This is a genomic window from Actinomadura rifamycini DSM 43936, from assembly GCF_000425065.1.
Taxonomy (GTDB): Bacteria; Actinomycetota; Actinomycetes; order Streptosporangiales; family Streptosporangiaceae; genus Spirillospora; species Spirillospora rifamycini.
This window is the reverse complement of the sequence record NZ_AULB01000026.1, coordinates 1-56263: the sequence shown is the minus strand read 5'-3', so window position 1 is coordinate 56263 and position 56263 is coordinate 1. Positions and strand designations below refer to the sequence as shown.

At 73.0% G+C, this 56263-nt stretch carries 56 protein-coding genes (1 of these 56 cut by a window edge); 14 read left to right on the top strand and 42 right to left on the bottom strand.

Going from position 1 to position 56263, the window contains the following annotated elements; genetic code table 11:
* From rpsC to H505_RS0124185, 15 genes are all read right to left on the bottom strand, one after another.
* Positions 1–687: the 5' portion of a 30S ribosomal protein S3 gene (gene rpsC, locus H505_RS0124255; RefSeq protein ID WP_026404054.1), read on the bottom strand. 135 nt of this gene lie to the left of the window's left edge; 687 of the gene's 822 nt are visible here — the first part of the coding sequence; it begins with the start codon at positions 685–687; its stop codon lies off the left edge, out of view.
* Positions 687–1067 carry a 50S ribosomal protein L22 gene (rplV, locus tag H505_RS0124250; protein ID WP_026404053.1) on the bottom strand — a complete coding sequence of 127 codons (381 nt, stop codon included), beginning with the start codon at positions 1065–1067 and terminating at the stop codon, positions 687–689. The genes rpsC and rplV overlap by 1 nt, the downstream gene beginning before the upstream one ends.
* A 36-nt stretch (positions 1068–1103) precedes the next feature.
* On the bottom strand, positions 1104–1385 hold the full coding sequence (gene rpsS / locus H505_RS0124245; protein WP_026404052.1) for a 30S ribosomal protein S19: 282 nt from the start codon (positions 1383–1385) through the stop codon (positions 1104–1106).
* Positions 1386–1397: 12 nt separating this feature from the next.
* Positions 1398–2231 carry a 50S ribosomal protein L2 gene (gene rplB, locus H505_RS0124240; RefSeq protein ID WP_026404051.1) on the bottom strand — a complete coding sequence of 278 codons (834 nt, stop codon included), beginning with the start codon at positions 2229–2231 and terminating at the stop codon, positions 1398–1400.
* Between the two features lie 41 nt (positions 2232–2272).
* Positions 2273–2572 (bottom strand): 50S ribosomal protein L23, encoded by a 300-nt coding sequence (gene rplW / locus H505_RS0124235; protein WP_026404050.1) that lies wholly within the window; start codon positions 2570–2572, stop codon positions 2273–2275.
* 14 nt (positions 2573–2586) lie between these two features.
* Entirely contained in the window at positions 2587–3189 is a 603-nt protein-coding gene (gene rplD / locus H505_RS0124230; protein ID WP_026404049.1) for a 50S ribosomal protein L4, read from the bottom strand.
* Positions 3186–3830, bottom strand: a complete 645-nt coding sequence (gene rplC / locus H505_RS0124225; protein WP_026404048.1) for a 50S ribosomal protein L3 — start codon at positions 3828–3830, stop codon at positions 3186–3188. Before rplC ends, rplD begins: the two co-directional genes overlap by 4 nt.
* Before the next feature lie 14 nt (positions 3831–3844).
* Positions 3845–4153 carry a 30S ribosomal protein S10 gene (gene rpsJ, locus H505_RS0124220; protein WP_018657599.1) on the bottom strand — a complete coding sequence of 103 codons (309 nt, stop codon included), beginning with the start codon at positions 4151–4153 and terminating at the stop codon, positions 3845–3847.
* A gap of 108 nt (positions 4154–4261) precedes the next feature.
* The gene (tuf, locus tag H505_RS0124215) at positions 4262–5455 is read right to left on the bottom strand and encodes an elongation factor Tu (protein ID WP_026404047.1); all 1194 of its coding nucleotides are present in this window, start codon (positions 5453–5455) and stop codon (positions 4262–4264) included.
* Between the two features lie 80 nt (positions 5456–5535).
* Positions 5536–7647 (bottom strand): elongation factor G, encoded by a 2112-nt coding sequence (fusA, locus tag H505_RS0124210; protein ID WP_026404046.1) that lies wholly within the window; start codon positions 7645–7647, stop codon positions 5536–5538.
* 40 nt (positions 7648–7687) lie between these two features.
* Positions 7688–8158: a 30S ribosomal protein S7 gene (rpsG, locus tag H505_RS0124205; protein WP_026404045.1), complete on the bottom strand. Its 471-nt coding sequence runs from the start codon at positions 8156–8158 to the stop codon at positions 7688–7690.
* On the bottom strand, positions 8158–8532 hold the full coding sequence (rpsL, locus tag H505_RS0124200) for a 30S ribosomal protein S12 (RefSeq protein WP_026404044.1): 375 nt from the start codon (positions 8530–8532) through the stop codon (positions 8158–8160). Before rpsL ends, rpsG begins: the two co-directional genes overlap by 1 nt.
* Before the next feature lie 489 nt (positions 8533–9021).
* Entirely contained in the window at positions 9022–10644 is a 1623-nt protein-coding gene (locus H505_RS0124195) for a hypothetical protein (RefSeq protein WP_026404043.1), read from the bottom strand.
* Between the two features lie 442 nt (positions 10645–11086).
* Positions 11087–11329 (bottom strand): hypothetical protein, encoded by a 243-nt coding sequence (locus H505_RS44045; protein WP_034519598.1) that lies wholly within the window; start codon positions 11327–11329, stop codon positions 11087–11089.
* Positions 11330–11433: 104 nt separating this feature from the next.
* The gene (locus H505_RS0124185) at positions 11434–12318 is read right to left on the bottom strand and encodes a LysR family transcriptional regulator (protein ID WP_026404042.1); all 885 of its coding nucleotides are present in this window, start codon (positions 12316–12318) and stop codon (positions 11434–11436) included.
* Positions 12319–12402: 84 nt separating this feature from the next.
* Here H505_RS0124185 and H505_RS0124180 point away from each other — a divergent pair, with 84 nt between their 5' ends.
* From H505_RS0124180 to rfbB, 3 genes are all read left to right on the top strand, one after another.
* On the top strand, positions 12403–13059 hold the full coding sequence (locus H505_RS0124180; RefSeq protein ID WP_026404041.1) for an SDR family NAD(P)-dependent oxidoreductase: 657 nt from the start codon (positions 12403–12405) through the stop codon (positions 13057–13059).
* Between the two features lie 250 nt (positions 13060–13309).
* On the top strand, positions 13310–14377 hold the full coding sequence (locus tag H505_RS0124175; RefSeq protein ID WP_026404040.1) for a glucose-1-phosphate thymidylyltransferase: 1068 nt from the start codon (positions 13310–13312) through the stop codon (positions 14375–14377).
* A 17-nt stretch (positions 14378–14394) separates the two neighbouring features.
* Positions 14395–15360, top strand: coding sequence for a dTDP-glucose 4,6-dehydratase (rfbB, locus tag H505_RS0124170; protein WP_026404039.1), 966 nt, complete (start codon positions 14395–14397; stop codon positions 15358–15360).
* A 112-nt stretch (positions 15361–15472) separates the two neighbouring features.
* Here rfbB and H505_RS0124165 read toward each other — a convergent pair whose 3' ends face one another.
* Together H505_RS0124165 and H505_RS0124160 are read right to left on the bottom strand one after the other, a co-directional pair.
* Positions 15473–16645, bottom strand: coding sequence for a helix-turn-helix transcriptional regulator (locus tag H505_RS0124165; RefSeq protein WP_211238547.1), 1173 nt, complete (start codon positions 16643–16645; stop codon positions 15473–15475).
* Between the two features lie 1205 nt (positions 16646–17850).
* Complete coding sequence (locus H505_RS0124160) at positions 17851–18645, bottom strand: thioesterase II family protein (protein WP_026404037.1); 795 nt, start codon at positions 18643–18645, stop codon at positions 17851–17853.
* 272 nt (positions 18646–18917) lie between these two features.
* On the opposite strand from H505_RS0124160, the gene H505_RS0124155 reads away from it, so the two are divergent.
* Positions 18918–20063 (top strand): glycosyltransferase, encoded by a 1146-nt coding sequence (locus H505_RS0124155; RefSeq protein WP_125618331.1) that lies wholly within the window; start codon positions 18918–18920, stop codon positions 20061–20063.
* A 31-nt stretch (positions 20064–20094) separates the two neighbouring features.
* Positions 20095–21411 (top strand): aminotransferase family protein, encoded by a 1317-nt coding sequence (locus H505_RS0124150; RefSeq protein WP_026404035.1) that lies wholly within the window; start codon positions 20095–20097, stop codon positions 21409–21411.
* A gap of 95 nt (positions 21412–21506) precedes the next feature.
* Here the strand turns inward: H505_RS0124150 and H505_RS44040 are convergent, their stop codons facing one another.
* The gene (locus H505_RS44040) at positions 21507–23504 is read right to left on the bottom strand and encodes a multicopper oxidase family protein (RefSeq protein WP_051301104.1); all 1998 of its coding nucleotides are present in this window, start codon (positions 23502–23504) and stop codon (positions 21507–21509) included.
* A gap of 29 nt (positions 23505–23533) precedes the next feature.
* Positions 23534–24838: a lipopolysaccharide biosynthesis protein RfbH gene (gene rfbH / locus H505_RS0124140; protein WP_026404034.1), complete on the bottom strand. Its 1305-nt coding sequence runs from the start codon at positions 24836–24838 to the stop codon at positions 23534–23536.
* Positions 24839–25224: 386 nt separating this feature from the next.
* Here rfbH and H505_RS0124135 point away from each other — a divergent pair, with 386 nt between their 5' ends.
* Genes H505_RS0124135 through H505_RS0124115 form a run of 5 tightly spaced genes read left to right on the top strand, consistent with a single transcriptional unit; the run spans position 25225 to position 29825 of the window.
* Positions 25225–25656, top strand: a complete 432-nt coding sequence (locus H505_RS0124135) for a type II 3-dehydroquinate dehydratase (protein WP_325052947.1) — start codon at positions 25225–25227, stop codon at positions 25654–25656.
* A 13-nt stretch (positions 25657–25669) separates the two neighbouring features.
* Positions 25670–27085: an NDP-hexose 2,3-dehydratase family protein gene (locus H505_RS0124130; protein ID WP_245592621.1), complete on the top strand. Its 1416-nt coding sequence runs from the start codon at positions 25670–25672 to the stop codon at positions 27083–27085.
* Positions 27086–27135: 50 nt separating this feature from the next.
* The gene (locus H505_RS0124125) at positions 27136–28413 is read left to right on the top strand and encodes a cytochrome P450 (protein ID WP_233617806.1); all 1278 of its coding nucleotides are present in this window, start codon (positions 27136–27138) and stop codon (positions 28411–28413) included.
* Positions 28410–28604, top strand: coding sequence for a ferredoxin (locus H505_RS0124120; protein ID WP_211238546.1), 195 nt, complete (start codon positions 28410–28412; stop codon positions 28602–28604). Before H505_RS0124125 ends, H505_RS0124120 begins: the two co-directional genes overlap by 4 nt.
* A gap of 24 nt (positions 28605–28628) precedes the next feature.
* Entirely contained in the window at positions 28629–29825 is a 1197-nt protein-coding gene (locus H505_RS0124115; protein ID WP_026404029.1) for a cytochrome P450, read from the top strand.
* Positions 29826–29964: 139 nt separating this feature from the next.
* On the opposite strand, the gene H505_RS0124110 is transcribed toward H505_RS0124115, so the two are convergent.
* From H505_RS0124110 to H505_RS0124085, 7 genes are all read right to left on the bottom strand, one after another.
* Positions 29965–30411: a nuclear transport factor 2 family protein gene (locus H505_RS0124110; RefSeq protein ID WP_026404028.1), complete on the bottom strand. Its 447-nt coding sequence runs from the start codon at positions 30409–30411 to the stop codon at positions 29965–29967.
* 112 nt (positions 30412–30523) lie between these two features.
* Entirely contained in the window at positions 30524–31414 is an 891-nt protein-coding gene (locus tag H505_RS0124105; RefSeq protein ID WP_211238548.1) for a transketolase family protein, read from the bottom strand.
* 23 nt (positions 31415–31437) lie between these two features.
* Positions 31438–32085, bottom strand: coding sequence for a thiamine pyrophosphate-dependent enzyme (locus H505_RS0124100; RefSeq protein WP_233617808.1), 648 nt, complete (start codon positions 32083–32085; stop codon positions 31438–31440).
* Positions 32086–32210: 125 nt separating this feature from the next.
* Positions 32211–33035, bottom strand: a complete 825-nt coding sequence (locus H505_RS0124095) for a methyltransferase domain-containing protein (protein ID WP_026404025.1) — start codon at positions 33033–33035, stop codon at positions 32211–32213.
* Positions 33036–33261: 226 nt separating this feature from the next.
* Positions 33262–33408: a hypothetical protein gene (locus tag H505_RS50035; protein WP_157433109.1), complete on the bottom strand. Its 147-nt coding sequence runs from the start codon at positions 33406–33408 to the stop codon at positions 33262–33264.
* A 166-nt stretch (positions 33409–33574) separates the two neighbouring features.
* On the bottom strand, positions 33575–34564 hold the full coding sequence (locus tag H505_RS0124090; RefSeq protein ID WP_281173485.1) for a winged helix DNA-binding domain-containing protein: 990 nt from the start codon (positions 34562–34564) through the stop codon (positions 33575–33577).
* A gap of 110 nt (positions 34565–34674) precedes the next feature.
* The gene (locus H505_RS0124085; protein ID WP_034519597.1) at positions 34675–35115 is read right to left on the bottom strand and encodes a VOC family protein; all 441 of its coding nucleotides are present in this window, start codon (positions 35113–35115) and stop codon (positions 34675–34677) included.
* Positions 35116–35520: 405 nt separating this feature from the next.
* Here H505_RS0124085 and H505_RS0124080 point away from each other — a divergent pair, with 405 nt between their 5' ends.
* From H505_RS0124080 to H505_RS0124070, 3 genes are all read left to right on the top strand, one after another.
* Entirely contained in the window at positions 35521–36774 is a 1254-nt protein-coding gene (locus H505_RS0124080; RefSeq protein WP_026404022.1) for a cytochrome P450 family protein, read from the top strand.
* A 116-nt stretch (positions 36775–36890) separates the two neighbouring features.
* Positions 36891–38099, top strand: coding sequence for a cytochrome P450 (locus H505_RS0124075; protein ID WP_026404021.1), 1209 nt, complete (start codon positions 36891–36893; stop codon positions 38097–38099).
* 68 nt (positions 38100–38167) lie between these two features.
* The gene (locus H505_RS0124070) at positions 38168–38920 is read left to right on the top strand and encodes a class I SAM-dependent DNA methyltransferase (protein ID WP_245592620.1); all 753 of its coding nucleotides are present in this window, start codon (positions 38168–38170) and stop codon (positions 38918–38920) included.
* On the opposite strand, the gene H505_RS44035 is transcribed toward H505_RS0124070, so the two are convergent.
* The 3 genes from H505_RS44035 to H505_RS0124055 are packed head-to-tail and all read right to left on the bottom strand — an operon-like array spanning position 38892 to position 42671.
* Entirely contained in the window at positions 38892–40226 is a 1335-nt protein-coding gene (locus H505_RS44035; RefSeq protein WP_211238545.1) for an aminotransferase family protein, read from the bottom strand. The genes H505_RS0124070 and H505_RS44035 overlap by 29 nt on opposite strands.
* A gap of 23 nt (positions 40227–40249) precedes the next feature.
* Positions 40250–41395: a glycosyltransferase gene (locus H505_RS0124060; RefSeq protein ID WP_084550726.1), complete on the bottom strand. Its 1146-nt coding sequence runs from the start codon at positions 41393–41395 to the stop codon at positions 40250–40252.
* Positions 41396–41450: 55 nt separating this feature from the next.
* A complete protein-coding gene (locus tag H505_RS0124055; protein WP_026404018.1) occupies positions 41451–42671 on the bottom strand; it encodes a phthiocerol/phthiodiolone dimycocerosyl transferase family protein in 1221 nt (406 codons plus the stop codon).
* Positions 42672–42921: 250 nt separating this feature from the next.
* Between H505_RS0124055 and mhpA the strand changes: the two genes are divergently transcribed.
* Positions 42922–44526 carry a bifunctional 3-(3-hydroxy-phenyl)propionate/3-hydroxycinnamic acid hydroxylase MhpA gene (gene mhpA, locus H505_RS0124050; RefSeq protein ID WP_026404017.1) on the top strand — a complete coding sequence of 535 codons (1605 nt, stop codon included), beginning with the start codon at positions 42922–42924 and terminating at the stop codon, positions 44524–44526.
* A 61-nt stretch (positions 44527–44587) separates the two neighbouring features.
* Here the strand turns inward: mhpA and H505_RS0124045 are convergent, their stop codons facing one another.
* The 13 genes from H505_RS0124045 to H505_RS0123985 form a co-directional block, all read right to left on the bottom strand.
* On the bottom strand, positions 44588–45793 hold the full coding sequence (locus H505_RS0124045; RefSeq protein WP_026404016.1) for a glycosyltransferase: 1206 nt from the start codon (positions 45791–45793) through the stop codon (positions 44588–44590).
* A 51-nt stretch (positions 45794–45844) separates the two neighbouring features.
* Positions 45845–46807 (bottom strand): Gfo/Idh/MocA family protein, encoded by a 963-nt coding sequence (locus tag H505_RS0124040; RefSeq protein ID WP_026404015.1) that lies wholly within the window; start codon positions 46805–46807, stop codon positions 45845–45847.
* A complete protein-coding gene (locus H505_RS0124035) occupies positions 46804–47403 on the bottom strand; it encodes a dTDP-4-dehydrorhamnose 3,5-epimerase family protein (RefSeq protein ID WP_026404014.1) in 600 nt (199 codons plus the stop codon). Before H505_RS0124035 ends, H505_RS0124040 begins: the two co-directional genes overlap by 4 nt.
* Positions 47404–47411: 8 nt before the next feature.
* A complete protein-coding gene (locus H505_RS0124030) occupies positions 47412–48329 on the bottom strand; it encodes an ROK family protein (RefSeq protein ID WP_034519596.1) in 918 nt (305 codons plus the stop codon).
* A 5-nt stretch (positions 48330–48334) separates the two neighbouring features.
* Entirely contained in the window at positions 48335–49084 is a 750-nt protein-coding gene (locus H505_RS0124025) for an HAD-IA family hydrolase (protein WP_084550723.1), read from the bottom strand.
* Positions 49085–49099: 15 nt separating this feature from the next.
* A complete protein-coding gene (locus H505_RS0124020) occupies positions 49100–50176 on the bottom strand; it encodes a Gfo/Idh/MocA family protein (protein ID WP_026404011.1) in 1077 nt (358 codons plus the stop codon).
* Positions 50173–51333 carry a 3-amino-5-hydroxybenzoate synthase gene (rifK, locus tag H505_RS0124015; RefSeq protein ID WP_026404010.1) on the bottom strand — a complete coding sequence of 387 codons (1161 nt, stop codon included), beginning with the start codon at positions 51331–51333 and terminating at the stop codon, positions 50173–50175. Before rifK ends, H505_RS0124020 begins: the two co-directional genes overlap by 4 nt.
* Positions 51334–51492: 159 nt before the next feature.
* A complete protein-coding gene (locus H505_RS0124010; protein ID WP_026404009.1) occupies positions 51493–52296 on the bottom strand; it encodes a shikimate dehydrogenase family protein in 804 nt (267 codons plus the stop codon).
* Positions 52293–53561, bottom strand: a complete 1269-nt coding sequence (locus tag H505_RS44030; protein WP_051301101.1) for a 3-deoxy-7-phosphoheptulonate synthase — start codon at positions 53559–53561, stop codon at positions 52293–52295. Before H505_RS44030 ends, H505_RS0124010 begins: the two co-directional genes overlap by 4 nt.
* Positions 53558–54682, bottom strand: coding sequence for a 3-dehydroquinate synthase family protein (locus H505_RS44025; protein WP_157433108.1), 1125 nt, complete (start codon positions 54680–54682; stop codon positions 53558–53560). Before H505_RS44025 ends, H505_RS44030 begins: the two co-directional genes overlap by 4 nt.
* On the bottom strand, positions 54679–54879 hold the full coding sequence (locus H505_RS0123995) for a hypothetical protein (protein ID WP_026404008.1): 201 nt from the start codon (positions 54877–54879) through the stop codon (positions 54679–54681). The genes H505_RS44025 and H505_RS0123995 overlap by 4 nt, the downstream gene beginning before the upstream one ends.
* 33 nt (positions 54880–54912) lie before the next feature.
* Positions 54913–55689, bottom strand: coding sequence for an arylamine N-acetyltransferase (locus tag H505_RS0123990; RefSeq protein WP_084550721.1), 777 nt, complete (start codon positions 55687–55689; stop codon positions 54913–54915).
* A gap of 16 nt (positions 55690–55705) precedes the next feature.
* The coding region (locus tag H505_RS0123985; RefSeq protein ID WP_157433107.1) for an acyl carrier protein at positions 55706–56263 on the bottom strand (558 nt) is incomplete at its 5' end.

Genomic DNA, 56263 nt, shown 5'->3' with positions numbered 1-56263 from the left:
ACGCTCCCGGCCACCGCCGGCGGCGCGCTGCTGGGCGGCCTGCTGCTCGCGCTCGGCGCGGGTCTGCGCGGCCTCGCCCTTGTAGATCCACACCTTCACGCCGATGCGGCCGAACGTCGTCCGGGCCTCGTAGAACCCGTAGTCGATGTCGGCGCGCAGCGTGTGCAGCGGCACCTGGCCCTCGCGGTAGAACTCCGACCGCGACATCTCCGCACCGCCGAGACGGCCGCCGCACTGCACCTTGATGCCCTTGGCGCCCGACTTCATCGCGGACTGGATCGCCTTGCGCATGGCGCGGCGGAACGCGACACGGCTCGACAGCTGCTCGGCCACGCCCTGCGCGACGAGCTGCGCGTCGATCTCGGGGTTCTTCACCTCGAGGATGTTCAGCCGCACCTGCTTGCCGGTCAGCTTCTCCAGGTCGCCCCGGAGGCGCTCGGCCTCCGCGCCGCGGCGGCCGATGACGATGCCCGGCCGCGCCGTGTGGATGTTGACCTCGACACGGTCACGGGTCCGCTCGATCTCCACCTTGGAGATGCCCGCCCGGTCCATGCCCTTCTGCAGCATGCGCCGGATCTGGACGTCTTCCTTGACGTAGTCCTTGTAGAGCTTGTCGGCGAACCACACGCTCTTGTGGTCGGTGGTGACGCCGAGACGGAACCCGTGCGGGTTGATCTTCTGACCCACTACCGGGCCCTCCTCGTCTTCTTACCGCCGCCGCCGGCCGAAGCCTCGTCGCGCGACTCCACGACCACGGTGATGTGACTCGTGCGCTTGTTGATGCGGTAAGCCCGGCCCTGGGCGCGGGGACGGAAACGCTTCAGCGTCGGCCCCTCGTCCACCCACGCACGGCTGACGACCAGCGTGTCCGAGTCGAGCTTGAAGTTGTGCTCGGCGTTGGCGATGGCACTCGCCAGCACCTTGCCCACCGGCTCACTCGCAGCCTGGGGGGCGAACCGCAGCACCGCCTGAGCCTCCGCGGCGGGCAGGCCGCGGATGAGGTCCACCACGCGGCGGGCCTTCCTGGGCGTGACACGGATGTACCGCGCCTGGGCCCTGGCTTCCATCGCTGTCCCTCTCTCCTACGATCTCTGCTCTGCCGCTCAGCCTCGGCGGCTGCGGCGGTCTTCCTTGACGTGGCTGCGGAACGTCCGCGTCGGCGCGAACTCGCCGAGCTTGTGCCCCACCATGGCGTCGGTGATGAACACCGGGACGTGCTTGCGCCCGTCGTGCACGGCGATCGTGTGCCCGATCATGTCCGGGACGATCATGGAGCGCCGCGACCACGTCTTGATGACGTTCTTGGTGCCCTTCTCGTTCTGGACTTCCACCTTCTTGATGAGGTGGTCGTCCACGAAGGGGCCCTTCTTGAGGCTACGTGGCATGACGAGCGACTCCTACCGCTTCTTCTTGCTGCGACGACGGACGATCAGCCGGTCGCTCGACTTGTTCGCCTGGCGAGTGCGGCCTTCCTTCTTGCCCTTCGGGTTCACCGGGTGCCGGCCACCGGAGGTCTTGCCCTCACCACCACCGTGCGGGTGGTCGATCGGGTTCATGGCCACGCCGCGGACGGTCGGGCGCTTGCCCTTCCACCGCATACGGCCGGCCTTGCCCCAGTTGATGTTCGACTGCTCGGCGTTGCCGACCTGGCCGACCGTCGCGCGGCAGCGCACGTCCACCATCCGCATCTCGCCCGAGGGCATGCGCAGCGTGGCGTACTTGCCCTCCTTGGCCAGCAGCTGGACGCCCGCGCCCGCGCTGCGGGCCAGCTTGGCGCCGCCGCCGGGGCGGAGCTCGATGGCGTGGATGACGGTACCCGTCGGGATGTTGCGCAGCGGGAGGCAGTTGCCCGGCTTGATGTCGGAGCCCGGCCCGTTCTCCACCCGGTCGCCCTGCTTCAGGTCGCGGGGGGCGAGGATGTAGCGCTTCTCGCCGTCCGCGTAGTGCAGCAGCGCGATGCGCGCGGTGCGGTTCGGGTCGTACTCGATGTGCGCGACCTTCGCCGGGACGCCGTCCTTGTCGTGCCGGCGGAAGTCGATCACGCGGTACGCGCGCTTGTGCCCGCCGCCCTGGTGCCGGGTGGTGATCCGGCCGTGGTTGTTGCGGCCGCCCTTCTTCGGGAGCGGCTTCAGCAGCGACTTCTCGGGCTCGCGGCGCGTGACCTCGACGAAGTCGGCCACGCTGGAGCCGCGACGACCCGGAGTGGTCGGCTTGTAGTTACGGATGCCCATCTTTTTCGTTCATCCCTTGTCTGCTTCGGGGCCCCGGCCTGTTAGGCCGTGCCGCCGAAGATGTCGATCCGCTCGCCCTCGGCCAGGCTGACGATGGCGCGCTTGGTGTCCTTGCGCTTGCCGTAGCCGTACCGGGTGCGCTTGCGCTTGCCCGAACGGTTGAGGGTGTTCACGTTCGTCACCTTGACGTTGAACACCTCCTCGACGGCCTGCCTGATCTGCGTCTTGTTGGCGTCCGGGCGGACGATGAACGTGTACTTGTTCTCGTCCAGCAGCCCGTAGCTCTTCTCCGAGACGACCGGCGCGATGATGACGTCGCGGGGGTCGGCGATCTTCGCCATGTCCTGCCCCCTCCTTACTTCTTCGCCGCGCGCGAGATGAACTCGTCGTACGCCTTCTGCGTGAAGACGACGTCGTCGTTCACCAGCACGTCGTAGGTGTTGAGCTGGTCGGAGACGAGCAGGTGGACGCTCGGCTCGTTGCGCAGGCTCTTCCAGGTCAGCTCGTCCTCGCGGTCCACGACCACCAGGACGCGCTTGGCCTGGGTGACCGAGCGCAGCGCCGTCAGCGCCGCCTTCGTCTTCGGGGCGTCGCCCTCGACGAGGCGGTCGACCACGTGCACCATGCCGGCGCGGGCGCGGTCGGACAGCGCGCCGCGCAGCGCGGCCGCCTTCATCTTCTTGGGCGTCCGCTGCGTGTAGTCGCGCGGCTGCGGGCCGTGGACGGTGCCGCCGCCGGCGAACTGGGGCGCGCGGGTCGAGCCCTGGCGGGCGCGGCCGGTGCCCTTCTGCCGGTACGGCTTCTTGCCACCGCCGCGGACGTCGCCGCGGGTCTTCGTCGCGTGGGTGCCCTGCCGAGCGGCCGCCTCCTGCGCCACCACGACCTGGTGGATCAGCGGGACGCTGGTCTTGGCGTCGAAGATCTCGGCGGGCAGGTCGATGTCGAGCTTGGAGGTCACTTGCCCGTCCCCTTCACTGCGTCGCGGACCAGGACCACGCCGCCGTTGGGACCGGGGACCGCGCCCTTGATGAGCAGCAGGCCCTTCTCCTCGTCGATGGCGTGCACGGTCAGGTTCTGCACGGTCGTCCGGGCGTTGCCGTGCCGTCCCGCCATGCGGAGGCCCTTGAACACGCGACCGGGGGTCGCGCAGCCGCCGATCGAACCCGGCGAGCGGTGCTTGCGCTGGGTGCCGTGCGAGGCGCCGAGGCCGCGGAAGCCGTGGCGCTTCATGACACCGGCGGTGCCCTTGCCCTTGCTCGTGCCGGTTACGTCGATCTTCTGGCCGGCCTCGAAGACGCTGGCGGTGATCTCCTGGCCGAGTTCCAGCTCGGTGTCGCCCCGGAGCTCGACGAGGTAGCGGCGCGGCGTGACGCCGGCCTTCTCGAAGTGCCCCGCCCGCGGCTTGTTGACCTTGCGCGGGTCGATCTGCCCGTACCCGATCTGGACCGCCGTGTAGCCGTCCTTCTCCTGGGTCTTGAGCTGGGTGACGACACAGGGCCCGGCCTGGACGACGGTCACCGGAACGATCCGGCCCTCATCGTCGAAGACCTGGGTCATGCCGAGCTTCTCGCCCAGGACGCCCTTCCTCTGCGTACTCATTCTCGGTGCGTCCCTCAGAGCTTGATCTCGATGTCAACGCCGGCCGGAAGGTCGAGGCGCATCAGCGAATCGACCGTCTTGGGCGTCGGGTCGATGATGTCGATCAGCCGCTTGTGCGTGCGCATCTCGAAGTGCTCGCGGCTGTCCTTGTACTTGTGCGGCGAGCGGATGACGCAATACACGTTCTTCTCGGTCGGCAGCGGCACCGGGCCCGCGACCTTGGCGCCAGTCCGCGTCACCGTCTCAACGATCTTCTTCGCGGAGGTGTCGATGACCTCGTGGTCGTAGGCCTTGAGCCGGATGCGGATCTTCTGTCCCGCCATGGTGGCCTCGGTGTCCTTTGCTGTAGTGCCGCTGTTACTTCAGGAGTCGTGACGCGGCGGCCCGGCCGGCAGGCATGCGCGGCCGGGCCGCCGCATCGACGAGGGGTGTTACTTGATGACCTTCGTGACGCGACCGGAGCCGACGGTCCGGCCACCCTCGCGGATGGCGAACTTCAGGCCCTCCTCCATGGCGACGGGCTGGATCAGCTCGACGCGCATCTCGGTGTTGTCGCTCGGCATGACCATCTCGGTGCCCTCGGGGAGGTTCACCACGCCGGTCACGTCCGTGGTCCGGAAGTAGAACTGCGGACGGTAGTTGTTGAAGAACGGCGTGTGGCGGCCGCCCTCGTCCTTGGACAGGATGTAGACCTGCGCCTCGAACTCGGTGTGCGGGGTGGTCGTGCCCGGCTTGATGACGCACTGGCCGCGCTCGACGTCCTCGCGCTTGGTGCCGCGGAGCAGGAGGCCGACGTTGTCGCCCGCCTGGCCCTGGTCGAGGAGCTTGCGGAACATCTCGACACCGGTGACCGTCGTCTTGGACGAGGCCTCCTTGATGCCGATGATCTCGACTTCCTCGTTGACGTTGATCACGCCGCGCTCGATCCGGCCGGTGACGACCGTGCCGCGGCCGGTGATCGAGAAGACGTCCTCGATCGGCATCAGGAACGGCTTGTCGATGTCGCGGGTCGGCTCGGGGACGTTCTCGTCCACCGCGGTCATCAGCTCGACGATCGACTGCGTCCACTTCTCCTCGCCCTGGAGGGCCTGGAAGGCGGACACGCGGATGACCGGCAGGTCGTCGCCCGGGAACTCGTACTCGGAGAGCAGCTCGCGGACCTCGAGCTCGACGAGCTCCAGGATCTCCTCGTCGTCGACCATGTCGCACTTGTTCAGGGCGACGACGATGTAGGGCACGCCGACCTGGCGGGCGAGCAGCACGTGCTCCTTGGTCTGCGGCATCGGGCCGTCGGTCGCGGCGACCACCAGGATGGCGCCGTCCATCTGCGCCGCACCGGTGATCATGTTCTTCACGTAGTCGGCGTGACCGGGGCAGTCCACGTGGGCGTAGTGCCGGGACTCGGTCTGGTACTCGACGTGCGCGATCGAGATGGTGATGCCGCGCTCGCGCTCCTCCGGCGCCTTGTCGATGTCCTCGAACGGCGTGAAGGGGTTGAGGTCGGGGTACTGCTCGTGGAGCACCTTGGTGATCGCCGCGGTAAGCGTGGTCTTACCGTGGTCGATGTGCCCAATGGTGCCGATGTTCACGTGCGGCTTGGTCCGCTCGAACTTGGCCTTCGCCACTGGTTGCTCCTTGTTGCGATCCTCGGCCGCCTAGACGACCGCTTCGATGTGGGTCCTGGTGATCTGTGGCAGGCCGGGTGCTACTCGCCCCGCGCCTTGGCGATGATCTCCTGCGCGACGTTCGCGGGAACCTCGGCGTAGGAGTCGAACTGCATGCTGAAAACAGCCCGGCCCTGGGTCTTGCTGCGCAGATCACCCACGTAGCCGAACATCTCCGACAGCGGGACCAGCGCCTTGACGACGCGCATCCCGTGCCGCTCGTCCATGGACTGGACCTGGCCGCGCCGGCTGTTGAGGTCGCCGATCACGTCGCCCATGTTCTCCTCGGGCGTGGTGACCTCGACCGCCATCATCGGCTCCAGCAGCGTGGGGGACGCCTTGCGGGCGGCCTCCTTGAACGCCATGGAACCGGCGACCTTGAACGCCATCTCCGAGGAGTCGACCTCGTGGTAGGCGCCGTCTCGCAGAGTGACCTTGACGCCCACCATCGGGTAGGCGGCGAGGACACCGAACTCCGCGGCCTCCTGGCAGCCCGCGTCCACCGACGGGATGTACTCCCGCGGGATGCGGCCACCGGTGACCTTGTTCTCGAACTCGTACCCGTCGGACCCGCCGCCCAGCGGCTCGAGGTCGATGATCACGCGGCCGAACTGGCCCGAGCCACCCGTCTGCTTCTTGTGGGTGTACTCGACCTTCTCGACCTTCTTGGTGATCGTCTCGCGGTAGGCGACCTGCGGCTTGCCGACGTTGGCCTCGACCTTGAACTCGCGCTTCATCCGGTCGACGAGGATCTCCAGGTGGAGCTCGCCCATGCCCGCGATGACGGTCTGGCCCGTGTCCTCGTCGGACCGGACCTGGAAGGACGGGTCCTCCTCGGCCAGCCGCTGGATCGCGGTGCTCAGCTTCTGCTGGTCGGCCTTGGTCTTCGGCTCGATCGCGACGTCGATCACCGGCGCCGGGAAGTTCATCGACTCGAGGACGATGGGTGCCTTCTCGTCGCACAGCGTCTCACCGGTGGTGGTCTGCTTGAGGCCCATCACCGCGACGATGTCGCCGGCGCCCGCGCGCTCGATCTCGGTGCGCTTGTTGGCGTGCATCCGGTAGATCTTGCCGATGCGCTCCTTGCGCTCCTTGACGGAGTTCATCACCGAGGTGCCGGACTCCAGGACGCCGGAGTAGATGCGCACGAACGTCAGCTTGCCCAGGTGCGGGTCGCTGGCGATCTTGAAGGCGAGCGCGGAGAACGGCTCGTCCTCGCTCGGGATCCGCTTGAGCACCTGCTCCTCGTCGCGGACGGCGTGGCCCTCGATGGCCTCGACGTCCAGCGGCGACGGCAGGTACCGGACGATCGCGTCCAGCAGGGGCTGCACGCCCTTGTTCTTGAACGCGGTGCCGCACAGGACCGGCGTCAGGTTCGCCGCGATGGTGGCCCGGCGGATGCCCGCGTGGAGCTGCTCGACGGTGGGCTCGACACCCTCCAGGTAGAGCTCCATGACCTCGTCGTCGTTCTCGGCGAGGGTCTCGATGAGCTTGTCGCGCCACTTGCGGGCCGTCTCGGCGTGGCTCTCGGGGATGTCGACCGTGTCGTACATCTCGCCGAGCTTGGCCTCCTCGTTCCACACGAAGGCCTTCATCGTCACCAGGTCGACGACGCCTTTGAAGTCGGCCTCGGCACCGATCGGCAGCTGCAGCGCCAGCGGCGTGGCGTTCAGCCGGTTCTCGATCATGTCGACGCAGCGGTGGAACTCCGCGCCGACCCGGTCGAGCTTGTTGACGAAGCACATGCGGGGCACGCCGTAACGGTCGGCCTGCCGCCACACGGTCTCGGACTGCGGCTCCACACCGGCGACGCCGTCGAACACCGCGACCGCACCGTCGAGCACCCGCAGGTTGCGCTCCACCTCGACGGTGAAGTCGACGTGGCCGGGGGTGTCGATGATGTTGATGGTGTGCTTGACGTCCTCAACGGGCCAGGTGCAGGTGGTGGCGGCGGAGGTGATGGTGATCCCCCGCTCCTGCTCCTGTTCCATCCAGTCCATGGTGGCGGCGCCGTCGTGGACCTCGCCGATCTTGTAGCTCATCCCCGTGTAGAACAGGATGCGCTCGGTCGTCGTGGTCTTGCCCGCGTCGATATGGGCCATGATCCCGATGTTGCGGACCTTGGCCAGGTCCACACCGGTTTTGGTAGCCACTGTCGTCCTCGCTGCGTCTCGTCGTTGCAGTTCCGCCGGGTTACCAGCGGTAGTGGGCGAAGGCCTTGTTGGACTCCGCCATCTTGTGCGTGTCCTCGCGCTTCTTGACCGAGGCGCCGAGGCCGTTGCTGGCGTCCAGAAGTTCGTTCATCAGACGCTCGGTCATCGTCTTCTCGCGACGCTGCCGGGCGTACACCACCAGCCAGCGCAGCGCGAGCGTGGTGCTGCGGGCCGGACGGACCTCGACCGGGACCTGGTAGGTCGCGCCACCGACGCGGCGGCTGCGGACCTCCAGGGTCGGCTTCACGTTGTCGAGCGCGCGCTTCAGCGTGACGACCGGGTCGTTGCCGGTCTTCTCGCGGGCGCCCTCGAGGGCGTCGTAGACGATCCGCTGCGCGATGGAGCGCTTGCCGTCAAGGAGAATCTTGTTGATGAGCGCGGTGACCAGCGGCGAGTTGTACACCGGGTCAGCGATCAGCTGGCGCTTGCCAGCGGGGCCCTTGCGCGGCATCAGCTCTTCTCCTTCTTCGCGCCGTACTTGCTGCGCGCCTGCTTACGGTTGCGGACGCCCTGCGTGTCGAGGGACCCGCGGATGATCTTGTACCGAACACCGGGGAGGTCCTTCACACGGCCGCCGCGCACGAGCACCATCGAGTGCTCCTGCAGGTTGTGACCGACACCGGGGATGTAGGCCGTGACCTCAATCCCGCTGGTCAGCCGGACACGGGCGACCTTGCGAAGCGCGGAGTTCGGCTTCTTGGGCGTCGTCGTGTAGACGCGCGTGCAGACACCCCGGCGCTGGGGGCTCTCCTTCAGCGCGGGCGTCTTGTTCTTGGTCACCTTGTCCTGGCGGCCCTTGCGGACCAGCTGCTGGATCGTGGGCACCGCGTCTCCGTCTTCCTCGTACCGAGCCGGTAAGTCTTGTCTGCAATCACCACCTCAGGAGAGGCTGTGACCTGCCGGTTTCCCGACCCTCTCCGACCCACGCGGTCGGGCGTGTCGCCAGCTCGCGGAAGTACATCCACAAGAAACCGACACAGACCGCCCGGCCCGAGAAGGGCCGAAACAAGCCGGGGAGTAGATGCGGCCGCCGGCCCTGCCCTGACGGGCTTCGCCTTAGCGCACGCATAGCGGCCCGCATACAGCGGGCACAAGCGAAAAGGTTACCGACCGCGACGCCAAAGTGCAAAGCGAGCAGCGCACTACCGCGCGGACGCCCTCCGGCGCAAACCGAGCGGGCCCGCAGCGGCCGATTCCCCCTCAGAACGGCCGAATGCCGACGGGGAGTTCCCGCCCGCGAGGCGGGAGACCCGTCGGCATTGTGACCCACGCACCCCGTGATGGGGAAGACGTGGCGCAAACTTGGCCCGTGTGCTAGCGCAGGAAGAGCACCGCCAGCACGATCACCGCGAGCAGGGCGATCCCGACGCCCGCGGTCATCAGCACGACCTTCTTCTTGCCGCCCGACCCGGCGGCGTCCCCGCCGTACCCGGGCTGCTGCCCGTACTGGCCGGGCTGGCCGGGCTGCCCCGGCTGGCCGTACTGGCCCGGCTGGCCCGGGGCTCCGGGCGCGCCGGGGGCCTGGCCGTAGGGCTGCTGGCCGAACTGGAGCGCTCCGTGCTGCTCGTCCGGCGCGCCGCCCTGCTGGTCGGGCTGCCCGAACGGCGGGTACTGCCCGCCGGTGCCCTGCCCGGGGGCCTGCCCCGGAGCCTGGCCGGGGGCCTGGCCGGGCGCCTGCTGACCGTACTGCTGCTGGTCATAGGGCTGCTGCTGGCCGAACTGCTGCTGGTCGGGCTGCCCGTACTGCTGCTGCTGGCCGTAGGGCGACTGCTGCCCGTAGTCCTGCTGGCCGAACTGCTGCGCGCCCGGCTGGGGCGGCTGCTGCTGCGGCGGCTGTCCCGCGGTCTGCCACTGCTGCTGGCCGAGGTCCATCACCGTGTGCTCGGCGAGGCCCCCCGACTCGGCGGGACGGCCCGGCGCGCCCTGGGCGGACGGGTCGAACGCCTCGGTCGCCGGGGGCTCCTCCATGCCGCCGAAGCCCTGCGGCTGCTGCGGCTGCCCGGCGCCCTCACCGGGCGGCGGGACCATCAGCGTGCGCTCCATCTCGGACTGGCCCGGCTGCCCGGGCTGCCCCGGCTGCTGCGCCTGCGGCCGTCCGGGGGCGGCCCCCGGCTGGGGCTGCTGGGCGTCCGCCGACCAGGGTTCCGGGGTGGCCGGCGGGGCGGGCGCCTGCCACGGCTCGGACGGCGGCTCCTGCCGGCGCTCGGGCCCGGTCGCGACCGGGATGTCGGTGCCGGGCGACCAGTGCAGCGTCGCCTGGTCGTCGACCTTCGGGCGGGGCTTCTCCTGCTCCTCCGCGCCCGGGTTCGGGACGATCAGCGTCCGATCGGCGGCCGGCTCCTGCGGGGCGGGCGGCGCGGGCGGCGCGGCGGGGGGCTCGGCGGGCGGAGCGCCCTCCGGGCCGCGCGGCTCGACCGGCGGGAACCCGCCCGTCGACGCCCCGTACTGCGGGCCGCCGAACGGCTGCTGCTCGGCCGGGGCGCCGTGCGCGGGCTGCTGGGGGTACCCGGGCTGCTGCTGCGGGGGCTGCCCGTACTGCTGCTGCTCCGGGGGCGGGAACCCGCCGGGCTGCCCGTAGGGCTGCGGCGGCGGGGGCGGCGGCTGCTCGCCGAACTGCTGGGCGGGCTGCTCCACCATGGTCGGCGGAGGCGGCGACACCGGACGGTCGCCCTGCTGCGGCGCGGGCGGCTGCGGCGCGGGCGGCTGCTGGGCCGGCTGCTGCCGGCCCGCGGACGGCTGCTGGTGCGGGGCGGGGGGCTGCGGCGGCTGCGCGGCGGGGCGGGCCTGGCCGCCCAGCTGCGGTGCGCCGAACACCACGGTGCGCTCGCCCAGCGGACGGGCGGGAGGTTGCTCTCCCTGCCCCTCCGGGGGCGTGGCCTGGCCCTCGTCTTCCGGCAACGGCCGCTGCGGTCCCTGCGCGCCGTCATTCTCGGTCATCGTCGGGCTCCTTCAGCGCCGTCGTCCCGGGGCTCCTCGGCTCCCGGTGCGCCCGGAGACGCGCGGCGCATAACGCGGTCCCCGGACCTGATCTCGGTTTCCCCTCGTAGCGGACGTGCTACTCGTGGGCGTTCTCGGTCCCCAGACTGCCCCGTTCGCCGGTGCGATCGCAAATCACCACCCTGCGCTAGGAATCACCTTCGGAAACGGGTGCGGCCCAGTCCACAATGCATCGCCGGGGCGGCGATCACCACCCCTGGGACGCCGGGACGTCGACTTCCTCACGCGCGCGCCGCGCGGTGCGGCCGCCATGACGAGGATCACGGCGCCGACCGCCCCGGGCGCGGGCCGTCCGCGAGCGCGGGCCGTCCGCGAGCGCGGGCCGTCCGCGAGCGCGGGCCCGCCCCCGGAAGGCGTCCGGGGGCGGGCCCGCGGCCGTCCGTCAGCGGAAGGCTTGGCACTCCACCTCCGCCCGGCGCTCGGTCATGCCGAGCCGGACGCTGGAGGACACGCACGCGCGCTGCTTCTCGTCGAGCCGGACGTCGCCGCACCGGGTGGTGCTCGAGTAGGTGCGGCAGTCCTGGGTCTGCTGCCGCGGCTGCGGTTCGGCGGCCGCGGCGGTCCCGCCGATCCCCCCGGCGGCGGCGACGGCGGCGATCAGCGCTCCGGTCATGACCCTCTTCATGCGTTTCCTCCCCCGAAATGCATGGACGTCAGCAAGGCGTAAGTCCCCGGGCCCACCGACGACAAAACGCGGCTAAACGTCAAGAAAACGACGAATCGTCCAGGTCACGTCGCGGTCGGGAGCGCGTCGACGAAGTCGCGGACGGCGGTCCGGTCGTCGCCGCGGCGCCAGGCGGCGGCCAGTTCGGACGGCGGCAGGCCGGCGACCGGGACGGCGCGCACGCCCGGACGGCGGTAGATCGCCGCGTTCCCGGCGGACAGCAGCACGATGCCGCTGCCCTCCTCGATCGCCGCGAACGTCTCGTCCGCGTTCGCCACCGTCGCGCCGACCCGGACGGGACGGCCGCCGCGGTGCGCGGCGGGGAGCCAGTGGTCGCGCAGCGGGCCCGCGCTCTCCGGGAGGGCGAGGAACGGCTCGTCCAGCAGGTCCGCGAAGTCCACCTCGTCGCGCCCGGCGAGCCGGTGGTCGTCGCGGAACGCGACCCAGCGCGGCTCCCGCGCGACCACCCGCAGGTGGAAGGCGTCCTCGGCGGGGACGGGCAGCCAGACGAACGCGACGTCGACGTCCCCGGACGCGAGCCCGGCGCTGGCGTCCGTCCAGTCGACCTGCCGCATCCGCAGCCGCCACCCGGGGCGGCGCTCGGCGAACCGGTCGCGGACGGCGGCGAGCAGGCCGCGGCCGACGCTCGTGGACAGCCCGACGGTCAGCACGGCGGCCGCCGCGGCCGCCGCGTCGGCGACCTCGCGCTGCGCCTGGTCCCAGCGGCCGAGCATCTCGCGCGCGGCCGGGAGCAGCGCCTCCCCGGGCGCGGTGAGCGCCACCGTGCGCCGGTCGCGCTCGAACAGCCGCACCCGCAGGTCGTCCTCCAGGCGGCGGATCTGCTTGCTCAGCGCGGGCTGGGAGACGAACAGGCGCTCGGCGGCGCGGGTGAAGTTCAGCTCCTCGGCGACCGCGACGAAGTACCGCAGATCGCGCAGATGACCGTCCATGGCCAACGGCTATCACGGCGGGTATTGGACGCGGAAGCGCGTGCGGCCGCACGATCGTGCCGTCCCGAGGAGAGGAGCCGGACGATGATCGCGTTGGTGACCGGAGCGAACCGGGGGATCGGACGGGAGGTCTGCGCGCAGCTCGCCGAGCGCGGGCACACGGTGATCGCGGCGGCCCGCTCCCCCGCGGCCGTCCGGGGGCAGGTCCCGCTGCGGCTCGACGTCACGTCGGACGGCGACGCCGCGCGGGCCGCGGAGGCGGTCGCCGAGCGGTTCGGGCGGCTGGACGTCCTGGTGAACAACGCCGCGATCACCTACGACACGTGGCAGCGTGCCGCCGACGCCGACCTGGACGTGGTGCGGGAGGCGGCCGAGACGAACCTGTACGGCCCGTGGCGGCTGGTGCGGGCGATGCTGCCGCTGCTGCGCGAGAGCGGGCACGGCCGGATCGTCAACGTGTCCAGCGAGGTGGCCTCGCTGACGAACATGGGCGGCGGCACCCCCGCCTACACCGCGTCCAAGGTCGTGCTCAACGCCCTCACCCGGATGCTGGCGGCCGAACTGCGGCACGACGGCATCCTGGTCAACGCGGTGTGCCCCGGCTGGGTCGCGACCGACATGGGCGGCCCCGGCGGCCGGCCGGTCGCCGACGGCGCGGCGGGCGTCGTCTGGGCGGCCACGCTCCCCGACGACGGGCCCACCGGCGGGTTCTTCCGGGACGGCCGCCCGCTGCCGTGGTGACCGAGGCGGCTTCACCCCGGCGCCACCTTTACTTACTCGCCCGGCACTCCCCGGGGCGGTCGCGCCGGTACGCCGTCACGCGGTCGGCACGCTCCGTAAAACTACAAAGGTAAGGGAGCGCGCTTTCTGCCGGCTTCAACAACCATGTTGACCGTCCCACGGATTCAGGGCGCGTCCCTACCCGCAGCCACCACGGCCCCCACGGCCTCCGGGAGTCCCTCGTGAACCAGACCGTTCGGCGGGCGTCCGCATGAAGGCACTCGTCCTGGCGGGCGGCGCCGGATCGCGGCTGCGGCCGATCACCCACACCTCGGCCAAGCAGCTGGTCCCGGTCGCCAACAAGCCGGTGCTGTTCTACGGCCTGGAGGCGATCGCGGACGCCGGGATCGGCGAGGCCGGCATCATCGTCGGCGACACCGCCCCCGAGATCCGCGCGGCGGTCGGCGACGGCTCGGCGTTCGGGCTGAAGGTGACCTATATCCCCCAGCACGCCCCGCTCGGCCTCGCCCACGCGGTGCTGGTCGCCCGCGACTTCCTCGGCGACGACGACTTCGTCATGTACCTGGGCGACAACTTCATCGTCGGCGGCATCACCGGCCTGGTCGACCGGTTCCGCGCCGAGCGCCCCGACGCGCAGATCATGCTCACCCGGGTGTCCGATCCGCGCGCCTTCGGCGTCGCCGTGCTGGACGCGGCGGGCCGCGTGACCGGGCTGGAGGAGAAGCCGCGGCACCCCAAGAGCGACCTGGCGCTCGTCGGCGTCTACCTCTTCACTCCGGCGGTGCACGAGATCGTCGCCGGGCTGACGCCGTCCTGGCGGAACGAACTGGAGATCACGGACGCGATCCAGGGGCTGATGTCGGCGGGCCGCCGGGTCGAGTCCACCGTGATCACCGGCTACTGGAAGGACACCGGCAACGTCACCGACATGCTGGAGGTCAACCGGCTGGTGCTGGAGGGCCTCGAACCGTCGGTGCGGGGCTCGGTGGACGCCGCGTCGGAGCTGATCGGACGGGTCGTGGTGGAGGAGGGCGCCGCGGTGACCGGCTCGCGGCTGGTCGGGCCGCTGGTCATCGGCGCCGGTTCGGTCGTGCGCGACTCCTACGTGGGCCCGTTCACCTCCATCGACCGGGACTGCGCCGTGCTGGACAGCGAGATCGAGTACTCGATCGTCCTCCGCGGCGCGTCCATCGACGGCGTCGGCCGGATCGAGGTGTCGCTGATCGGCCGCGAGGTGCGGGTCACTCCCGTGCCCCGGGTGCCGCGGGCGCACCGCCTGGTGCTCGGCGACCACAGCACCGTGCAGATCAGCAGCTGAGAGGGACGGACAGGGCTATGGGACGGCGCGTTCTGGTCACCGGCGGGGCCGGGTTCATCGGCTCGCACTTCGTGCGGTCGCTCGCGGGCGAGGCCGAGATCACCGTGCTCGACCGGCTCACCTACGCCGGCAATCCGGCCAACCTGGCGCCGGTCGCGGACGGGCACACGTTCGTGCACGGCGACATCTGCGACGCCGGACTGCTCGCCGAGCTGGTCCCCGGCCACGACGTCGTGGTCAACTTCGCGGCGGAGTCGCACGTGGACCGGTCGATCGCCAGCGCCGGCGAGTTCGTCCGCACCAACGTGCAGGGCGTCCAGACGCTCATGCAGGCGTGCCTGGACGCGGGCGTGCCGCGCGTGGTGCAGGTGTCGACCGACGAGGTGTACGGCAGCATCGAGACGGGTTCGTGGGACGAGGACGCCCGGATCGCGCCGAACTCGCCGTACGCGGCCGCCAAGGCGGGCGGGGACATGATCGCCGGTGCGTACGCCCGCACCCACGGCCTGCCGGTGTCGATCACGCGCTGCGGGAACAACTACGGGCCGTACCAGTACCCGGAGAAGGTCGTCCCGCTCTTCACCACGAACCTGCTGGACGGCCTGCGGGTGCCGCTGTACGGCAACGGCGGGAACGTGCGGGACTGGATCCATGTGGACGACCACTGCCGGGGCATCTGGGCCGTGGTCGAGCGCGGTGCGCCCGGGGAGGTGTACCACATCGCCGGCACGGCCGAGCTGACCAATCTGGAGCTGACGGGCCGCCTGCTGGAGATGCTGGACGCCGACTGGTCGTCGGTCGAGCGCGTCGCGGACCGTCCCGGCCACGACCGGCGGTACTCGCTGTCGGACGCCAAGCTGCGGGCCCTCGGGTACGCCCCGCGGATCGCGTTCGACGACGGCCTGGCCTCGACCGTCCGGTGGTACGCCGACAACCGCGGCTGGTGGGAACCGCTCAAGAAGAAGGCGGAGGACGCGGCGTGAACGGGCGGGACTGAACGGGCGGGGCGGGGCGGGAACGGGCGGGACGTGCCCCCGGCGCGCGTGAACGAGGGCGGTGGCTCGCCCTCGCTCTCGTGTCCGGCCGGAACGTTCCTTACGGGTTCACCGTCCAGACCGCCGCCAGCTCGACGCGCGAGGCGACGTTCATCTTCTGGAACACCTTCTTCAGATGGAACGCCACGGTGTGCCGGGAGATGAACAGCTGCCTGCCGACCTCGTCGTTGGTGTGGCCCTGGCTCACCAGCTCGGCGACGGCGAACTCCGTCTTGGTGAGCCCGTGCGGAAGCAGGTCCGGGCAGTTGACGGTGCGGATGGCGCCGCGGCGGACGCCGAAGTCGCGGAGCTTGCTCACCACGCGGGCGGCGTCCCGCCTGGCGCCGGTGGCCTCGTACACGCTCAGGACCGACTCCAGGGTGCGGACCGTCCGCTCCTTCTCGCAGCAGCGCTCGGACACCGCGGCGGCCATGTCCTCCAGCGCGGACGCCCTGGACCACCGGTCGGGGTAGAGGCCGGCCGCCTCCCACAGCTTCCCGGAGTCGCTTTCCAGCAGGCCGGCGGCGTGCAGGGCCGCGCCCCGCAGCGCACCGAACCGGGAGTTGTCGGCGGCCGCCGCGGAGACCGCCGAGACCGTCTTCCGCGCCAGGTCCGGGGCGTCCAGCTTGCCGAAGGCGCGGACCAGCCAGGCCGCGGCCGCCGGTTCCGACACCATCAGGGGGCGGAGCACGTGGGGGCTGGTGACGATGCCGGAGATGAGGTCTCCCGCGCTGGCCACTCCGCTGCGGGCCTCCATGGCCTGGGCGGTCACCCAGGCTCCCGCGGCATGCCCGCAGTACCCGAGCAGGGCTTCGTCCGCCAGTTTGTCGACGAAGTCGAGGCAGACCCTCATGTCCGCGCGGCGGAGCGCGCAGAGCGCGATGACCGTGTAGCAGGGGGTCCGCAGAGAGCGCACGCCGTGCCGTTCGGCGATGCGGAGCCCCATTTCGAGTTCGGCGATGGCGTCATTGACGGTGCCCAGGGCGAAGTGCAGGGTGCCGCGGGCGACGTGCGACGCGGCGGCCAGCGTGGGCGATTCGGTTCCGGCGCCGTCCGCTTCGAGGGCTTCGAGCGCCCGCCGGCCCGACTCCAGTTCGCCGACCTTGATGAGCAGGGTGGCGTACCGGAACTGGGCGAGCCGGCAGAGCTCGTGACCGCCCTCGCATTCGGCGACGGCGGCCTCGGCGCCGTGCCGGACCGCCGCCTCGACCCGTCCGTCCTGCCATGCCTGCATGGAGCGCCGGAGCCGGGCCGCGGTATCGCACCGCCCTCTTATCCACTCGTCATCGAATCCGGCCAGGTAATCATTGGTTCCAGTAAGGGACCCGAGAGAAGATTGCATGTCCGTTTCACCTAACGACGATCGTTCGGGAGCACAGGTGAATGAGTTAGGCAGGAAATAATCTCATTAGGTATTACTTTTGACACGGACACGGGGGGCGGCGCCGAGCTTTCCCCCCGAACGCGGTCGAACGGGCCGGCCCGTGGGGACCCGGCCGGCCGCCCGACGCTCACGTGCCACTTCCTCACTTGAAGAGCCGAGCACGTGGCGACAACCCTCCCCGGTTATTTGAGTTCGGCAACTCGCACACCAACGTTCCAGAGCATAACCAATAGCGCTCCGCAGATGTCAAGGGGCAAATCCTGTCACCCGATGTCTCGAACAGAGAAGCGACATCCCGTTCCGGGACAGGTTCTTATGATCAATTCAGGTGGCCCGTTTGCTGACCTGCGGCGACTCCCGGACGGCCGGCGAGGCGATCAATGGAGCGCTCCATGACCAGCGGATTCGGCGCGACGATTCGCGGTACACCTCGCTGACCTGCGACGACGAGACGAGGGGCGACAACCGGTCGCCTCGCCCCCGAACCGCCCGGTGCGCAATGAGATGCATATCACAGTTTATTCACAAACGCGCTCCGGGCGTCGGCCGGGAGAAGAATCCTCCCCCGCCGGAGTCTGCAAATCACGAGAATGCGGCGTCTTATGGAGTTTGCGGCAATCGTTCCGACGGACGGCCCCAAAACAGCCGACCGACCGGCACCTTTAATATTAGGGTGCACCCTAAAATACTTGAGCGCGCTAATGCATGAGTGTCCGGGCGAACGCACCCGCCCGCGGCCGGGCGCGATGGGCCCGCACCGTCCGATATCGCTGAGGCGTTCGTGCCGGGGCGCCGCGTCCGGCGACGTCGCAATGGCGGTGCCGCGACGCCCGGGTCCGCACCGGCCGGGGTCTCCTTCCGTGTCCTGCTGGATTGAGACACCTGTCGGACAGTCACCCCCCTCGGCGGCCGCGGCCTCACCATGGCCCCACCGGCTGCTCGTCCCGGATGTCCCGGGCGTTTTCAGGCTCGCAACGGCGTCCGCGGGCCGGTATCCCCAGCCTTGATAGTTGTCCGGCCCCGGCCGGCCCGGACGGCGCGCGCCCGTGGTCCATTCAGATCGCGACTCCGCGGTCCGAGTCGACGCTCCGGCGGCCGAGCCCGCTCCGCACGGTGTCGAGCACGCGTTCGGCCTCGTCCATGAGGAAGAAGTGGCCGCCCTGGAAGACCCGGAGTTCCGTCGGCCCGGTGGTGTGCTCCTCCCACGCCGCCGCCTCGTCGATCGTGACCTGGGGGTCGGCGTCCCCGGTGAGCACCGTCACCGGGCAGTCCAGGACGCGGCCGGGCTCGGGCCGGTAGGTCTCGACGGCGCGGTAGTCGGCGCGGATCGCCGGCAGGATCATCTCCAGCAGTTCCGGGTCGGCCAGCATGGCCGCGTCCGTGCCGCTCAGCCTCCGCAGCTCCGCCACGATCCGCTCGTCCGGCTCCGTGTGGAGGGTGCTCGGCCGGTGGCGGGACGGGGCCCGCCGGCCGGAGGCGAAGAACCGGACGGGCGCGCGGGTGCCGGAGTCCCGCATCCGCAGCGCGACCTCGTAGCCGACCAGGGCGCCCATGCTGTGCCCCAGCAGCGCCAGGGGCCGGTCGTCGAGGCGGCGCACCGCCGCGAAGATCTGGTCGGCCAGCTCGTGCAGGTCGGAGACGTTCGGCTCGTGCCGCCGGTCCTGCCGCCCCGGGTACTGGACCGCCAGCACCTCCACGGACGGCGCGAGCGCCTTGGACGCCGGGAAGAAGAAGCTCGCCGACCCGCCGGCGTGCGGCAGGCACAGGAGGCGGGGGGCGCGGGCGTCACCGTCCGGCGCCGGGTGGAATCGGCGGGTCCATTTCTCGAACTGCTCCGCAGAATGAGGCACCCTCGCCACGCTAGGTCCGGGCGGCCCACCCGCCATCCCTCGACCTGATAGGCCCACCGGCGGACGCCCCCGGCGGTCGTCCGGCGAGGACCACCCGCGCGGACCACCGGCGGGAAAGCGAAACCGCAGCGGGCCGGACGAGACTACCGACGTTGGTGATGGCTCCCGGCGGTGGTGTGGGCGAGCCTGGCCGAAACCGCGTCAAAGCCGCGGTTTCCCGCTCGTCCCCGTACCGGACCCGGTGATCGACGCAGCACCGCCAGGAGGACTCCTTGAAGGTCATCATTCTCGCCGGGGTCGCCCCGTCGACGATCTTTACGCACGCCCCGCTCGCCACGGCTCTGCGCAACGCGGGCCACCAGGTCATGGTGACCAGCTCGATCGAGGAGATGATCCCCGTCATCACCGGGGTCGGGCTCCCCGCCGTGCCGGTCACCGACCCGGAGACGACCCCGCAGCAGATCCTCGCCAAGGCCGGGCTCGCCCGGGTGCCGGAGGACCCGGTGGAGCGCGAGGGCCTCTCGGGCCGGTGGTACGCGCGGATCGAGACCGAGCCCCTCGACGCCCTGCTGGCGTTCGCCGCGGAATGGGGCCCCGACGTGGTCGTCGGGGGCATGAGCGTCTACTCCGCGCCGCTGCTGGCGGCCCGCCTCGGCGTCCCCTACGTGCGCCACGCCTGGGACATCCACCACGGGCGGCTGGCCGACCCCGAGGCGTCGGACGAGCTGCGCGAGGAGCTGGCGGAGCTGGGCCTGGACGGGCTGCCCGAACCGGACATGATGATCGATGTCACGCCGCCGAGCCTGCGCACGCCGGAGGCCGGGCCCGCGCAGATGATGCGGTGGGTCCCGGCGAACGCGCAGAGCCGCCTGGAGCCGTGGATGTACACGCGGGGCGAGGGCCGCCGGATCTGCGTGACCATCGGCACCGGCGTGGCGACCTACAACCAGCACGACTTCCTCCAGGGGATCGTCGAGAACATCTCCGCCGTGGACGCGGAGGTGGTGGTCCCGGTGTCGGACGACGCCGCGCCCGCGCTGCGGGAGCGGATGCCGGACGTCAAGGCGGGCTGGATCCCGCTGGACGTCGTCGCGCCCACCTGCGACGTCATCGTCCACCAGACCGGCGGCAGCACCATGCTGACGGCGCTGACCTTCGGCGTGCCGCAGATCCTGATCCCCGACCCCGGGCAGCACCGCGCGTGCGACATGGCCCGCCGCCTCGCCGAGGCCGGCGCCGCGGTCGTGCTCTCCCCGGAGGAGGCGACCAGCGAGGTCATCGCCAAGAAGTGCCAGCAGATCCTGTCCGACCCGGCGTACGCGGAGGCCGCGGCGGGGCTCGGCCGGGAGATGGCCGCCCTGCCGCTGCCGTCCGAGGTGGTCCGGCGCATCGAGCGCCTCGTCGGCCGGACGTCCTGACGGGGCCGAGGCTCCTGGAGGGGTTCCCCACGTGACAACGAACGAGGCCGCGGACACGTCGCAGCTCCTGGCCGCACGGCTGCAGATCCCACCGGTGCCCTACAGCCGCGCCGCCGGGTCCTGGGTGTACGGCACCGACGGGCAGCGCTACCTGGACGCCGCCAGCGGGATCATCAACGTCAACATCGGCCACGCCCACCCGGTGGTGGTCGAGGCGCTGAGCGACCAGGCGGGCATCTGCACCTACGCCAGTCCGGGGACGTTCACGGCGACCCAGGTGCAGCGGCTGGCCACCGCCACGGCCAGGGCCGTGCACCGGCCGGACGACCGCGTCATGTTCACCCCCACCGGCACCCACGCCACCGAGGCCGCCATCGCGCTGGCCCGGCTGGCGCAGCGGGCGCGGGGGGAGCTGGGCCGCCACAAGGTGCTGACGGCCACGCTCGGCTACCACGGCAACAGCGCGTTCGTGCTGGCGCTGTCGGGGCACCGCAACCGGCGGCCGCACGAGGACGACGCCTTCGGCATCGGCCCCGCCTTCGACCCGCCCTACCCCGGCCAGCACCGCGGCTGCCGGTTCCCGGTCTGCCGGGCCGAATGCGCGATCGAGGTGCGCGAGGCGATCGTCAAGGCGGGTCCGGAGAGCGTGGCGGCGGTCCTGCTGGAACCCGTCAACGGCACCACCGGCGGCGGGTACGTGCCGCCGCCCGGATACCTGCGGGCCGTCCGCGGGATCTGCGACGAGTACGGCGTCCTGCTGGTCCATGACGAGGTGCTCACCGGGCTGGGCCGCACCGGCCTCCCGCTGGCCTCGCACCACGCCCCGGGCGCCGAACCCGACATCATCACCCTCGCGAAGGGGCTCGGGGCGGGGTACCTGCCGCTGGCCGCCACGATGGTCGCGCCCCGGCTCGCCGAGGACATCATGGCCGCCGGCAAGTGGCTCCCCCTCATGGGGACCATGTCGGGGACCCCGCTGCAGGGACGGGTCGGGCTCGCGGTCCTGTCGGTGCTGGAGGACCTCGGCGTCTTCGAGCGCGACCGGGTCGGCGGCGCGGCCGTGGGCCGGGTCGTCGCCGAGGCGACGCGGGGCCTGCCGGTCGTGACCGGCGTGCGCGGCCTCGGGCACTTCTACGGCCTGGAGCTGGCCCCGGGCAGCATCCGCGACCTCCTCCGCGTCACCAGGGAGAAGGGCCTGCTCCTGTACCCCTTCGCCGGGTGGCATCCGGACGGGAGCGGCGAGGGCCTGCTGGTCGCGCCGCCGCTGAACGCCACCGACACCGAACTGGAGTTCCTCGGCGAGACGCTGCGCGCCTCGCTGCTCGAGACCGCCGAACGCCTGAACTGACCGGACGAACGACGGCGAAGGCCCGGGAGCGTTCTCCCGGGCCTTCGCCGTTCTCGTGTCCGTCCCCTGCGCCCGTCCCCCGCGCTCTCGGCGGGCTACGGGTGGCCGCCCCCGTGCGAGCCCCCATGCGAGCCCCCGTGCGAGCCGCCGCCGTGCGAGCCGCCGTGCATGTGGAAGCGCGCCACCTCGGGCGGGTGCACGACGAACGGCCGCATCATGCCCTCGTCCTCGTGGTCGAGGATGTGGCAGTGGTACATGAACGCGCCGGTCGCGCCCTCGAACCGGCCCGCGACCGTGATCCACTCCCCGGGCCACAGGTTGAAGGTGTCCTTCCAGCCTTCCTCGTGCCGCTCGATCGGCGGTCCCGCGTCCGGCACGGGCAGCGGCCGGGACGTGCCGCCGGCGGCGGCGTCGAAGGCCGACAGGTCGCGCCACGTCCGGCGGGACAGGAGCTGGAGCCGCGCCAGGTGGATGTGCGTGGGGTGCGGCGGCCCGCCGAGCTGGATCAGGTTCCACACCGCCCACCGGCCGTGGTCGATGAAGATCGTCGTGGTGTCGTCGAAGAGGCTCGCGACCCGCCGGAACGTCCGCACCCGTCCGGTGGCCGGGTCGGTGAGCTGGAGGATCCCCTCCGCCGGGAGCCGCCCGGGCACCTGGTCCGGGTCGGTGATCTCCTGCAGTTCCCACATCTGCGGGTGCGCCTGCCCGGCCACGTTGGGCGGGAGGGCCGCCACGAACACCTCGTCGTGGTCGTCCGGGACGGTCGTGCCGTGCTCCAGCCGCACGTACGACGACGCCAGCCGCTCCGGCGGCCGGAACGGGCCGGGCCGCCCGCGCCCGGCGACGCGGAACTCCATGATGTCCGGCTCGACCGCGCTGCCGGTGCTGGTGAGCCGCAGCCGCCGTCCCGCGAACCGGCCGAAGTCGATCAGCAGGTCGGCCCGCTCGCCCGGGGCGAGGGTCAGCCCGTTCCCGGGGACCCGCGCGGGAGCGGGCAGCAGCCCGGCGTCGGTGCCGATGATCCGCACCGCCTCGTTCCGCACGGTGCCCGTCTCGTCGGCCAGGTCGAGGCGGAAGAAGCGCGCGTTCGCCGCGTTGAGCACGCGGAAGCGGTACCAGCGCGGCCGGACCTCCAGGTGCGGCCAGATGACGCCGTTGACGAGGGTGAACGGGCCGGTGACGGGGGCCGACGTGCCGGTCGCGGGCGCGTACTGGAACTTGAACAGCAGCCGGCCGGTGAGCGCGCCGGTCGCCGGGTCGGTGTCGAGGTTGCGGTCGGCGATGACCAGCGGGATCTCCTGGTCGCCGCCGGGCAGGCCGAGCCGGTCCTCCTCCTCGTCGCGGACGAGGTACATGCCGGCCAGCCCGGCGTACACGGTGAAGCGGGTCACGGCCATCGCGTGGTCGTGGTACCAGAGGGTCCGCGCCGTCTCCCGGTTCGGGTACTCGGTGAGCTGCGCGTTCCCCGGCAGGACGGCGTTGTGCGCCCAGCCGTCGCTGCCGCCGTTCACCGCCGCGCCGTGCAGGTGCACGACGGTCCACGGCGGCAGTTCGGCGACGCCGTCGATGAGCTCCACCCCGGACGGCAGGGTGCCGTCGGGGTTCCGGTAGCCGGGGGTGTCCGCCGGGGAGGGCCGGGCGACCGGTGCCCGCACGGCGACCAGCGGGACCGTCCCGTCGAGGTCGTTGCTCCAGGCGACGCGCAGCCGGCCGCCGCGGCGCACCTCGATGGTCGGGCCGGGGAAGTGGCCCTCGTAGGTCCACAGGGTGGTCGGCGGCAGCTGCGAGTGCAGCCTGAGCCGCGCGGTCGTCATGCCGACGGCGATCTCGCCGCGGTGCCGGCCCCGCGGCCGGATCACCGGCGGTATCCGCAGCGGGTCCCGGAACTTCGCCAGCCCGAAGTTCGGTGCCGCGGGCGCGCCGGGCCGTCCCGGGGGCGCCGCCGTCCGTGCCGGGGGCGCGCCGCGCGCCGGCGGGACGGCCGCCGCGTGCGCGGCGTCCGAACCGGGCGGGCCCGCGGCGCTTCCGGCGGCGCCCGCGGAGCCGAGCACCGCGGAGGCGAGGAACGTGCGTCGGTGGACCTGGTCGTTCACTCGGTTTCCCCTCGGCCGGGACCGTGCCGTCAGCGCCCGGCCGTCCGCACGTACTCCCGGATGGACTCGATCACGTAATCGATCATGGGTGTGGTCAGCCCCGGGTACACGCCGACCCAGAACGTCCGCTCGGTGATCACGTCGGAGTTGGCCAGCTCGCCGGACACCCGGAACGTCCGGTCCTCGTACGCGGGATGCCGGGTGAGGTTGCCGGCGAAGAGCCGCCGGGTGCCGATCCGGCGGGACCCGAGGAACCCCTCCAGGCCCGCCCGGGTGAACGGGGCGTCCGGCAGCACGGTGATCACGAAGCCGAACCAGCTCGGGTCGGCGCCGGGCGTCGGGCTCGGCAGCAGCAGTCCGGGCACGTCGGCCAGGCCCTCGCGCAGCCGCCGCCAGTTGCGCCGCCGGGCGGCGCCGAAGTCGTCCAGCTTGGCGAGCTGGGTGAGCCCGAGCGCGGCCTGCACGTCGGTCGCCTTCAGGTTGTATCCGACGTGCGAGAAGATGTACTTGTGGTCGTAGCCGTGCGGCAGCGACCCCATCTGCTGGTCGAACCGCTTGCGGCAGGTGTCGTCCTCGCCCGGCTCGCACCAGCAGTCCCGGCCCCAGTCGCGCAGCTGCTCCACGATCCGGGCGAGCGCGAGGTTGGACGTCAGCACGCAGCCGCCCTCACCGGTGGTGAGGTGGTGCGCCGGGTAGAAGCTGACGGTGGACAGGTCGCCGAACGTCCCCGTCGGGCGCCCCTGGTAGAAGGAGCCGACGGCGTCGCAGTTGTCCTCGATCAGGAACAGGTCGTGCCGGTCGGCGATCTCGGCGATCTCCGCCGCGGCGTACGGGTTGCCCAGGGCGTGCGCCACCAGGATCGCTTTCGTGCGCGGGCCGACGGCGGCCTCGATGCGCTCCGGGACGGGGTTGTAGGTGCCCAGCTCGACGTCGACGAACACCGGGGTGAGCCCGTTCTGGATGATCGGGTTGACCGTGGTCGGCCACCCCGCCGCCACGGTGACCACCTCGTCGCCGGGGACGAGCCGGCGGTCCTCCAGCGTCGGTGAGGTCAGCGCGGACAGGGCGAGGAGGTTCGCCGACGAGCCGGAATTGGTCATGTGCGCCTTGCGCAGCCCCAGAGCGCGCGCGAACTCGCGCTCGAACCGGCGTGCGCTGACGCCGGAGGCGATCCGCATCTCCAGTGCCGCCTCGACCAGGGCGACGCGGTCCTCCTCGTCCAGGGTGGCCCCGGACACCGGCACCGGCGTGGTCCCGGGCACGAACTCGTCGGACGCGTTCTCCCGATGGTACTTGCGCACGAGTTCCAGGAGGAACGCCTTGCTCTCCGTCATGCCCGCGACCTCCTCGCGTGTTCCCGATCTCGTCGACCGGCGTCGTCCGGCGCGGTGTCCGCCGATCGTGCCGCTCGCCGCGCCGGGTGCGGGCACCTCGGCCCTCGCGTGCACAAGAAAGGCGATTCGGCCTCTTCGGCACATTAAGTAAGCGGCGCCGGGCCGAGCATCCCCCGACCTGATAGGACTTCGCGTCCGTCCCGGTACACGCCCGTCCCGATCGGGAGCTATCAGGTCGAGGGATACCGGGCCGGTCGCGCCTCTCCTAGCCTGCGAACGGATCACGCGGATCGCCGCTGGTCGGACGGCGTCGGCCGCGCGACGACGGCGCAGAGCCCCGTGCCGGTCGGACCCGTGCCGAACTGAGAGGTGCCCCATTGAGCGTCGTGCTGCTGCTGAACGGTCCCAATCTGGGTGCGCTGGGTCACCGCGAACCGGAGATCTATGGCACCGACACGCTCGCCGACATCGAGAAGGCGGTCGCCGCCGAGGTGGCCGCCCGCGGCTGGGAGGTCGCCCCGGTCCAGCGGGACGGCGAGGGCGAGCTGGTCGGCGCGGTCCACGAGCACCGCGACACCACGGTCGGCGCCATCGTCAACCCGGGCGCGCTGATGATCGCCGGCTGGAGCCTGCGGGACGCGCTGGCGAGCTACCCGCCGCCGTGGATCGAGGTGCACCTCAGCAACGTCTGGGCCCGGGAGCGGTTCCGCCACGAGTCGGTGCTCGCCCCGCTCGCGTCCGGCGCCGTGGTCGGCCTCGGCGCGTACGGCTACCGGCTGGCGGCCCGGGCGCTGATGCACCTGTGCCCGGACGCCTGACGCGGTGGGCGGCGTGAACGCGGCGGAGGCGGAGGCGGGAGCCGCCGTCGAGGCGGGCGGCGGCGCGGTCATGTCCATGACCGGCTTCCACACCTGGTTCGACGCGCGGGCGCGCGCGAACCGCTTCCAGGTGGACCGGATCCCGTTCGCCGACCTGTCCGGATGGGGCTTCGAGCCCGGCACCGGCAACCTCGTCCACGACAGCGGGCGGTTCTTCTCGATCGAGGGCCTGCGCGTGCGGACGGACCGGGCGTGGGCGGGCCGGTGGACCCAGCCGATCATCGTGCAGCAGGAGATCGGGCTGCTCGGCATCCTCGTCAAGCGGTTCGGCGGCGTCCCGCACTGCCTGATGCAGGCCAAGATGGAGCCGGGCAACATCAACGGCCTCCAGCTCTCCCCGACCGTGCAGGCCACCCGCAGCAACTACACGAAGGTCCACGGCGGCGCCGGGACCAAGTACCTGGAGTACTTCCGGCCGGGCTCGCGCGGCCGGGTGCTGTTCGACGGGCTCCAGTCCGAGCAGGGGACGTGGTTCCTGCACAAGCGCAACCGCAACATCGTCGTCGAGACCGACGCCGACGTCCCGCTCCACGACGACTTCTGCTGGCTGACGCTCGACCAGATCCACCGCCTGCTGCGCCTGGACCACATGGTGAACATGGACTCCAGGACCGTCCTGGCGTGCATCCCGCCCGAACTGGCCCCGGCCCCGCCGCGCGGGCGCCGGGACGCCGCGGACGGTTCGTTCGCCGAGGCGGTCCGCGGTTCGCTGGCGGGGCACGGCAGGGCCGTCCACGACCTGGGCGAGGTGCTCGGCTGGCTCACCGAGATCCGCGCCCGGCAGGAGCTGGTGCAGCGGCTCGTCCCGCTGCGGGACGTCACCGAGGGCGGCTGGCGGATCGGCGCCGACGCCATCGGGCACCGGGACGGCAAGTACTTCGACATCGTCGCGGTGGACGTGCGGGCGACCAACCGCGAGGTCGCCGCGTGGTCCCAGCCGCTGCTGGCGCCCGTCCAGCCCGGTCTGGTCGCGCTGCTGGTCAAGCGGATCGGCGGCACGCTGCACGCCCTGGTCCGGGCCCGCAGCGACGCGGGCATGCTCAACATCGCCGAGCTGACCGCCAGCGTGCACTGCCAGCCGGGCAACTACGCCGACGCGCCGCCGGAGCACCGTCCGCGCTACCTGGACCACGTGCTCGCCGCGCCCCCGGACCGGATCCGGCTGGACGTCATGTACTCCGAGGAGGGCGGCCGCTTCTACCACGCGCAGAACCGCTACCTGGTCGTCGAGGTCGACGACGGCTTCGCCGCCGACCCCGGCGACCGGTTCCTGTGGGTCGCGCTCGACCAGCTCACCTCGCTGCTGCGGCACAGCAACTACCTGACCGTCGAGCTCCGCAGCCTCATGGCGAACCTGCGCAGCCTGTGACCCGCGCCGGAGCGAGACCGGCCCCGAGCGAGAAGAAGGAGTCCCCCGCCGTGACGACCAAACCGACCGAGAAGCCGCCCGGGAAGCCACCCGAGGGCAACGTGCTCGGTTCGCCGATCCCCCGCGAGCTCATCCACCGCGACGACCCGTTCACGCTGCCGCCCGCGCTGGTGGCGCTGGCCGAGCGGGCCCCGGTCACCCGGGCGACGCTGCCCGGCGGCGCCCCGTTCTGGCTGGTGTCCGGGCACGCGGAGGGCCGCGCGGTGCTGGCGGACCCGCGGTTCTCCTCCGACCGGTTCCGCTACCACCCCCGGTTCACGAGCCTGTCCGAGGAGGAGCGGGAGCAGCTGCGCAACGCGAAGGCGCAGGCCGGGTCGTTCATCAACATGGACCCGCCGGAGCACACCCGCTACCGCAAGCTGCTCGCCGGGCAGTTCACCGTCCGCCGGATCAACCGGCTCGCCGAACGCATCGAGGAGATCGTCACCGAGCGGCTGGACGCCATGGCGGCCCGGGGCGGCACCGCCGACCTCATGGCCGACTTCGCGTTCCCGGTGCCCTCGCTGGTGATCTGCGAGCTGCTCGGGGTGCCGTACGCGGACCGGGCGGAGTTCCGGCGGCGCGCGACGACCCTGCTGCAGGCGAACCTGCCGGTCAAGGACGCCATGGAGAACGCCGAGGCGCTGCGGGCGTTCATGGCGCGGCTGATCGCCGGCAAGCGGGCGGACCCCGCCGACGACCTGCTCTCCGACCTGATCCACCGCGCCGGGGCCGAGCCCGCGCTGACGGACGACGAGCTGGTCGGCATCGCCAACCTGCTGCTCCTCGCGGGCTACGAGACGACCGCGGGCATGCTGGGGCTGGGCACGTTCGTCCTGCTGCAGCGCCCCCGCCAGCTCGACGCGCTGCGCGAGGACCCGTCCCGGATGGGCGACGCCGTCGAGGAGCTGCTGCGCTACCTGTCGATCGTGCACATCGGGCTCTTCCGGTTCACCACCGTGGACCTGGAGATCGGCGGCGAGCACATCCCGGCGGGCTCGTCCGTGGTGGTCTCGGTGGTGACCGCCAACCGCGACGAGAAGCACTGGCCCGACCCGGACGTGCTGGACGTGACGCGCCCCCGGGGCCCGCACCTGGCGTTCGGCCACGGCGTGCACCAGTGCCTGGGCCAGCAGCTGGCCCGGGTGGAGATGAGGATCGCCTTCACCGAGCTGCTGCGCCGCCTCCCCGGCCTCCGCCTCGCCGTCCCGCCCGAGGAGGTCCCCGTGCGCGACGAGATGCTGCACTACGGCGTCGACGCGCTGCCCGTCGCCTGGGACGCGTCATGAAGCTGTACGCCGACCCGAAAGCCTGCGTCGGCGCGGGCCTGTGCGTCCTGCGCCTCCCCGACGTGTTCGACCAGGACGAGGACGACGGCACCGTGATCCTCCTGCGGACCACGCCCGACCCCGCCCAGGAGAGCACCGTGCTCAACGCCGTCAAAGCCTGCCCGACCGGCGCGCTGCGGGTCGACCGCTGAAGGCCCCCTTCAGGAAGGAACATCATGGTCGCAGTCACCGACTCCTGGGACGCCCCCGAGGAGCAGTTCTGGATGCGGGGTGAGCGGCCCGCCGAGCCGGTCGCCTTCGACCCGGTCACCAAGGTCTGGAACGTCTACGGCCATGCCGAGGCGCTGCGGGCCCTCAACGAGCCGGCGGTCTTCTCGTCGGAGGTCCAGCGAAAGATCCCCATCGACGACCGGGTCAACGAGGGCAACCTGCTGCGCATGGACGGCGCGCCGCACGCCAAGCTCCGCAAGATCGTGAGCCGTGTCTTCACGCCGAAGGTGGTGGCGGGGCTCGAACCGCGGATCGCCGAGGTGACCGGCGAGCTGCTCGACGCGGTCGCCGCCCGCGAGGGGTTCGACCTGGTCGAGGAGCTGGCCTACCCGCTGCCGGTGATCGTCATCGCCGACCTGCTGGGCGTGCCGGCCGGCGACCGCCCGCTGTTCAAGAAGTGGGTGGCGCAGATGTTCGACGACCACCAGGACGTCTCCCTGGAGAACTGGGAGGACGGGCCGGACGGCGCGCCGCACGCGGCGGCCATGGACGGCGCCGCCGAGGTCCTCCGCTACATCGGCGAGCACGTGGCGGAGCGGCGGGTGAAGCCGCGCGACGACCTGCTCACCAGGCTCGTCGAGGCCGAGGTGGACGGGGAGCGCCTCACCGAGGCCCAGGTGCAGAACTTCGGCTTCGTGCTCCTGCTCACCGGCTACATCACCACGACCATGCTGCTGGGCAACACCGTCCTCTGCCTGGACGCCCACCCGGAGTGGATGGGCAGGGTGCGCGCCGACCGGACGCTCCTCCCGGACGTGATCGAGGAGTCGCTGCGGCTGCTCCCCCCGTTCACGGCCGTCTCGCGGCTCACCAACGAGGACGTCGAGCTGGGCGGACGGCGCATCCCCGCCAACGAGCTCGTGATGGTGTGGCTCGGCGCGGCCAACCGGGACGAGCGCGAGTTCCCCGACCCGCACGCCTTCGCCCCGACCCGCGCTCCCAACAACCACCTGTCGTTCGGCCGCGGGATCCACTTCTGCATGGGCGCCCCCCTGGCCCGGGCCGAGGGCCGCATCGCGCTGAACGTCCTGCTGGACCGCTTCCCGGACCTGCGCGTCGACCCGCGGGAAGGCCCGACGTTCAAGTCCATCCCCATCATGACCGGGGTCGACAGGCTCCCCCTGCTGATCGGCCGGAGCTGAGCCGCCGGAGCCGGCCGGTGCCGGGCGGCGCCGCCGCCTGAGCCGGACGGCCGAGCCGGACGGCCGGCGGGTGCGAGAAGACCGCCGTGCGGATCTCCGCACGGCGGTCTCGTCGTCCGCGGGCCCCGCGGGCCGCCGGCTACGCCGGGGCGGCCTCGGGCTGCTTGTGGCTCGCCCACACGAGGTCACCGTCGATGCTCGACACCCGCCACCCCTCCGGGGCGCGGACCGCCCCGTACCGCAGGCGCGAGCTGATCGTGAGCTTGGGCTCCGGAGCGATCGCCCCCTCCGGCGCGGTGTCGTCGCTGAGGATCACGACCACGCTCGCCGTCACGTCGGCGCGGTCGCCGTCCACGTCGATGAGGACGTTGTGGACGAGGTGCTGGGACCGCTCGCCGGGCGAGTGCGCGGCGGCCGCGCCCGCGATCACCGCGTCCCGCCCCCGCACCGGCGCGCCGCTCGGGTCCTTCGAGGCGACCTCCTCGGCGAACACCGAGCGCAGGTCCTCGAACCTGCCTTCGTCCATGAGGGTGCAGAACCGGTAGATCAGCTGGGTGAGGTCCGCGCGGTCGTCGGTCAGGCTCATCGATGCTCCCTGCACTGCCGGCCGGCGCTCCGGCCGGCCGTTCGGTGGACTGTTCTGCCGGCCGCTCCGCCGGTCGGACGGCGGCGCGGCCGGTCGCCGCGCTCCGTCCGGGTCACGCCCGGCGGAGGAAGTCGCCGATCGCCCCGGCCAGGCCCGCGGCGTCGATCCCGTGCAGCCGGTCGTGGTCGGCCGCCTTGCCGTAGGCGCGCACCTCCCGGTCGCGCCGCACCCCGAACGAGCGCAGCCGGTGCGGGACGTCCGCGAGCGCCTCGGCCGCCTCGTGCGCCGAGGTGCCGGCCAGGTACGGCTCGACGAGCGCGACGTTCGGCGCCGCGGAGTCCACCGCGCGGCGCAGCCCGGCGCGGTCGAACGGCCGGACCGTCGAGGCGTACAGCACCGTCACGTCCATGCCGGCGGTGGCTTCGAGCACCTGCCGCAGCATCGGCCCGATCGCGGCCACCACCCCGGCGGTGCCCTCGCGCAGGACGGTGAACCCGTCCGACAGCGGCACCGACTCGCCGTGCACCTGGTCGGACAGCCGGATGTAGACCCGCCCGTCGCCGGACAGCGCGTCCTTCAGCAGCGGCTCGACCTCGTCCTCGTGCCCCGGCACGTGCACGGTCCAGCCCGGCAGCGTGTCGAGGAGCGGCACGTCGCCGGGCGCCTGGTGGGTGCGGCCGCGGGCCAGGTCGTCGTAGGAGCCGCCGATGCTGACCAGCACCGCGCCGACGTCCTGGTGCCCGAGGCTGATCTTGATCTGCTCGAACGGCCGCTCCACCAGGAACGGCGTGTAGGTGTGCACCACCGGGCGGTACCCGGTCAGCGCCAGCCCGCCGGCCATGCTCATCATCGCCTGCTCGCGGATCCCGACGTTGATCACCCGGTCCGGGTACCGCTCCCGCGCCTCGTCGAAGGACCACGAGGAGATGTCGGCGGTCAGCATGACCACCCGCGGGTCGGTCGCCAGCGACGCGATCACGGTGTCGATGAAGACCGTGCGCATCAGCTTCCTGTCCACCTCGGTCGTCATCCGGCGACCCCTTCCTTGCGACGGACGTTCGCCACCACGGCCTGCGGCCGGCCGGCGGGCTCCCGGGTCAGCGCCTTGTACAGCGCTTCGTGGTCGTGCCCGTCCACGGCGGCGGCGTCCCAGCCCTCGACCTCGAACCGCTTGGCGATGCCGTCCGGCCAGCCGAGGCTGGCGGACTTGTTGTCGATCACGATCACGGTGAGCCGGTCCAGCCCGAAGCGCCCGGCGATCTCGATCGCCTCGTTGTTGCTGCCCTCGTCCAGCTCGCCGTCGCCGATCAGCACCACCACCCGGGCGGCGCGGCCGTCGATGCGCAGGCCGAGCGCGGTCCCGACGCCGAGCGGCAGCCCGTGGCCGAGGGAGCCGCTGCTGATCTCCACGCCGGGCACGAGCACGCGGTCCGGGTGCAGCCCGAGCGGGGAGTCGACCGTGGTCCAGGTGTCGAGCTCCTCCGGAGGGAAGAAGCCCTTCGCGGCGAGCATCGCGTAGTAGGCCATCGGGCCGTGGCCCTTGGAGAGGTAGAACCGGTCGCGGTCCGGGTCGTCGACGGTGTCGGGCGACACGTTCAGCACCCGGTCGTAGAGCACCCAGATCGTGTCCGTCGTGGACACCGCGGCCCAGATGTGCTTCTCGTCGCCGATCATCCTGCGGAACAGGGCGCGGATCGTCTCTTCGGTCGTCTGCTCGGACGTGCGGTCGGTCGTCTGGTCGGTCGTCTGCATGGCTCCACCTGCAACGTTTCTGATGGTCACTCCGCCACGACCACGGGTCAGGCGGGCTTGCGGGCGGTCAGCAGGACGTACCCCACCATCGGCGCGTCGCTGAGCTGGCGGAAGTTCGAGAGCGTGCGCTCGAACTGCTCCGCCCCGATGTGCCGTACGGCCTGGTCCCGCACCGCCGTGAAGATCTCCGCGGACTTGCCCCACGACGGGCGGGTGCGGTCGCTGATGTCCTCGGCGACCTCGGGCTCCAGCCCGGCCTCCCGGATGCGGGACAGGTACTCGTCGAGATCGACGATCTTCAGCACGCCCTGCCGGACGAGGTCGACCCGGGCGGCGGCGTCGGCGCCGCTCCCGTGCTCGCCGCGGAGCAGGAAGTCGCCGATCGCCAGCCGCCCGCCGGGGCGCAGCACCCTGGCCGCCTGGCGGATCACGTGCCACCGGTCCGGCATGTGGTGCAGCGACTCCAGCGCCCAGACGATGTCGAACGACGCGTCCGGGAACGGCAGGTCCATCGCGTCCGCGTACTCGAACGACAGCCGGTCCGCCAGCCCGGCGGAAGCGGCGCGTTCGCCCGCGCGCTCCACCTGCCGCTTGCTGATCGAGATCCCGACCGCGGTGATCCCGTGGTCCCGGACCAGCCGGGCGGCCGGCTCGCCGACGCCGCAGCCGACGTCGAGCAGGCGGGCGCCCGGCTCGATGGGCAGCATCCCGGCCAGCTTGCCCGTCAGCCGGTTCGTGGCCTCGTCGAGCGACGCGCCGTCGGATTCGTCCTCCCAGTAGCCGTGGTGCAGATTGTCGCCCCAGAGCTGATCGAGCAGTTCCGCGAAATCGTCATATCCCTGCCCGATCTCGGTCGGCGTCGGCTTTGTCACCAGCACCCCTCACGGTTCGCTACGTTCCGACATTTTTTGAACGTGATCGACCACACGCAGGCTAGGGCGGGTGCGGGCGGCCGGGTATCCCTCGCGTTGATAGCCGTGCGGGCGGCCGCGGTGTTCACCGCCGCCTGGGGCGAGGCCGCGGCGCGGACCTGGAACCGGCACCGCTCGGCGCTGCACGCCTTCACCACCTGGGCGGCCGGGCCCGGTCGCGGCTGGGTCACCACCGATCTCGCCGCGCTGATCGAGCGGCGGCCAGGGGCCCGGCGTCGGCCAGCAGCCCGGCCAGGCGGGCGCGGGCGTTGCGGGGGCGCGTGCCCAGCACGTTCTCCACGTCGATCAGCAGCACCCGGTCATCAGCACGCACAGATCGCCGCGAACGGCAATGGCCGGGCAGACAAGATGAGGCCGGAAGCGCATGCGGGGTTGAGCTGAATAGGGAATTCGCCTACGCCGGGAAAGGGCCACGGCGAAGGGGCGGGCCGGGAAGCACCACCTCGACCGGTTCGCCCTGGCCCGAGTCCCGATCGGGCTTACTCCAGTGTGAACGACGGTTCGGTGTTGTCCGGGGCGACGAACGCGAGCAGGCGGGCGGCCTCGTCTCGTACCGCCGCTTTCTCGGATCCCGACAGTGGCCGGAACGGTGCGATGTGCAGGTGGCCGTTCGTGAGCTTCCAGCTGCCTTCCGCAAAGCCGTCGACGAGGAGCAATGGCACGCCCCCGGAGGCCCTGGGCGCGATCCGGCGGCGATTCTCCTCGCTGATCACGCGGGTCCGGTCCCGGTACCCGAGGACGGCGTTGTCGAAGGCGGGCAGGAACCGGACCGGCGCCGGTCGGTCCGGTTCGCCCAGCGGTGCGTCGGGCAGGTCGAGCAGTTCGCCTCCCTGCTCGTCCCGGAAGGCGCGCAGTTTCGGCCGCAACCCTTCGACGACCTTGCGGAGCCGGGTCGATCCCGACCAGGCCTGGATGTCCATGACACCGGCTGGACCGAACGCGGCGAGGTAGCGCAGGACCATCGTCTCCGGTTGCGGCGCGTCGGTCAGCGGGCGGCCGAGCCATTCGTCGGCCAGGGTGACCGGTGTCCCACGCCGATGCCCCCACCGGCCCCAGGTGGAGTGGGGTGGTGGATGCACCAACGCCTCCAGCAGCTCGATGGCCTCGGCCAGCCGGCCGGGGGCGCGGCCGGGGAATCGGTCGGTGAGCAACTGGCCGAGATCCCGGCGGGTGAGCGTCTTTCCGGTCAGTAGCTGTCGGCTGACGCGGGCGAGCTCGTCGAGATCCATACCCTCGATCTGCGTGGCGTAGTACGCGTCGGTCAAGGCTTTCCGCACAGCGGGCGCGACCGTCGGCCACAGCCAACGGAAGTCCTCGCCGGAGGCCAGGTGTTGGGTACAGCGCAGCATAGTGGCGTGCACCACGTCGCGGCTCTCGAGCAGGGCCGTCAGGTCATCGTGCCGGAAGTTCTCCAACCGCGCCCACAGCCCCACATAAGGTCCGTTGGGCATTTGTGCCTGCATCGCCACGAGGTGCTCGATCGCCTCCAGCGGAGTACGAGGAACGCGCCGGGCCAGCAGTTGCCGCTCCAGGAGTGTCCGGTTCAGTACCCGCCGGGACAGCTCGGGTACGCCCGATCTCACGATTGGTCGGCCGACCAGTCCATCGGTACCTCTTGAGTGATGGCGATCAGGTTGCCGTCGGCCGCCTTCAGGACGGCCAGCCGGGCTCCGGGCATGTCCACGATGCCGGTTGCCGGATCGATGTTGTCCCCCGCGGCGGCCTCGGCGGTACCGACCTCGGCGAGCGATCCGTCGGAAATCTCGGTCATCGCCGTCGCCCCGGCGGCGACCAGTGCGCGATGCTCCTGTTCGATATCCTCGACCGCCCAAAAGACCAGCGGGTGATCCACCCAGGGCGCCGCGGTGAGCCCGATCTCCACGCCATCGTTGGAGAACGCCGCGAAATCGTCGCTCTGGAACGCGGGTGGTCCGCCCAGCAACGCGGTCCAGGCCGTGATGCTGGCGGGCAGATCCCGCACGGGCAGGACTACATTGCCGAAACCGATAAACCGTGCCATAGGTGGCATTCTTCCAGATCCGGCCGCGCGTCGTCGGCGCATCCGGCCGAAGAACCGCCGGATGTCCGCGATGAGTATATCCGGGACGTCGCGGGAGGCCGGGCGGGGTGCGAGGAGTTCCTGGCCCGCCGGGACCCGGACGCCGACACGGTCCGCTCCTACGGCCAGATGCTGCGGCGGCTGCGCCGCGAGCTCGGCGACAACGTCCCGCTCGGCCAGGTGACCGCCGAACGGACCCGGACGGCCTGCGGAGCGGGCGCGGGCACCGAGTTCTATCAGGTTGGGGGATGCCCGGCCGGACTCCCCTTCTTATCGTTCCGAAACGGGGCTGCGACGCGCTTGCCCATACCAGCGGAACGCACGCTTTCCACACGGCGCACGCTTTCCACACGGGAGGAAAACGCTATGACCGCCACCACCGAGAATCAGGGCGAGCCGATCGACCTGTTCTCGCCAGAAGTGGTCGCCGACCCGTTCGGCGCACACGCACGGGTGCGCGAGGCACCGACGCTGCAGCTCGGCGGTTTCATGGGCGGCCCGCCGATGTTCCTGGCCGCCCGCTACGAGGACGTGCGCCAGGTCCTCACCGACCAGCGGTTCCTCACCAACCCGCTGAGCGACTCGCCCGCCGAGGACATCCGGAACGGCGTGTTCCAGCACCTCGACATGCCGGAGGACCTGATCCCCTGGCTGAAGAACCTCATCAACGCGTCCGACGGCCCCGACCACGCCCGGCTGCGCAAGCTGGTGTCCTACGCGCTGACCGCGCACCGGGTCGGCAAGTTCCGGCCCCGGGTCGAGGAGCTCACCGCCGACCTGCTCGACCACCTGGACGGGCTCGGCGGGGACGGCACGCCGATCGACCTCGTCGAGACGTTCTGCTACCCGCTGCCGGTCACCGTCATCTGCGAGCTCGTCGGCGTCGACGAGGAGGACCGGCCGTACTGGCGGTCCTGGAGCGACGCGATGGCCACGCTGGACGGCGAGCGGCTCCCGGGCGAGGTGCGCAAGACCCTCGCCGTCGCGCGGGAGATGATCGAGCGCCGGCGGGCCGAGCCGAAGGACGACCTCGTCACCGCGCTCGTCCAGGCGCAGCAGGAGGACCCGTCCAGGGTCACCGACGACGAGCTGGTCGGGATCCTGTTCAGCCTGGTGACGGCCGGCCACCAGACCACGACGTACCTGATCGGGAACTCGGTGCTCGCCCTGCTGGAGAACCCAGACCAGCTCGACCGGCTGAAGGCGGAGCCGGCGCTGTGGCCGCAGGCCGTCCGCGAGCTGCAGCGCCTCGGGCCGATCCAGTTCGGGCAGCCGCGGTTCGCCACCGAGGACATCGAGGTGGGCGGCGTGGTGATCCCGCGGGGGATGCCGGTCGTGCCGCTGATCATGGGCGCGAACACCGACCCGCGCAAGTTCCCCGAGCCGGAGAAGCTGATCGTCGACCGGCTGGCGGTGGGCAGCGAGAGCCACCTCGGCTTCGGCAAGGGGATCCACCGCTGCCTCGGCCAGCACGTCGCCTACCTGGAGGCGGAGGTGGCCCTGCGCGGGCTGTTCACCCGGTTCCCGGACCTGCGCCTCGCGGTGCCGCGCGAAGAGGTCCCGTGGATCCTGCGTCCGGGGTTCACCCGGACCAAGGACCTCCCGGTGCGGCTCGTCTGACCCCGCAACGACCAGACCCGCCCACCGAGGCCGCACCCCGACCGGCTTCCGCCCGCGGCGCGGGCGGAAGCCGGTCCCGGTCGTGCCCCGGCCCGTTGCCCAGGGAGTGCTTCGCCATGACCGAGACCGTCCCCTTCCCGCAGGACCGCACCTGCCCCTACGAGCCCGCGCCGGGCTACCGGACGCTGGCCGAGCGGCGCCCGATCTCCCAGATCACCCTCTACGACGGCCGGAAAGCCTGGGCCGTCACCGGCCACGAGCTGACCCGCCGGCTCCTGACCGACCCCCGCATCTCCAGCGACCGCACCAACCCCGACTGGCCGATGGTCAGCGCGGCCGCGGCCGTCGAGTTCAACGACGTCCAGCAGAAGGTCATCAAGCTGCTCACCGCGCTGGTGGGGGTCGACGGCCCGAAGCACCGCGCGCGCCGCAAGCTGGCGCAGGCGGGCTTCACGGTGCGGCGGGTCGACTCGATGCGCCCGAAGATCCAGGAGATCGTGGACCGGCGGCTGGACGCCATGCTGGAGCACGGCGCCCCCGCGGACCTGGCTTCCATGTTCGCCTCGCCCGTCCCCCTGATGGCGGTGTGCGAGACGCTGGGCATCCCGCACGAGGAGCAGGAGTACTTCGAGCGGAAGGCGCACCAGATCCTGTTCGGCCCGGACGCGGCCGCCGCCTACGACGAGCTCATGGCCTACCTGGGCAAACTGATCGAGAAGGCCAGGCAGAGCCCCGCGGAGAGCTTCCTGAAGGACCTGCTCGCCGAGCGCGGCGAAGCGGACGACGTGGAGCAGGAAGAAGTGCTCCAGATGTTCCTGATCATCCTGGTGACCGGGCACGACACCACGTCGAGCTCGATCGCGCTCGGCGCCTACACCCTGCTGCGGCACCCCGAGCGGCTCGCCGAGCTGCGCGCCGACCCGTCGCTGTGGCCCGCCGCCGTGGACGAGCTGACGCGGCTGGTCGCCGTCCCGGACGGGCTGCAGCGGGTGGCCGCCGAGGACATCGAGGTCGACGACGACACCACCATCCACGAGGGCGACGGGGTGTTCTTCCTGTTCTCCCTCATCAACCGCGACGAGGACGCCTACGAGCGGCCGGAGACCCTGGACTGGCACCGCCCCAGGTTCCGCGACCACCTGACGTACGGGTTCGGCCCGCACCAGTGCGTCGGGATGAACCTGGCGCGCGTCATCATGGAGATCGCCTTCCGCACGCTGTTCGAGCGGCTGCCGGACCTGCGCCTGGCGGTCCCCGCGGACGAGGTCCCGATCAAGCCCGGGGAGGCGTTCCAGGGGCTGGTCGAACTGCCCGTCACCTGGTAGGCGCTCCGCACGGCGGCCGGGCCCTCGGGCCGGCGCGCCCGGCCGCCGTTCCCCGAGCCGAGGAAGGCATGATGATCGCTGTTTCGCAGAGCGCGCCGGCGGTGTACAGCGCGGCACACGCCGAGATCTACGACTTCATCCACGCCGCCCGCGGCCGCGACTGGGCGGCCGAGGCGGACGAGTACGCGAAGCTGATCCGCGCGCGGAACCCGGAGGCGGACTCGCTGCTGGACGTCGCGTGCGGGACGGGCGAGCACCTCGTCCGGTTCGGCGCCGAGTTCGGCCGCACGGAGGGGCTGGAGCTGTCGGCGGCCATGCGGGAGATCGCCCGGCGCAAGCTGCCCGACGTCCCGCTGCACACCGCGGACATGCGGGACTTCGACCTCCGGACCGGCTTCGACGCGGTCGTGTGCCTGTGCTTCTCGCTGGCCTACGTGCGCACCGTCGCGGAGTTGTGCGGCACCGTGGCCTCGATGGCGCGGCACCTGGCGCCGGGCGGCGTGCTCGTCGTCGAGCCGTGGTGGTTCCCGGAGAGGTTCGTCGAGGGCTTCGTGTCCGCGGCGCTCGCGCAGGAGGACGGCCGCGCGGTCAGCAGGCTGTCGCACACCGTCCGGGACGGCCGGTTGAGCCGGATGACGGTGCGCTACACCGTGGCCGAGCCGACCGGGATCCGCGAGTTCACCGAGTACGAGACCCTCGCGCTGTTCGAGGAGCGGGAGTACGCCGCCGCGTTCACCGACGCGGGCTGCGCGGTGGAGTACCTCCCGGGCGGCCCGAACGGCCGCGGCCTGTTCATCGGCGTCCGCGAGGGCGGCCGGTGACGTCGTGCCGGTGGCGGAGCAGCGCCGCGCGCAGCCGCTCGCCAAGGAAGTCCAGTTCGGCGTCGGTGGCGTTCAGCGGCGGCGCCACCAGCAGCCCTTCGCCGCCGCCGTCCCGGTGGAACCCCACGAACGGGTACAGCAGGAGGCCGTGCTCGCGGGTGGTGCGGAGGAGGTCGCGGACGGTGCCGGGGGCCAGTTCGATGCCGTAGAAGTAGCCGCGGCCGCGGACGTCCGTGACGGCCGGCACCCCGCGGGTGGCGTCGGCGACGATCCGGCCGAGGGCGGCGCCGCGCGGCCGGGCGGGGTCGAGGGCGCCGATGTCCCGGAGGACGGACAGGACGGCCAGGCCGACGCGTCCTTGCAGCGGGGTGGCCGACATGGTGCCCGCGAGGGGCGGCCGGGTGCCGCCGGTCAGGATGTCGTCGGCCAGGCTCGGTCCGATCAGGGTGGCGGCCAGGGGGAGGTAGCCGGCGCCCAGCCCCTTGGCCAGGGTGACGATGTCGGGTGCGGCGCCGGGGGTGTGGTGCGACGCCAGCGGGAGGCCGGTGCGGCCCAGGCCGGTGAGGACTTCGTCGTGGATGAGCAGGACGCCGTGGTCGTCGCAGATGCGGCGGAGTTCGCGCAGGTATCCGGCCGGGGGGACGTACCCGCCGCCGGTGGTGCCGTTGACCGGCTCCATCAGCACCGCCGCCACGCTCTCGGGACCGGCTTTGAGGATGGCGTCGCGGACGTCCTGGGCGCATTCGGTGCGGCAGGCGCCGTAGGGGCAGCCTGAATGGTGGCCGGGGTAGGGCGGGTCGAACGCGGGGCCGAGGCCGAAGCCGTCGTCCTCGTGCGGCCGGCGGTTGCGGTGCCCGGACAGGGCCAGGACGAACGCGCTGTTGCCGTGGTACCCCAGCGAGGCGGTGAGGATCTTGTGGCGGCCCGTCTCGCCCCGGGCCCGCTGCGCCAGCCGGGCGAGGGCGATGGCCGCCTCGGTGGCGTGCGTCCCGGTCGGGGTGAACACGACGCGATCGTCCGGGCGGTGCACCGCGCTCGCCGTGGCGGCGGCCAGCTCCTCCATGTCTCCGGAGGGGTACGTTCCCGGGCCGGCGTAGGTGCAGACGCCCGCCTGGTCCCGCATCGCCTCGACGACCACCGGATGCGTGTGGCCGATGTTCACGTTGATGGCTCCGCTGCTCGCGTCGAGGTAGCGCCGCCCGTCGGCGGCGTGCACCCAGGATCCGCGCGCGCGGCTGTAGGGCATCGGGGGGATCTGCCACCGCGTCGCCAGCAGCTGCGACACACCCGTTGCCTCGTTCGTCACCACAGAGTTTCCCCCCAGGCGTCTCAGTCCCGCCGCCGGACGAGCCCCTCGATGCGCCGCACCACCTCGGACGGCAGCGGCAGCGCCTCGATCTCCCGGCGCAGCCCGGCCGCGGCCGCCGCGTACCCCGGGTCGCCGACGACCTGCCGGCACGCCTTCGCGACGGCCTCGCCGGTGGCCTCCTCGGCCGGGACGACGACCCCGGCACCGGCCTCGGCGACGCGGCGCGCCATCTCCACCTGGCGGAACTGCCCCGGGTCGGGGATCAGGACCTGGGGCGTCCCGGCGCTCAGCGCGGTCAGCATCGTGTTGCCGCCGGACTGGTGCACCAGGACGTCGCAGGTCGGTGCCAGGACGTCCAGGGGGATCCAGCCCACGTGGGCGCCGGGCAGCCGCTCCCGCGTCCCGGGGGCGGCCTCCTCGGGCACCGCCACCGCGACCTCGGCGTCCAGGGCCGCGAGGTCGGCGACGATCGCTTGCAGGTAGTCGTACTGGTCGTAGTCGGCCACGGTCGTGCCGATGGTCACGCCGATCCGGGTCCCGGCGCCCCGCGTGTACATCCACCGCTCCAGGCGGCACTGGGAGTTGCCCGGGATCCAGCGCATCTTCTGCGCGGGCGGCGCGCCCCGGGGGCGCAGGCTCGGCGGGGTGAAGTCGATCAGCATGTCGGGGGCGGGCAGCCCCTCCAGCCCCAGCTCGGCCAGCTCGCCGGCCAGCTGCTCGGCCGCCCCGGCGTCGAACAGCCGCGGGTCGTGGATGTCCCATGCCTGGCGCACGTAGGGGACGCCCAGCCGGGCCGCCAGCAGCCCGGCGCCGTACGCCTGCATGCCGCCGATCACCACGTCCGGGCGCCAGCGCGCGGCGAAGTCGAGCAGCGCCGGCAGGGGCGCGGTGTCGATGACCGCGAGCCACCGGCCCGCCGTCCGCTCGCGTTCGGCCGGGTCCGCGGGCACCCCGTCCAGCCCGGCGCCGGCCACGATCCGCTCCCGGGTCATGCCCGGCTCCATCACCGGCAGCGCGGGCAGCCCCGCCGCGGCGATGCTCGGCATCACGTCGTCGCTGGACGCGGTCACCATCACCTGGTGCCCCGCGTCGCGCAGCGCCGTGCCCAGCGCGACGTGGCCGAAGAACGTCGACGGGGTCAGCCCGGCGAGTATGACGACCTTCATGCGATCCTCCGTGAGCCGTGCGGCGAGCCGAGCGGGAACGTGCCGGTCGCGGCGGTCACGGCCGCCGCGTCAGGCGGCCGAGCTGCTCGCGCAGCCGGTCGAGGCGCTCCGGCAGTTCCGGGTCGCCTTCGGGCCACGCCAGGTCGATGCCGATGCGGCCGCGGAACGTGCTCACCACGTAGCCGCCCATCGCCGACGCCTCCCTGATGCTGGAGGCGGAGCGGAGATCGGTCGGCCGCAGCCCGTCGGGGGTGCGCAGGGGCGGCGCCTGCCCCCAGTTCTGGACGCTGACCACGGCGGGGGCGCGGCCCGGCTCCCAGGGGCGGGCGTTCCCGGCGGCCCGGGCGACCAGGTCCAGGAGGCTGCGCTGGACGGAGCCGTCCGCCAGGCCCGCGCGCAGCCCCGCGCCGACGGCCCGGCCGATCGCGACGGGCTCGGGCTTGGTCCCGTCCGCGACCGCGAACCCGGCGCCGCCGAGCACGTTGGTGCCCTCGGTGGCGCCGATCCGCGGGGTGAGGCGGTCGCGCAGGTTCACCGTGTACCGGAGCAGCAGCTCCGGCAGCGGCAGGTCGCGGACCTCGGCCTCGACGACGAGCAGCGCGCCCGACAGCAGGCCGTTGACCGTGACGCCTTCGCGGTGGCCGAGGTCGACGAGCGCCGCCGACTCGGCCTCCGTCAGGCTGTGCCGGACCACGTGCCGGACGACCGCGGGGGGACGCTCGGGAACCACCGGCCCGGAGGGGGCGGAGGGGGCGGCCGCGGCGGCGGGGGCGTCCGCGTGGACGCCGCGCTCGGCCAGCAGCTCTTCGAGCGGCCGGGGGAACGGGCGGCGGGGCACCTCGACGGGCGCTCCGCGGACGGCGTCGGTGTAGCAGGACCACAGCGTCGCGAGCAGCGCGAGGGAGTGGTCGGCGTCGGCGATGGCGTGGTGGGTCAGCAGGCACACGCTCGCGTCGTCGCCGTCGCGGACGACGTTGAGGGCGCTCAGCGCGCGGGTCTGGTCCGGTGCGGCGCCCGACAGCGGGCGGTCGAGGTCCCCGTCGTGGACCCGGATCTCCGGCGGGGCGTCGGACGCGGCGAAGACGGGACCGGCGCCGCCGGCCTCCAGCCGGGCCGCGAGCTGCGGATGGGCGCGGCGCACCGCCGCGTACGCCGTCCCCAGGGCGTCCGGATCCAGACGGCCGGTGACGCGCACCGCGTACCCGATGTACGCCTCTCTCCCGGCATGGGGTTTCTCGGTGGGTGCCAGCGCACGCCATATTCCAGCTCGTGTCACGAATTGCTCCCCACGCGACCGGGTTTTCCCCAAGTCTGCCGATGCGGGGCGCCGGAGCCATCACCAGCGTGGGTAGTTCCGGGACGGCCGATAGACAGGCCCCTATCAGGCCCCTATAAGGCTGGGGGATGTCGCGGCCCCGCGTTCTGCCTAGCATGGCGCCGGACTGCCACGTGCACTCCGGAAATGCTCCGGCATTTTCCCGGGGCAGAACTCGGCCTGCCGATAAACGCGGACCTGTGAGGTTTTCTTGACGGACGCGGACGTCATCATCGTGGGCAACGGGCCGGTCGGCGCCACCCTGTCGGTGCTGCTCGGGCGGCGCGGGTGGCGGGTGGCGGTGCTCGAACGCCGCCCCCGGCCGTACCGGCTGCCCAGGGCGACCAGTTTCGACGGGGAGACCGCCCGGCTGCTGGCCGCGACCGGGATCGGCCCGGACCTCGGCCGCATCACCGAACCCGCCGGCGGCTACCAGTGGCAGAGCGCCGCCGGCGAGGCGCTGCTGGACATCGCGTTCACAACGGCCGGTCCGTACGGCTGGCCGGACGCCAACACGATGCACCAGCCGGCGCTGGAGGAGCTGATCGCGGCCAGGGCGGACGCCCTCCCCGAGGTCACCGTGTTGCGCGGGCACGAGGTGGTGGACATCGCCGACGGCGACCCGCACGTCGAGGTCGCCGTCGCCGGCGCGGACGGCGCCGCGCGGACCCTGACCGCGCGGTGGGTCGTCGGGTGCGACGGCGCCAACAGCTTCGTGCGCGACCGCCTCGACGTGCCGGTGACCGACCTCGGGTTCTCCTACGAGTGGCTGCTGTGCGACGTCGAGCTCCGCGAACCGCGCGAGTTCGTCCCCACGAACGTGCAGATCTGCGACCCGGCCCGGCCCACGACCCTGGTCGGCAGCGGCCCCGGGCGGCGGCGCTGGGAGTTCATGCGGCTGCCGGACGAGAGCGCGGCCGAGCTGAACCGGGAGGAGACGGCGTGGCGGCTGCTGGCCCCGTTCGACGTCACCCCCGGCAACGCCGTGCTCCTGCGCAGCACCACCTACATCTTCCAGGCCAGGTGGGCCGAGCGGTGGCGGGTGGGGCACGTGCTGCTGGCGGGCGACGCGGCGCATCTCATGCCGCCGTTCGCCGGGCAGGGCATGTGCTCCGGCATCCGGGACGCGGTGAACCTCGCGTGGAAGCTCGACCTGGCGCTCGGCGGGTCGGCCCCCGAGTCCCTCCTGGACAGCTACGCCGAGGAGCGCCGCGCGCAGGCCAGGGAAGCGATCCTGGCGTCGGTCCAGCTCGGCCGGGTGATCTGCGTGACGGACGCGGAGGCCGCCGCCGAGCGCGACGCCACGGTGCTGGCCGGGCGGCGCGGCAAGCCGCCGACGCGGCCGGAGCCGGCGAAGGCCCTCGCGACCGGGCTGCTGCACCGGCGGCCGGGGGCGGCGGCGGCCGAACCGCCGGCGGGCGAGGTCGTGCCGCAGGGGCGGGTGCGGCGGCGGGGCGCGTCCGGGTTGTTCGACGACGTGGTCGGCCGCGGGTTCGTCCTGCTGACGGCGGACGATCCGCGCACCGTGCTCGACGCGGAGCGGCGCGCGTTCCTCGACGGCCTGGGCGCCCGCGTGGTGCGGCTGCTGCCGCCCGGAAGCGCGCCGGACGGGAACGCGGTGGACGAGGGCGCGCCGGACGAGGGTGTCGTGGACGAGGACGGCGTCTACCTGCCGTACCTGGCGCGGTTCTCCGCGACCTCCCTGCTCGTCCGGCCGGACTACCACGTCTTCGGGGCCGCGAGCGGCCCGGCCGCCACCGCGGACCTGGTGGACGATCTGCGGGGCCGGTTGCGCGCCGCCGCACCGACCGGCTGAGGCGCCGCCCGGCCCGGGCGGCGCGCGGGCGCGGCGCCCGGCCGGGCGGGTCAGTTCCCGATCAGTTCCCGATCAGATCGCGGAGCAGCCGCGCGGCGACCGCGGCCCCGTCGGTGCGGACCGTGTCGGCCGCGGCCTTCGCGCGGGCGGCGGTCCCGGGCGTCAGGACCTTCCCGAGCGCGGCCGACAGGGACGCGAAGGTCGGGGCGGGGTCCTCGGCCGCGCCGATGCCCAGCTCGGCCACCTGCGCGGCCCACCACCGCTCGTCCGTGAGCTGGGGCACCACCACCTGCGGCGCGCCGGCGCGGGCGGCCGTCCACGTGGTGCCCGCGCCGCCGCGATGGACGACGGCGGCCACCCGGCCGAACAGGGCCTGGAGGTTGGTCTCGCCGACGGCGAGGCAGTCGTCCCCGGCCGCGACCCCGTCCCGGTCGGCCCAGCCGCTGGAGACGACGACGCGGCGGCCGAGCGCGCGGGCCGCCTCGACGGCCGTCCGGGTCGCGTCCGGGGTGCTCATGGGCATGCTGCCGAAGCCCACGTACACCGGCGGCGTCCCGGCGTCCAGGAAGGCGGCGAGCTCGGGCGGGAGCGGCCGGTCGTCGGGCAGGACCCACGCGCCGGTCTGCACGACGTCCGGGTCCGGCAGCTCCCCCCACGGCCCGAGGACCGGGTCGGCGGCCAGCCACGGCCGGTCGGTGTAGGCGTGGCGGCAGACGTCGTCCACCGGCGGGAGGCCGGCGGCGCTCCGGTGGGCGTTGAGCGGCGCGCCGTACAGCCCGTGCATGATCGCGGCGTCGGCGTCCCACAGCGACCGGTTGTCGGCCGCGCCCGCCGGGTGCGGCCGGCCCGCCCGCGGCAGCGGCGGGTAGTGCGGGGACGGCAGCGAGAACGGGTGGTAGCACGCGTACACGTACGGGACGCCCCGCTTCTCGGCCACCGACCGCACGCCGGCCGGGAGCATCCCGGCCGCAAGGACCGCGTCGCACCCCTCGGCCGCCGCGGCGACCGGGCCGAAGTGCGCGGCGACCATCTCCGCCGCGAGCGCGGCGGCCGAGTCCGCGGGCGGCCCCTTCCTGGTCACCAGCCCGCGCACCGACGGCCCGAAGGGCACCAGCGGCACGCCGATGCCGGCGAACAGCGCGGCGAACTCCTCGTCCGGCGGCGCGCACACCCGCGCCTCCACGCCGAGGTCCCGCAGCCGGAGCGCGAGCCCGGCCAGCGGCTGGACGTCTCCGCGCGACCCGTACGAGACGAGCAGTGCACGCATGTCGGAACTCCGTCCGCGTAGGTTCAGCCGTTCTGCGTTATCCGTGTCGGTTCACAGGTCGACGATCCGCGCCCGCGCGAGGATCTCGTCGACCAGCGCCGCCTGTGCGAGCGACATCCGGGTCCATTCGGTGAGGTCGGCCCGGCCCCGGACCGCGTCGGCGAAGGCCGCGACGATGTTGGCGAAGTGGTCGTCGCCGGGGAGGGTGATCTCCTCCACGCGGTCCTGGCGTTCGATCCGGACCACCGGCCGGTGGCTCGGCGGGGGCGTGAACGCCCGGTCCAGCGTCAGCCTGCCCGTGCTCCCGGTCAGCTCGTAGAAGGTGCGGTACGCGTGGTCCATGCCGAACCGCAGATGCGCGGGGACGCCGCGAGCATCGCACAGCAGCACGTCGCCGGCCTGCACGGTGCCGTCCCGGCGGAGGACGGCGCCCACGAGGGCGAGGTCCGGTCCGAGGTGGTGGAGCGCGGTGCGGAGGGGGTAGACGCCGAACTCCAGCGCGCCGTCGCCCATGGCCCGCCGGTAGCGGAAGTCGTCCCGCGGCCGCGGCGGCATGGTGAACGCGGCGGCGAAACCGCGGACCTCGCCGATCGCGCCGTCCGCGACCATCGCGGCCACGGCGCCGTGCTGGGAGTGGTGGAGGGCCATGAAGTTCTCCATCACCACCAGCCCGGACTCGGCGGCCCGCGCGAACAGGGCGGCGGCTTCGGCGCGGGTGCGGGTCAGCGGCTTCTCCACCAGCGCGTGCTTGCCGGCGGCCAGCGCCCGTTCGGTCCAGGCGGCGTGCAGCGCCGGGGGCAGCGCCACGTACACCGCGTCCACGTCGGACCGCTTGAGGACGCCCTCGTACGTCTCCGGCTCGCATCCGAAGCGGTCGGCGAAGCGCCGGGCCTTGCCGGGGTCGCGGCTGCCCGTCGCGACGACGTCGATGCCGGGGGCGGCGACGAGGGTGGGCGCCATGCGGCGCCACACGATGTCGCCGCAGCCGAGCACCCCCACGCGCAGGCCGGTCATGCCGTGCTCCCGGCGTAGTACCGCCGGCATTCCTCGTAGGTGGGCAGCATGTCCTTCGCCGCGGCCTCGGCGAGCGTGGGGGCCGCGCGGTCCTTCGCCGACATGATCGGCGGCCCGGGGAGCTTCCAGGGCAGGGCCAGGTCCGGGTCCAGCGGATCGATCATGATCATCGTGCCGGGCACGTACTCCCGGGAGCACAGGTAGCTCATGCACGCGTCGTCGGTCAGCGCGAGGAAGGCGTGCCCGATGCCGTCGGCGAAGTACACCGACACACCGGACCCCTCTTCCTGGTGGACGACGTCGTGGCAGCCGAACGTCGGGGAGCCGACGCGCAGGTCGACCGCGATGTCCATCACGCGGCCCCGCACGCACGACACGATTTTCTCCTGCCCCGGCGGGACGACCGTGCCGTGCACGCCCCGCACGGTGCCGCGGCGGGACACCGAGTAGTTCACCTGCGCCACCCGGAACGGCCGTCCGACGCGCTCCTCGAACGCCGACCAGCGGAACGCCTCGTAGAAGCGGCCGCGGTTGTCGCCCTTGTGCTCGGGGGTGATCCGGTAGGCGCCCTCGATCGACATGGGGGCGATGTCCATACACGCTCCTAGGGTTCTCTCGGCGCCGTTTCCTCGGACGCGACCAGCCGGGCCAGCGCCAGCGCGCCGTGCAGCGACGACAGGCCGCCCAGCCGGGCGGGCTCCACCGGCGGCGGGTCGTGGCCCGGGCGCGCCGTCCGGGCCAGGTGCGCGGCGACCCGGTCGACGGCGGCGGGGACGCCCGCCGCGAAGCCGCCGCCGATGACCGCGCGCTCCGGCCGGACCAGTTCCCGCACGCTCGCGACCGCCGCGGCCAGCGCCCGGCAGCTCCGGTCGACCGCGGCGACGGCCCAGGACCGCTCGGCGCGCAGCGCGTCCCGCAGTTCCGCGGGCGCGACGGCCGAGCCTCGCAGCCGCTCCGCGCGGCGCAGCGTGGCCGGTCCGGACGCGACCGCCTGCAGGCAGCCCCGCCGCCCGCAGGCGCACGGCGCGCCGTCCAGGTCGACGGTGACGTGCCCGATCTCGAACGATCCCCGCCCCGGTCCGGGCACCGGCGCGCCGTCCAGGACCAGTCCGCCGCCGATCCCGGTGCCGACACCGATGTAGAGCAGGTCGCCGCAGCCCGCCGCGCGCGCCTCGGCGAGCGCGCCGAGGTCGCCGTCGTCGGCCCAGCCGACGCGCGTCCCGGGGAAGAGCCGCCGGAACGCGGCGTCCAGGTCCAGGCCGGTCCATTCCGGACGGCTGGGCCAGGCGGCGACCCGGCCCGCCGGGCCGACCGTCGCGGGCAGCGCGACGCCCACCGCCCGGGGCGCGGTGCCGGTCCTCGCCCGCAGCTCCGCCACGTGCTCGGTGAGCTGGGCGAGGTCCCGGTCGGCGCTGTGCCGCGGCCCCCACGCGAACGCGGTCTCCGCGGCGGGCCCGGCGTCCGGCTCGGCCCGGAGGGCGACCTTGGTGCCGCCGACGTCGATGCCGAGGTAGGGGGCCACGCGCGTCAACGTCCGGGGACGGCGGGGCACAGGTCCAGCAGGTCCGACGGGCGCCGCAGCACCGCGTCCGGGCCGGCGGCGAGCAGTTCGGCCTCGTCGGGGCCGGCCCACAGCGCGGCGGCCGAGGCGACGCCGGCGCCCTGGGCGCTGGCCAGGTCGGTCGGCGCGTCGCCGACCATCACGGCGCGGCCGGCGGGGACGCCGAGCAGGCTCAGCGCGCGCTCCACGATGTCGGGGGCGGGTTTGGGCCGGTCGACCTCGTCGGAGCCGATCACGTGCTCGAAGAACGGGAGCAGGCCGAGCCGGTCCAGCAGCGAGCGCGCCCGCGGGCCGCTCTTGCCGGTGGCGACGGCGAGCCGCAGCCCGCGGACCCGCAGGGTCAGCAGCAACTCGGCGACCCCGTCGAACACCGTCACCCGGTCGGCGAGCCGGTAGCTCTCCCGGACGAACGGCTCCTCCATCGCGAGCGGCAGGTCCATGATCCGCATGATGTCCGGGAAGTAGCGGCCCAGGTGCCGCCGGTACTCCTCGAACGGCGCGGGGCCGTCGCCGACGACCTCGGCGTAGGCGACGGCGAACGCCTCGCGCATCACCGCGAAGCTGTCGACCACCACCCCGTCCAGATCGAAGACGACGGCGTGCCGGTTCTCCGCGAACACGTCGGACACGACGAGCGCGCCGGGCGCGTCGAACGCCTCGGACGCGTCGAGCGGCTCGGCCAGGGCGCCCGGCCGTTCGCCCGGGTGGACTGCCATGGGGCATCTCCGGATCTACTGGAAGGCGGGCACGGTTCGCCGGGCGCGCGCCGAGTGCGCGCAGGCGTAGAAGCTCTCGATCATTTCCACGATGGGCCGGGCCTCGGCGACGGCCCGTCCGCGGTGCCCCGGGTCCGCGAGCATCGGGACCAGGTCGTCCAGCTGCCGCCGGTACTCCGCGCCGATCTCCTCGGCCGGCAGGACCGGCCGGGCGGTGACGCCCTCGCGGGTCACCGCCAGCGCCGGTTCGGGGTGCCGGTTGGGGCTGAACCCGAACGTGCACCGCAGCTCCGCGGTGCCCGCGCTGCCCTCGACCCGGATCACCGAGACGTCCCGCGCCCGGTGCGAGGCCCAGCTCGCCCGCAGCGACACCGAGACGCCGTCGTCGCGGACGAGGAAGCCGCGCGCGGTGTCCTCGACGTCGGCGGTGCCGGCGGCGGGCCGGTCCCGCCGCCACGCCGCGCCCCACTCCGCCGCGTTGACGAAGTCGTCCGACGTCACGCCGGCCACCTGCGCGAACCGGTCCGGGCCGAGCAGGTACGCCAGCGTGTCGAGCAGGTGCCAGCCGAGGTCGAGCAGCGCGCCGCCGCCGGCCGTGTCGCGCCGGGTGAACCAGCCCCCGGCCTGCGGGACGCCGCGGGCGCGCACCCAGGCCAGGTCGACGTGCCGGACGTCGCCCAGCTCCGGCAGGGTCCGCGCCAGCGCCCGGACGTCGGCGCGGTACCGGGCGGCGCTCCCGGCCAGCAGCGTCCCGCCGCCGCGTTCGGCGACCGCGAGGACGTCGACCTCGGCGGGGGTGAGGCACAGCGGCTTCTCCAGGAAGACGGTGATCCCGCCGGCCAGCAGCGCGCCGGCCACTTCGACGTGCAGATGGTTGGGCACGGCGACGACGGCCAGGTCGACCGCCCGCGGGGTGAGCGCGTCCACCGCGGGGTGCGCGGTGACGCCCGTCGCCGCGCGGAACGCCTCGCGGACGGCCGGGTCGGGGTCCACGGCGGCGACCACCTCGAAGTCGGCGTGCTCGCGCAGCCGGGGGAACCACAGCTCCCGCCCCGCCCAGCCGAGCCCGACCAGCGCCACCCGGACGCTCATGCGGAGGCCACGAGGTCGGCGATGATCTCGGCGGCGGCGCGGATCTCCGGCTCCCCCGCCAGCAGGACGCGGTGGTGCAGCCAGACGCAGTCGCGGCTGATGGCCTCGGTGTTGGGGCAGCGCTCCCCGATCGCGTCCGGCGTCTCCGCGGGCGCCCCGATCTCCCAGAACGCCTCGGTGCGGTGGATCGCGCGGAACGCGGCGAACGCGGGCACGCCGGCGGCGACGAGGCGGTCGACGAGGGCGTTGCGCCGCTCCTCGGTGATCCCGGGGACGCGGAACATCGCCATGTAGTGCGAGTGCCGGTCGGCGCGCACGTCGTCCGCCTGCGGGACGACGCCGTCGATCCGCGCGAGCAGCGGGGACAGCAGCTTCCAGCGCTCGTCCCGGACCGCGATCTGCTCGTCGAGGCGGCGCAGCTGGGCCCGCAGCACCGCCGCCGAGAACTCGTTCATCCGCAGGTTGGAGCCCGCGATCCGGTGGAAGTAGCGGCGGTCGTCCCGGGGGCGGCCGCAACTGTGGCGCAGGAACGCCGTCTCGTACATGTCGCCGTCCGGGAACAGCACCGCGCCGCCCTCGCCCGCGGTCATCAGTTTGCCGTTCTGGAAGCTGAACGCCGCGACGCCGCCGAGCTCGCCGACGCGCCGCCCCTGCCAGCGCGCGCCGTGGGCGTGCGCGGCGTCCTGCAGCAGCGGCACCCCGGACTCGGCGGAGATCTTGCCGAGCGCGTCCATGTCCGCCATGAGCCCGGCCATGTGCACCGGCATGATCACGCGGGTGCGGGGGGTGAGGGCGGCGGAGACCGCCGCCGGGTCGAGGTTGTAGGTGCCGGCGTCGACGTCGACCGGGACCGCGACCGCGCCGAGCCGCTGGGCCGCCTGGGAGGAGGAGATGAAGGTGAAGGCCGGCACGATCACCTCGGTGCCCGGCCCGACGCCCATGCACTGCAGGGCGAGTTCGAGCGCGTGCGTCCCGGTGGTGGCCGCCAGCGCGTGCGCGGCGCCGTGGTGCGCGGCGAACTCGTGCTCGAACGCGTCCACCTCGCTGCCGCCCATGCGCCACCACTGGCCCTGCTCCAGCGCACGGATCAGGCCGTCCCGCTCTGCGTCGTCGTACTGCGGCCATTGGGGGAATTCGGGCGCCTGTCGTGCGTTCATGTCTCTCCGAATCTCCGCTCAAGTCCAAAGTGGGGAAATCACTGGAACGACGGGCTCGCTGCTCAACCGCACCTCGCACGAATTGAGTGGATCAGCCTCTCCGCTCAAAATATTCGGGCCGCTGTGCGGCCACATCCCTCGGTCTGGTAGTCGTCGCTCTCACCCGAGGCCGTAAAAGGCGCGGTAGGAGCCGACTTGGCCTTCGAGCATATGGATTCCGTAATGGACGCGGTGGCCGAGTGCCGCCGCCGTACGGAGAAGTCGTGTTTCGCGGGGCTCCATAATGATGTCGGCCACCACGGCGCCGGGCGGGAGCCGGTCGGGCCGGAATGGCAGCGGATCGCCGGCGCGCAGCCCGAGCGGGGTGGCGTTCACGGCGATGTCGGCCCCGTCGAGGAGCGGCTCGGCCGAGACGGCGGTGCGGCCCGGCCAGTGCGCGTCCAGCCGCGCCCGCAGCGCGTCCCGCTTCGCGGCGTCCGGGTCGCAGACCGACAGCCGCTTCGCGCCCGCCGCCAGCAGCGCGGCCGCGATGGCGCTGCCCGCCCCGCCCGCCCCGGCGAGCGCCACCCGCGCCCCCGCGGGGTCGTGGCCCGCGCCCGTGAGGCCGGCGACGAAGCCCAGGCCGTCGAAGTTCTCGGCGTACCAGGCGCCGTCGGGCTCCCGCCGGAGCGCGTTGGCGCTCCCGGTGATCTCGACCGTCCGGCTGCGGCGGTCGGCGAGCGCGGCGGCGGCCGCCTTGTGCGGCACCGTGACGAAGATGCCGTCGACGTTGCCGGCGCGGCGCAGCCCGCCGACGACCTCTTCCAGGTGCTCGGGCCGCGCGTGCACCGGGACCAGCACCGCGTCGACGCCCAGCCGCGCGAACAGCGGGTTCAGCAGCGCGGGCGACCGGACCTGGGCGACGGGATCGCCCACCACGGCGTACAGCCGGGTGGTGCCGCTGATGGGGTGGTTCGCCGTCATCGCGGCCTCCTCTGCGGGACGTCCCCGCGGCCGGCGCGCAGCAGCCGCGCGGCGGACCGGGCGAGGTCGAGCGACTGCCCGGCGTTGAGCCGCGGGTCGCAGGCGGTCAGGTAGCGGGCGGGCAGCGCCCGCTCGGTGATCGCGGCGGGGCCGCCGAGGCATTCGGTCACGTCGTCGCCCGTCACCTCGACGTGCAGGCCGCCCGGGTGGGTGCCGAGGCGCCGGTGCACCTCGACGAACCCGGCGAACTCGTCGGCCACGTGCGCCAGGTCCCGGGTCTTGTAGCCGTTCCCCGACGTGCGGGTGTTGCCGTGCATCGGGTCGCACTGCCAGATCACCTCGTGCCCGGAGGCGTTGACCTTCTCCACGATCGGCGGGAGCAGGTCGCGGACCAGGGCGTGCCCCATCCGGCTCACCAGCGTCAGCCGCCCCGGGGTGCGGTGCGGGTCGAGCCGCCGCACGTACTCGACGGCCTCCTCCGGCGTCACGCTCGGGCCGATCTTGACGCCGATCGGGTTGGTCAGCAGCTCCGCGAACGCGACGTGCGCCCCGTCGAGGCCGCGGGTGCGCTCGCCGATCCACAGCGCGTGCGCCAGCCCGCTCGACAGCCGGGGCTCCGGGCCGCCGGCGTCCACCCACAGCACGGTCCGCTCGTAGTCGAGCAGGAGCAGCTCGTGGCTGACGAACGTCTCCTCGCGGTCGGACGCGCCCGCGCCGAACCCGCGGACCAGGGCCATCGCCTCGGCCGCGTGCGCGCGGGCGCGGGCCATCCGGTCGGGGTCGGGCGTCCTCGCGGCGAGGGCGGGTTCCGTGGAGTTGACGATGTCGCCGCGGTAGACGGGCAGCCCCCGCCCGTCGACGGCGTTGGAGCGGGGCTTGGCGTACTGCCCCGCCATCCGCGCCACCTTGACCACCGGCAGGCCGGACGCCTCGGCGAGCACGGCCGCCATCGCGTGCAGCACCCGCAGGTTGCCGTGCACGTGCGGGGCGGTGGTGTCGGCGAACGTCTCGGCGCAGTCGCCGCCCTGGAGCAGGAACGCGTCCCCGCGCGCGACCGCCGCGAGCCGGTCGGACAGCCGCGCGGTCTCGGCCGGCTCCACGACCGGGTCCGCGCGGTGCAGCGCGCCGAGGACGGCGCCCGCCCGGTCCGGGTCCGGCCAGTCCGGCTGCTGCGCGGCGGGCCGGGCCAGCGCCTCGTCCAGCTTCCGCGCCAGCAGCCGGTCCACCGGGCCGCCCGCGTGCCGGGGGTGCGGGAACCGCCTCATGCCGGCGCCGCATCGGTCACGGGGGCATCGGTCACGGGGGCGTCGGTGGCCGGGGTGCCGGTCGCTGGGGCCCCGGTCGCCGCGGGCCCGGTCAGTTCGTCCAGGGGCGCGCGGGGCATGCCGGCGAGGACGTCGACGACCGCGTCCTCCGGGACGTCCCGCACGAGTTCCGCGCCGGCGGGCCCGTCCAGCACGAAGCCGAGCCCGTCGACCGCCTTCTTGTCGCGGCGCATCTGGCGGACGAGCGCCGCGGGGTCGACGCCGGCGGGCAGCGCGGCCGGCAGGCCGTAGTGCCGGACGACCGCCAGGTGCTCGGCCACCCGGGGCGGGCCGATGCGGCCCAGCGCGCCCGCCAGCCGCCCCGCGAAGACCGTGCCGATCGCGACCGCCTCGCCGTGCCGCAGCCCGAACCCGGTCGCGACCTCCAGCGCGTGGCCGAGGGTGTGGCCGTAGTTGAGCAGGTGCCGCACCCCGGCGTCGCGTTCGTCCGCCGCGACGATGCCCGCCTTCAGCGTCACGCTCGCGGCGATCTGCTCGGCGAGCGGCAGGCCGCGCAGGTCGCCCGCGCCGATGAAGTGGCAGCGGGCGATCTCGCCGAGCCCGTTCAGCAGCTCCCGCCGCGGCAGCGTCGACAGGTGGTCGGTGTCGCACAGCACCGCGCGGGGCTGCCAGAACGCCCCGACGAGGTTCTTGCCGTCGGGCAGGTTCACCGCCGTCTTCCCGCCGACGCTGGCGTCCACCTGCGCCAGCAGCGACGTGGGCAGGTGCACCACGGCCACGCCCCGGTGGTACAGCGCGGCCGCCAGCCCGACGACGTCGGTGGTCGTCCCGCCGCCGCAGGACACGACGACGTCCGACCGGGTGAGCCCGAACCGCACGAACTCGCCGCACAGCGCCTCCACCGTCGCGAGCGTCTTGGCCCGCTCGCCGTCCCGGGCGGGCAGCAGCAGGGTCTCCACGCCCGTGTCGGGCACCCATTCCGCCGGGCGGGCCGACACCACGACGGCCCGTTTCGCGCCCAGCCCCCGGACCACCCCGGCGAGCGACGCGCGCACCCCCGGCCCGACGAGCACGTCGTAGGAGCGGTCCCCGAGGGGCACCGGGATCGTCGTCGCCGTCACGTCGCCGTCTCCCAGGCGTCCCGTCCGCTCGGGGAGGCCGGGACGTCCGGGGCCGGGGGCACGGTGCCCGCCGTCCCCGGCGCCGGGGCGCCCCCGTGGCCGCCCCCGTAGAAGGCGTACACGAGCCGGCAGTACGCCGCGTATCCGGTGCGGTAGAAGTCGACGAACTTGGTGAGCGAAGAATCCTCGTTCTCCATCTTTGCCCTTCGTGGTCGCGACCGAGCGCGTGCTCAGTCCAGGTCGCCGGAGAGGATGCGGGCCAGCAGCGCCCGGTGCTCGTCGTCGTCGACGATCGTGCGCACCTGCTCGCGGCCGTCGCGGACGGTGAGGAAGCGGCGCTGCCGCAGGAAGACCTGGCCGTCCGCGACGGCCCGGCCGCACAGGACCTCCCGGGTGTCGGTGCGTCCCGCGTCCGCCACGATCCGCCGGAAGTCGTCCTCCAGTTCCTTCCAGTCGCTCCATCGGCGGGGTTCGAGCGTGAACGTGTAGACGACGCTCCACCGCGTGGCCGGCCCCCGGCGCTGCAGCGCGGTCCCGTCCTCGCGCGGGACCAGCCGGAACCGGCTCCCGTACTGGGACTGCACGGCGTCGGTGACCAGCAGCGGCTCCACGTAGGTCGGCCCCGGGTAGCCGACGTCGGTCAGCCATGCGGCGCCGTCCAGCAAGACGCGGTTGAACATGTGCTCGATGTCGGTGCCGAAGTTGTCCCGGCCCTCGGCGGTGACGCCCGCCAGCAGCGCGACGTCGTAGCCGAGCTCGCGCAGCAGCCGGTGGAACAGGCGGTTCAGGTGGTAGCAGGCGCCGCCGCGCCCCTGGACGATGCTCGTCTCGAAGATCTCGTCGTCGTCGAGGTCGACGATCTGGACGCCGTCGGCGAGGTCGTAGGCGGCGCTGTTGTACGGGACGGCCATCAGGTGGTTGCGCTGGAGCCTCCGCAGCGTCGCGATGTCCGCGGCGGTCTCGCCGGCGCAGCCGATCCGGCGGAGGTACTCCTCCACGTCGAACACGTCATTCCTCCTCGGGTCAGACCGAGACCGCGACCGGGGCCGCTTCCCGGTCGCCTTCGTGGTCGCCGAGCACCAGGTCGTGCAGGTAGGCGGCGATGCTCTCCGGTGTCGGGTAGGCGAAGACGAGGTTGGGGACGACCTTCCGGTCGGTGAGCCGGTTGAGCCGGTTGCGCAGCTCGATGGCGGTGAGCGAGTCGAACCCGAGCTCGAAGAGCCCCTGGTCCGCGTCGATGCGGTCGGACGCGCCGTAGCCCAGCACCGCGGCCACCTGGGCCCGCACCAGGTCGAGCAGGACCTTCTCCCGTTCGGCGGCCGGCAGTCCGGCCAGCCGCTCCGGCAGCCGTCCGCGCTCGTCGTCGGCGGTCGCGGTGTGCGCCGCCTGCCGTCCCGCTCGGACCAGGCCGCGCAGCATGTGCGGCACCGCCCCGCCCGCCGCGGCGTCGGCGCGGACGCTGCGCAGGTCGATCCGGGCGGGGACGAGGAGCGAACGCCCGGAACCGAGCGCGGCCTCGAACAACTCCATCCCCTCGGCCTGCGACATCAACTGCAGACCGCCACGCCTGCTCATCCGGGA

What these genes read in the sequence shown, in the direction of transcription:
- rplV (WP_026404053.1), bottom strand. Translation starts at nt 1,067, where the DNA reads ATGGAAGCCAGGGCCCAGGCGCGGTACATCCGTGTCACGCCCAGGAAG.
- rpsS (WP_026404052.1), bottom strand. Translation starts at nt 1,385, where the DNA reads ATGCCACGTAGCCTCAAGAAGGGCCCCTTCGTGGACGACCACCTCATC.
- rplB (WP_026404051.1), bottom strand. Translation starts at nt 2,231, where the DNA reads ATGGGCATCCGTAACTACAAGCCGACCACTCCGGGTCGTCGCGGCTCC.
- rplW (WP_026404050.1), bottom strand. Translation starts at nt 2,572, where the DNA reads ATGGCGAAGATCGCCGACCCCCGCGACGTCATCATCGCGCCGGTCGTC.
- rplC (WP_026404048.1), bottom strand. Translation starts at nt 3,830, where the DNA reads ATGAGTACGCAGAGGAAGGGCGTCCTGGGCGAGAAGCTCGGCATGACC.
- rpsJ (WP_018657599.1), bottom strand. Translation starts at nt 4,153, where the DNA reads ATGGCGGGACAGAAGATCCGCATCCGGCTCAAGGCCTACGACCACGAG.
- rpsG (WP_026404045.1), bottom strand. Translation starts at nt 8,158, where the DNA reads ATGCCGCGCAAGGGCCCCGCTGGCAAGCGCCAGCTGATCGCTGACCCG.
- H505_RS0124195 (WP_026404043.1), bottom strand. Translation starts at nt 10,644, where the DNA reads ATGACCGAGAATGACGGCGCGCAGGGACCGCAGCGGCCGTTGCCGGAA.
- H505_RS44045 (WP_034519598.1), bottom strand. Translation starts at nt 11,329, where the DNA reads ATGAAGAGGGTCATGACCGGAGCGCTGATCGCCGCCGTCGCCGCCGCC.
- H505_RS0124185 (WP_026404042.1), bottom strand. Translation starts at nt 12,318, where the DNA reads ATGGACGGTCATCTGCGCGATCTGCGGTACTTCGTCGCGGTCGCCGAG.
- H505_RS0124180 (WP_026404041.1), top strand. Translation starts at nt 12,403, where the DNA reads ATGATCGCGTTGGTGACCGGAGCGAACCGGGGGATCGGACGGGAGGTC.
- H505_RS0124175 (WP_026404040.1), top strand. Translation starts at nt 13,310, where the DNA reads ATGAAGGCACTCGTCCTGGCGGGCGGCGCCGGATCGCGGCTGCGGCCG.
- rfbB (WP_026404039.1), top strand. Translation starts at nt 14,395, where the DNA reads ATGGGACGGCGCGTTCTGGTCACCGGCGGGGCCGGGTTCATCGGCTCG.
- H505_RS0124165 (WP_211238547.1), bottom strand. Translation starts at nt 16,645, where the DNA reads ATGCAGGCATGGCAGGACGGACGGGTCGAGGCGGCGGTCCGGCACGGC.
- rfbH (WP_026404034.1), bottom strand. Translation starts at nt 24,838, where the DNA reads ATGACGGAGAGCAAGGCGTTCCTCCTGGAACTCGTGCGCAAGTACCAT.
- H505_RS0124120 (WP_211238546.1), top strand. Translation starts at nt 28,410, where the DNA reads ATGAAGCTGTACGCCGACCCGAAAGCCTGCGTCGGCGCGGGCCTGTGC.
- H505_RS0124115 (WP_026404029.1), top strand. Translation starts at nt 28,629, where the DNA reads ATGGTCGCAGTCACCGACTCCTGGGACGCCCCCGAGGAGCAGTTCTGG.
- H505_RS0124110 (WP_026404028.1), bottom strand. Translation starts at nt 30,411, where the DNA reads ATGAGCCTGACCGACGACCGCGCGGACCTCACCCAGCTGATCTACCGG.
- H505_RS0124105 (WP_211238548.1), bottom strand. Translation starts at nt 31,414, where the DNA reads ATGCGCACGGTCTTCATCGACACCGTGATCGCGTCGCTGGCGACCGAC.
- H505_RS0124100 (WP_233617808.1), bottom strand. Translation starts at nt 32,085, where the DNA reads ATGATCGGCGACGAGAAGCACATCTGGGCCGCGGTGTCCACGACGGAC.
- H505_RS0124085 (WP_034519597.1), bottom strand. Translation starts at nt 35,115, where the DNA reads ATGGCACGGTTTATCGGTTTCGGCAATGTAGTCCTGCCCGTGCGGGAT.
- H505_RS0124080 (WP_026404022.1), top strand. Translation starts at nt 35,521, where the DNA reads ATGACCGCCACCACCGAGAATCAGGGCGAGCCGATCGACCTGTTCTCG.
- H505_RS0124075 (WP_026404021.1), top strand. Translation starts at nt 36,891, where the DNA reads ATGACCGAGACCGTCCCCTTCCCGCAGGACCGCACCTGCCCCTACGAG.
- H505_RS0124070 (WP_245592620.1), top strand. Translation starts at nt 38,168, where the DNA reads ATGATGATCGCTGTTTCGCAGAGCGCGCCGGCGGTGTACAGCGCGGCA.
- H505_RS0124060 (WP_084550726.1), bottom strand. Translation starts at nt 41,395, where the DNA reads ATGAAGGTCGTCATACTCGCCGGGCTGACCCCGTCGACGTTCTTCGGC.
- H505_RS0124045 (WP_026404016.1), bottom strand. Translation starts at nt 45,793, where the DNA reads ATGCGTGCACTGCTCGTCTCGTACGGGTCGCGCGGAGACGTCCAGCCG.
- H505_RS0124040 (WP_026404015.1), bottom strand. Translation starts at nt 46,807, where the DNA reads ATGACCGGCCTGCGCGTGGGGGTGCTCGGCTGCGGCGACATCGTGTGG.
- H505_RS0124035 (WP_026404014.1), bottom strand. Translation starts at nt 47,403, where the DNA reads ATGGACATCGCCCCCATGTCGATCGAGGGCGCCTACCGGATCACCCCC.
- H505_RS0124025 (WP_084550723.1), bottom strand. Translation starts at nt 49,084, where the DNA reads ATGGCAGTCCACCCGGGCGAACGGCCGGGCGCCCTGGCCGAGCCGCTC.
- H505_RS0124020 (WP_026404011.1), bottom strand. Translation starts at nt 50,176, where the DNA reads ATGAGCGTCCGGGTGGCGCTGGTCGGGCTCGGCTGGGCGGGGCGGGAG.
- rifK (WP_026404010.1), bottom strand. Translation starts at nt 51,333, where the DNA reads ATGAACGCACGACAGGCGCCCGAATTCCCCCAATGGCCGCAGTACGAC.
- H505_RS0124010 (WP_026404009.1), bottom strand. Translation starts at nt 52,296, where the DNA reads ATGACGGCGAACCACCCCATCAGCGGCACCACCCGGCTGTACGCCGTG.
- H505_RS44030 (WP_051301101.1), bottom strand. Translation starts at nt 53,561, where the DNA reads ATGAGGCGGTTCCCGCACCCCCGGCACGCGGGCGGCCCGGTGGACCGG.
- H505_RS0123995 (WP_026404008.1), bottom strand. Translation starts at nt 54,879, where the DNA reads ATGGAGAACGAGGATTCTTCGCTCACCAAGTTCGTCGACTTCTACCGC.